The following is a 57671-nucleotide window of genomic DNA, read 5'->3' on the forward strand; positions in this document are numbered from 1 at the left end:
TGCGGCCCGGACGCGTCGCGCTCGGCGCAGCGGCCGTCGTGACGATCCTCGCGTCCGTCTTCCCCGTGTACTGGATGGTCCGGACGGCGCTCGAGCCGACCCGCGACCTCCAGGCGGGATCGGTCACGCCGTGGCCCCGCGCCCTGACGCTCGACCACTTCCGGACGGCCCTCGCCGCAGACGGCTTCTGGGCGTTCTGGCGCAACAGCCTGTTCGTCACGCTCGGGTCGGTGCTCGTCGCGCTCGTCGTGGCGGCGCTCGCCGCGTTCGCCGTCGCACGCCTGCGCTGGCGCGGACGAGGCGTGTTCGTGCTCGTGGTCTTCGCCGCCCAGATGGCGCCCTGGGAGGCGCTCCTCATCCCCATGTACATCGTCGTCCGGGACGTCGGCATGCTCGACCGGCTCGTGACGCTCCTCGTCATCTACACGGTCGTCACGCTCCCGTTCACGATCCTCACGATCCGTGGGTTCCTCGACGCGATCCCCGTCGAGCTCGAGGAGGCTGCGCGCGTCGACGGGTGCTCGCGGGCCACGGCGTTCCGGCGGATCGTCTTCCCGCTGCTCGCGCCCGGCCTCCTGTCGACCTCGCTGTTCGGGTTCATCACGGCGTGGAACGAGTTCGCGTTCGCCAACACGCTCCTCATCAAGAACCAGGACAGCCGGACGCTGCCGGTGTGGCTGTCGTCGTTCAACAACGTGTTCGGCACGGACTGGGGAGCCACGATGGCCGCGTCGACGCTGTTCATGCTGCCTGTGCTGCTGGTGTTCGTCGTCCTCCAGAACCGTGTCACGGGCGGTCTGACGGCAGGGGCGGTCAAGGGATGAGCGCCGTCCCCGCCTCGGTCCCCTCCGCGAGCCCCGTGCCGGCCCTCGTCCCCGCGCCGCGTTCCTGGCGCCCCCGCCCCGGCGTCCACGTCGTCGACGAGCGCGCCGAGCTGCACACCGATCCCGCGCTGGCCGGCGAGGCCCGGCGGCTGCGCCGCCTGCTCGGCGCGGGCGGCGGGCTCGACCTCGAGCCGGCGGGACGGATCTCCGCCACCATCCGTCTCCGGACCGACGAAGCGCTCGGGCTCGAGGCCTTCGCCCTCGACGTCCGGCCCGACCGGATCGAGGTGCGCGCGGGCGGGCCGGCCGGCGCCTCCTACGCGATCGAGGCGCTGCGTCAGCTCCTGCCGCCCGACGCGTACCGCCGCGCCGTCGTCGCGCCTCCGCCCTGGGAGGTCCCGTGCGGCACGATCGAGGACGAGCCCGTCCTCGCGTGGCGGGGCGTCCTGCTGGACGTCGTCCGGCACTTCCTGCCCGTGCGCGAGGTGCTGCGGTTCATCGACCTCATGGCGATGCACCGCCTCAACATGCTCCAGCTCCACCTGTCCGACGACCAGGGCTGGCGGCTCGAGATCGACGGGTTCCCCGAGCTCACGTCGGTCGCGTCCTGGCGGCGGGCGTCGCAGGTCGGGGCGGGGGACGACGCCCCCGACGACGGGCGGCCGCACGGCGGGTTCTACTCGCGGGCGGACGTCGCCGAGATCGTCGCGTACGCCGCCGAGCGGCACGTCACGATCGTCCCGGAGATCGACCTGCCGGGCCACGTCCAGGCGCTCGTCGCCGCACGTCCCGACCTGGGCGCAGGGCTCGACCGTGCTCCGGGGGGCGGCGTCGTCGCCCCCGAGGTCTGGACGCGGTGGGGGATCTCCGACCACGTGCTCGGGCTCTCCGACCACGTCCTCGAGACCGTGGGCGCGATCCTCGACGACGTCCTCGACCAGTTCCCCGGGCCGGTCCTGGCGCTGGGCGGCGACGAGTCGCCCAAGGTGCGCTGGCGGCGGGACCCGGACGTCCGACGGCGGCTCGCCGAGCTCGGGCTGACCCGCGACGCCGACGCCCAGAACTGGCTCCTCGACCGGCTCGCGCAGCGGGCACGGGCACGCGGGCGCCGCGTCCTGCTCTGGGACGAGGTGCTGGAGGGCGCACCCGTCCGCGACGCGGTCGTCGCCTCCTGGCGTGGTGCGCACGGCATCGGCACCGGACTCGCCCGGGGGTACGACGTCGTGGCCGCGCCCGCGGACGAGGTCTACCTCGACTACCGCGAGTCGGACGACCCCCGTGAGCCCGTCCCCGTCGGGGTCGTCACGGACGTCGACCGCGTGCTCGCCTTCGACCCGCGTCGCGGCGTCACCGGCGACGAGCCCGGCCGCCTGCTCGGCGCGCAGGCGCACGTGTGGACCGAGCACGTCGACTCGCCGCGCGCCCTCGACTACCGCGTGTTCCCGCGGCTCGCGGCGTTCGCCGAGGTCGTGTGGCGCGGCGGTCCGTCCGACCCGGCGGACTTCCGTTCCCGGCTGGCGACCCACGAACGCCGCCTGGAGGCCTGCGGTGTCGAGCTGCGCCGCGCCGACGGGCCGCAGCCCTGGCAGGAACGCCCGGGCGTGGCCGGCTCACCGCTCGAGCGGCACGAGCTCGACGCGCACCTGCGGCGCCTCGTCGGCCTGGCGCCCTCCCTCGACCGCACCCCGCTCCGGGGCGGGGACACGGCTCCACGACGGAGCCGTGTCGTCCGATAGTCCGCACCACGCACCTCTGGAAAGGAACCACCATGTCTGGCACGTCCCGCCTGTCCACCAGAGCTCGAACAGCGACGTCCGTCCTCGCGGCGGCCGGTCTCGTCGGCGCCGCCCTCACCGCCTTGCCGGCCTGGGCCGGCGGCAACGCCGACGCGTTGAGCGTGCAGTACCGCACCAGTGCCACGGGCGCCACGGCCGACCAGGCCGAGCCATGGTTCCAGGTGACCAACACCGGGAGCACCACCGTGCCGCTCAGCACGGTGACCGTCCGGTACTACTTCAGGGCCGACGCCGCAGGCACGACCTACCGCTTCGCGTGCTCCTGGGCGGTGAAGGGGTGCGCGAACATCACCGGCACCTTCGGCACGCTCGCCAACCCGACCGCGACCGCCGACCGCTACCTGGAGATCGGGTTCACCGCCGGCGCGGGGTCGCTCGCCCCGGGTCAGAGCACGGGCGACATGCAGCTGCGCTTCTACCGATCGGACTGGCAGACCCTCCGGCAGTCCGACGACTACTCGTTCAACGGCTCCCAGACCTCCTACGCGAGCTGGGACAAGGTGACGCTGCAGAAGTCCGGCGCGGTGGTCTGGGGCACGGCGCCGGGAGGCAGCACGCCGACCCCGACGCCCACGTCCACGAGCACCCCCACTCCGACGCCGACGCAGACCACCGGACCCGTCGGGGCGGCGCTCTTCGACGACTTCTCCTACACGTCGAGCTCGGACGCGGCGATCGCCCAGCACGGCTGGACGGTCAAGTCAGGCCAGGGTGGCCCGGGCGTGTCCGGGGCGACCTGGTCGCCGCAGGACGTCACGTTCGTCGCCGACGGAGCGACCAACAAGGTCATGAACCTGCGGCTCACCACGGACGGCACCGCGGCCGGCACCAAGGAGACCGAGATCCAGACCGCGGCGCGCAAGTTCAAGAACGGCACCTACGCCGCGCGCGTGAGGTTCGACGACACCCCGACGGGCGGGCCCGACGGCGACCACGTCAACCAGACGTTCTTCACGTTCACGCCGCTCAACGCTCCGATGGACCTGAGCTACAGCGAGCAGGACTTCGAGTACCTGCCCAACGGCGGCTGGGGCGAGACGCAGAACATCATGTACGAGACGTCGTGGGAGACCTACAACCCGGACCCGTGGAACGCGGTCAACGCGCACGGCCAGCAGTACGGCAGCCTGGACGGATGGCACGACCTCCAGATCACCATCGACAACAGCAACATCACGTACTTCATCGACGGGAACCAGGTCGCCCAGCACGGCGAGCCCTACCTGCCCGAGACGCCGCAGTGGATCGACTTCAACCACTGGCTGATCGACCTGGCCGGCCAGACCAGCAGCACCTCGCGCTCGTACGACGAGCAGGTCGACTACGTGTACTTCGCGAAGGACACCGTGCTGACGCCCGCGCAGGTGCGGGCGCAGGTCGCCGCCTACCGCACGGCCGGAACGAGCTTCACGGACACCGTCCCGGCGTCCTGACCGCTGTCGCCGGCTCGCCGAGAACGTGAGAGGGGACCTTCCGGACGTCCGGAAGGTCCCCGATCACGTTCTCGGCAGACGGGTGAGCGTGCGCCTTCGCCGGTGGCGTCAGGCGCGCGGCGCCCCGTGCACCACGGGTGAGCCCAGGCGACGGCGGACGACGAGGAGCGTCCCTCCCGCGAGGACGAGCGCGAACGCCGCCAGCGCGACCGGCGCGTCGGACGAGCCCGTCTCGGCGAGCGACCCGGAGTACACGTCGCAATCGGTCGTCGCGCCGAGCGGCAGCGTGAACGACACGGGGTCGAGCGTCTCGCCCGCCTGGTAGTAGCCCGCGAACGCGGCGGCACCGGCGGCGGTGAGCGACGCGGGGGCGTTCGTCCAGGACGCCGTGGAGCCCGACACGCCGCCGTGGCCGGCGAGGCTCACCGTCGCGAACGCGACGCCGGTCTGCGAGGACTTCGTGCCCTGCATGTCGCTGCTCGAGACGTCCACGACGAGCGTGGCCGACGAGGCGCTGGTGACCTGCACGCGCGGGTTCGCCAGGCGCAGGTCGAGGACGCCCTCGTGCCCGGTGAACCGGACGGTCCCGGCGAACGACGCCCGGCCGACGGTCGCGCCGGTGTTGAACGTCCCCGCGCCGCCGGACCAGACGAACGTCCCGCCGGTGCTCGTCGCGCCGCCCGACGCGCTGACGCTGCCGTCTGCGATCGGTCCGGTGACGTAGTCGACGAAGCCCTGCTTGACGCCCCACCGCAGCGTGGCGCCGGACACCGTCCGGGCGGAGCACTGCTGCGTGGTGGTGTCCGTGCCGGCAGCACCCGCGGAACTGTCAGCCGCGACCACCGTGAGGTCGGCAGCGACCGCGTGGTCCGCACCCTGGAGGATCAGGGTGTGCTGCCCGGCGGGCAGGTCGGCGGGGATCGTGACCGTGGCGGTCGCGGCGCCGGACGCGTCGGCCGTGACGCCCGTCGCGAGCGTCTGCGGCGTCGAGTGCACGACGACCGTGAGGCCCTTCTCGGAGGCGCCGAAGCCGGTGCCGGAGATGGTCACGTCGTCGCCGGGCTGCACGGTCGACGCGGACAGCGTCGCGGCCGTGCTCCCGGTCGAGCCGCCGTCGCCCGAGCCGGACCCGCCGTCGGAGCCCGAGCCGGAGCCCGAGGTGGGGTCGTCGGGCGGCGTGGCGGTGGACGTCGCCCCGACCGTGAAGGTGACGGGGTCGAGCGCCGTGCCGGCCGTGTAGAAGCCGGAGAACGCGGACGCGCCCGCCGCGGTGAGCGACGCCGGGACGTTCGTCCAGGTGAGCGCGCCGCCCGACGTGGTGACCTTCGCGGCCGACAGGTCGAGCGTCGCGATGCGGACGGACTTCGTGTCGAACGACGTGCCGTCGAGCGACGAGCCGCGCACGTCGACGACGAGCGCACCCTTCGACGCGCTGGTCAGCTCGACGCGCGGTGCCGTGAGGGACAGGTCGAGCGCACCCTCGTGGCCGGTGAAGCGCACGGTGCCGCGGTACCCGGCGTCACCGGTGCGGTCCGTGGCGTCGACGTCCGCGGACGACTGCGGGAACGTGAACGTGCCGCGGCCGGTCGCGGACGCGCCGCCCGACGTGGTCACGGTGCCGCCCGCGATCGGACCGGTCACGTACTGCCGGAACGACTCCTTGACGCCCCAGGTGAGCTTGCCGGTCGTGGCCGGCGTGCTCGTGGGCGTGCTGGTCGGCGTCGCGGTGGGGCTGCTGGTTGGCGACGCCGTGGGCGTCGGGGTGCTCGTCGGCGAGGCGGTCGGGGTCGGCGAGCTCGTAGGCGTCGACCCGGCCTTGACGGTGATGGGGGCGAACGCGTCGAGCGACCGGTCGGTCGCGGAGAGCGCGTGCGCGGCGGAGGTGGCGACCTGGTAGGTGGTGCCGGGCTTGAGGGTGCCGGCGGTGACCTTGACGGTGGTGGTGAAGGCGCCGTCCGTGATCTGGGCGGGCATGACCCAGGCGAGGCCGAGGGCGCCGGTCTGGACGAGGGGGCCTTCGCCGTGCCAGTCGGCGGCGGTGTTGACCAGGACGTAGGCGCCGTTGACGGCGCCGGGGCCGGTGAAGCCGGTGCCCTGGACGGTGAAGGTGTTGTCGACGCCGGGGTCGACGTCCGTGGCGGGGCTGACCGTGACCTTCGGAGCGGCGGCCGGCACCGTCGGCGTGGGCGTGGGCGTGGGCGTGGGCGTGGGCGTGGGCGTGGGTGTGGGCGTGGGCGTGACGGCCTTGACGGTGAGCGGTGCGAACGCGTCGAGCGTCCGGTCCGTCGCGGACGCGGCACCGGTCGCGGACGTCCCGACCTGGTAGTCGGTGCCCGCGACGAACGAGCCGGCGGGGACGGTCAGCGTGGTGCTGAACGCACCGTCGTGGATGTCGGTGGCGCGGACCCAGGCGAGGGTGAGCCAGCCGTTGCGCGGCAGTGCGCCTTCGCCGTGCCAGACGGACGTGGCGCCGAGGACGACGTACACGCCGCCGGCGGACGCGACGTCACCGACGTACCCGGTGCCGGACACCGTGAAGGTGTTCGAGACTGCGGGGTCGATGTCGGACGCGGGGGTCACGGTGAGCTTCGGGTCCGGGGCGGGAGCCGGCGCCTTGACGGTGATGGGTGCGAACGCGTCGAGCGTGCGGTCGGTCGCGGAGAGCGCGTGCGCGGCGGAGGTGGCCACCTGATACGTCGTGCCGACCTGGAGCGTCCCGGCGGGGACGTTCACCGTCACGGTGAACGCGCCGTCGGTGATCTGCTGCGGCTGGACCCAGGCCTGAGCGACCCAGCCGTCCAGCGTGAGGGGTCCCTCGCCGCGCCACGCGGTGTCCGGGCCGATGAGCACGTACGCGCCGTACTTCGCGCCGTCGCCGACGTAGCCGGTGCCCTGGACGGTGAACGTGTTGTCGACGCTCGGGTCGACGTCCGTCGCAGGGGTGACGGTCAGCGTGGGTCGGTCTGCGGCGCGCGCGGGCGACGACACGCCGACGAGCGTGAGCGCGGCGAGCAGCACGGCGACGAGGGCGGCGGCGACCGCTGCCGTCCGCGAACCGTGACGCGGGGTGGTGAGGGACACCGGGACTCCTGGTCTCGTGGTGGGCGGCAGGGCGAAGGCGGCGCCACGCGACCCCCCGGACACGTGACGCCGCCACCGGGAGAGAGTTAATCAGGTAAGGCTAACCAAAGCAAGGTCTACCTAAGTCGTCTCGTTCAGCGAGACGCCGGCGTCGTCGCACGCGTGTGCGCGCGCACCGGGACGACGAGCGGCGCACCGCCGTGCGGATGCTCGAGCACCTCGACCGGGAAGCGCCAGACATCGCTGAGCAGCGACGCCGTGAGGACCTCGCGCGTCGGCCCGCACGCCCGCACGCGGCCCTCGGAGACAACGGTCACGCGGTCCGCGTAGGCGGCCGCGAGACCCAGGTCGTGCACCACCACGACGACCGCACCGCCCGCCCGGGCGTGCTCGCGCGCGAGCTGCAGCACCAGCTCCTGGTGCCCGAGGTCGAGCGCCGCCGTCGGTTCGTCGAGCAGCAGGACGCCTGTGCGCTGCGCCAGGACGCGGGCGAGCGCGACGCGCGCCCGCTCGCCACCCGACAGGCTCGGGACCGTCCGCGCGGCCAGGTGCGTCACGTCGACGGCCGCCATCGCGCTCGCGACGGCGTCGTCGTCGTCGTCCTCGGCGGCGGTCCGTGCCCACGGCGCCCGACCCATCCGGACGATCTCCTCGGCGGTGAACGGGAACGACACCGTCACCTGCTGGAGCAGCACCGCGCGGCGCCGGGCGAGCCCGGTCGGGTGCCACGCCCCGACCTCGCGGCCGTCCACCGTCACCGTGCCGGCCTCGGGGACGAGGTCGCCCGTCAGGACGCCGAGCAGCGTGGACTTTCCGGCGCCGTTCGGGCCGAGCAGCGCGTGGACCTCGCCCGCACGGACGGCGAGGTCGGCGTCGTCGAGGACGAGCCGTCCGCCGCGTTCGAGCCGCACGCCGGTGACCTGTGCCAGCAGCGTCCCGGCCGGGTGCGACGACGGGGGCAGGCCGTCGTCCGCTGTGCGGGGGCGACCGGCGCGCACGGGACGCAGCGCCTCGCGCCACCGCCCGCTCATGCCCAGCCTCCCTGCGACGCACGCGTGCGGCGCAGCAGCCAGAAGAAGAACGGTCCGCCGACGAGCGACGTGATCATGCCGAGCGGCAGGTCGACGTTGTCGACGAGGGTCCGGGCGACGAGGTCGGCGGCCAGCAGGACGACCGCCCCGCCGAGGGCCGCCGCGGGGATCAGGGTGCGGTGGCTCGGACCGAGCACCATGCGCACGAGGTGCGGCACGACGAGCCCGACGAACGCGATGATCCCGGTGAACGCGACGCCCGCGGAGACGAGCAGCGCGACGAGCACGATCGCGACCTGGCGCAGCCGCTCGACGTCCACGCCGAGGTGCCGGGCGGCACGCTCGCCGAGGGTCAGGAGGTCGAGCCGGCGCCGGAGCAGGAAGGCGCCGACGACGCCGACGACCGCGACCGGGAGGGCCACCGCCACGGCGTTCCACGTGGAACCGCCGAGCGAGCCGAGCTGCCAGAACACGATCTGGTCGCGCGCCGCGGAGTCGGCCACGAGGACGAGCAGCGCGAGCAGGCCGCCTGCGACCGCGTTCACCGCGATACCGGTCAGCACGAGGGTCACGACCTCCGTCCGGCCGTTCGACCGCGCGAGCCCGTAGACGAGCGCGGTCGTCAGGATCCCGCCGACGAACGCCGCCGCCGCGACCCACGACCCGGGCACCAGCGCGCCCGCGGTCACCATGACCGTCGCCGCGCCCACGGCCGCCCCGGACGACACCCCGATGACACCCGGGTCGGCCAGCGGGTTGCCGAAGACGCCCTGCATGAGGGCCCCCGCGGTCGCGAGCGCCGCCCCGACCACGATCGCCATGACGACGCGCGGGAACCGCACGAGCCACAGCGCGTTCTCGCCCTGCGGGTGGTGGGGGAGGGGCCCGACGTCGAGCCCGACGTGGTGTGCGAGCGACCCGAGCACCTCCGTCGGCGTGACCGGCACCTGTCCGAGCATCCCCGACACGACCGTCAGCACGACCAGGACGACACCCAGCCCGCCGAGGAACCAGGCGGTCCGGCGGCGGTGCGGCGGCGCGACGACGCGCGCCGGGGTCGAGGTCACGGCCGGCTCAGCTCTCGCTGTACAGGGCCGTCACGAGCGCGCGGAGCGTCGCACCCGTGCGCGGGCCGAACGTCAACAGCTCGGAGCCGTCCATGTCGACGACCCGCTTCGCCTCGCCCGCAGGCGTCTGCGCGATGCCCGGGATCTTCAGCATGGCCTTCAGGCCGCCCGCCGACGCGAGCCCGTCCGTCATGACGAGGTACGCGTCCGGTGCCGCGCCGATCATGGCCTCCGCGGTCACGGGGACGTACTCGCGCGTCAGCCCGATCGCGGTGCCGGCGTCCTGCGCGCCGATCGCCTCGACGAGCTGGTCCGCACCCGAGCCGGGGCCGAACAGCATCGTGATGTTGGAGCCCCGCAGGTACACGAACGCGACCCGCGGCGTGCCCGCGTCGGTCGGGACCGTCTGCCGGGCGGCGCAGACCTCGTCCTCGGTGCGCTGGGCGAGCGCCTTCCCGTCCGCGGCGACGCCCAGCGCGGCCGCGACGTCCTCGATGCGCGGGCCGATGCCCGCGATCGTCCGCTCGGGGTCGAACAGCACGACCGGGACGCCCGACGCCGCCAGCTGGTCGCGCGTCGAGTCGGTGAGGATCGAGTCGTCCGTGAGGATGACCGTCGGGTCCAGGTCGAGGATCGCCTCGACGTTCAGCCCGTGCCCGTCCTTCGTGACGACGGGGACGTCCTTCGCCTCCGGGAAGCCCGTCGAGATGTCCCGGCCCACGAGGTGGTCGCCCAGGCCGAGGCTGAACACCGTCTCGCCCAGCGTCCCGTACAGGTCGACGGCGACGATCCGGTCGGCGCTGCGGACCGTCACCGTGCGGCCGTCCGCGCTGTGGACCGTCACGGGGAGCTGCGGGTCCGGGGACGTCGTGATCGGCCGGATCGGGTCGTCGCCCGCGTCCGCGGTGCGTGGACCGGGTGCGAGGTCGACGGCCGTGCGGTCCTTTGGCGCGACGACGGGGCTGCAGGTCGCGACACCGGACGGACTGGCGAACGGCTCCGCCGTGCCGGAGGTCGCGGTGTCGGCGGTCGTCGCCGTCGCCGTCGCCGTCGCCGTCGCCGTCGCCGTCGACGACGACGACGTGGCGCCGCCCGCAGCGCCGGCGCCGAGGCCGGGCTGCTCGATCGGGGTGCAGGCCGCGAGAGCCGTCAGCACGACGGCTGGGGCGACGGCGGCACCCTGGCGTCGGAGGGTGCTCCGGCGTCGAGCGGGCGCGGTCGAGCGAGCGGCGGGCCGCCGCGGGTCGTGCTGGTCCATCTCAGCAGTGCACCGTGCCGAGGTCGGCGAACATCGCGGCGTTGAGCCGGAAGGCGACGCACGCCTCGTCGACGGCGCGGTCCGCCTCGTCCGCCGTGAGCGCGAGCGCGTCGAGGCGCTCGCGGTACAGGTCCTTGAACGGCTTCGCCTTGGGGATCTCGTCGAACGTGTAGAACGCGAGCCCGGCGGGGCCGAGGTCGTAGTGGCGCTCGAGCATGCGCTTGATGATCTGGCCGCCCGACAGGTCGCCGAGGTAGCGCGTGTACGCGTGCGCGGCGTACCGGGGGAGGTCGGCGCCGACGCCCTGGAGGTGGGTGACGTACTCGAGCGTGGCCGGGTGGAGCGTGATGCGCTCCGACCAGTCCGGGCCGAGCAGGAAGTCGAGGTCGCGCTCGATGGACGGCGTGCGCGTGAGCTCGTCGAACACGAGGTTCGCGCCGCGGGGGTCCTGGACGGCGACGGCGCTCTCCGTCTCCAGCGCGCGGTAGACCGCGAGCTGCTGGGCGGCGAGGTCCGCGTACGCGGCGACGTCGAGGCGTCCCTCGAGGAGGCTGCCGACGAACCCGGACGCCTCGGCGCGCTCGTGCTCCTCGCGGGTTCCTTCGCGCAGCAGGAGGGAGAGGGGGACGTGCGTGTCGGTCCAGGTGGCGACAGGGACAGCGGTCATGGTGCGTCAGGCTCCGGCGGGTCGGGTCGGGCGAGCCGGTGCTCGGGCGTGTGCTCGGGTGGGCTCGGTCGATGCTTGTGCACGAGCCGCGTCCTGACAGCCCGTCCGCAAACTGTACGACACGAACTTAGGTATGCCTACCCTCTGTGAGCCTCGCCTCACTGCCAGGCGCGCCGGGGACCGGCGGCGGGAGCGGGGGGACGGTCAGGCGGCCACGGTGTCCGCGCCGACGGCACGCAGCACGAACGTCTCCGCGGCATCGATGGCGCGCCCCCGTGCGCCTGGCTCCTCCGGGATGACGCGGCCCGACAGGCACGCGTTGACGAGCGTCACCGTGACCTCGACGTCCTGCTCGGGGAGCTCGCCGCGGGCGATGCCCTCCTCGAGGATGTGCCGCAGGATGTTCTCGACCACGACCGCGTGCTCCCGCACCCGCGACTGCGCGGGACGGGACAGGATGGTCCGCAGGTCGGGGCCCGGCGCGAGGTGGAACACGCGCTTGAGGCGCGCCTGCTGGCGGACGTAGGTGCGGAGCTGCTCGACGGGGTCGTCGATGTCCTGGAGAGCCCGCTCGAGCGTCGCGACGTACTGCGTCGTCTCGTGCGTGATGAACCCGAGCAGCATCGCTTCCTTGTCGGGGAAGTGGTTGTAGACGGCCGTGCGGCCGACGCCCGCGGCTGAGGCGATCTCCGCCAGGGTGATGGTGTCGAAGCCGCGGTCGGTCATCAGCGTGGACAGTGCGGCGAACAGCTTCTGTCGTGTCTGTGCGCGGTGCTCGTGCAGAGACCCACCGATGATCTTGGGCATGCTGACACGGTAGCACCGGGTTGTCAGATCGCGGTGCGGGCGGGAGCCCGCGTCAGGCTGCCGTGGGTGGAGGGTCGGACGCCGAGCGGGCAGCGTCCGCGGGCGGCGGGGGCCCCCGCGCCCTCCCCGGTGGCGATGCCGACCTGTCTGAGTAGGGTCGTCAGCAGGGCCCGCGAGGGGGTCGAGGAACGCTGACGAGGACGAGGTGCCGCCCATGACTGCCGACCATCCGACCGTCTCAAGACTCAACTTCCGGGTGGTGCTCATCTCGGTCGGGGCGGCGCTCGGTGGCTTCCTGTTCGGCTTCGACACGTCGGTCATCAACGGTGCCGTCGACGCCCTGAACGACGAGTTCAACATCACGAACACGGCGATGCAGGGCTTCGCCGTGTCGTCCGCCCTGCTGGGCTGTGCGATCGGCGCGTGGTTCGCGGGCAGCCTGGCGAACAAGATGGGCCGCATCCCCGTGATGGTGATCGCGGCCTTCTTGTTCTTCTCGTCGTCGATCCTCACGGGCCTCGCCCCGAACGTGCCGCTCTTCATCGCCTGGCGCATCCTCGGTGGGCTCGGGGTGGGCGCCGCGTCGGTCATCGCGCCCGCGTACATCGCGGAGGTGTCGCCGGCGCGGGTCCGCGGGCGCCTGGGGTCGTTGCAGCAGCTCGCGATCGTCCTCGGTATCTTCGCGGCGCTCCTGTCGGACACGCTGCTGACGAACATCGCGGGCAGCGCGAGCGACACCCTGTGGTGGGGTCTCGAGGCGTGGCGCTGGATGTTCTTCGTGACGGCGATCCCGGCGCTGGTCTACGGGCTGGCGGCGTGGGGCCTGCCGGAGTCGCCGCGCTACCTCGTCCACAAGGGCGACTACGACAAGGCCTCCCGGGTGCTGCACGACTTCAGCGGTGAGCTGGACGTGAACTTCAAGATCCAGGAGATCGAGAAGACCCTCGACAAGGAGAAGAAGGAGTCGCTGCGCGACCTGCGGGGCGACCGCTTCGGCCTCAAGCCGATCGTCTGGGTGGGCATCCTGCTGTCGGTGTTCCAGCAGTTCGTCGGCATCAACGTGATCTTCTACTACTCGTCGTCGCTGTGGCAGTCGGTCGGCTTCGACGAGTCCGACGCGCTCCTGGAGAGCGTCATCACGTCGATCACGAACATCGTCGTGACGATCGTCGCGATCCTGCTGGTCGACAAGGTGGGGCGCCGCATCATGCTCCTGGTCGGCTCGGCCGGCATGGGGGTGTGCCTGTCGACGATGGCCATCGCGTTCTCGCAGGCGACCGCGCCGCCCGGGGGCGGCGACCCGACGCTCGACGGCGCGTGGGGCACGATCGCCCTGGTGGCCGCGAACGGCTTCGTGGTTTTCTTCGGCGCGACGTGGGGCCCGCTGGTGTGGGTGCTCCTCGGCGAGATGTTCCCGAACAAGATCCGCGCGTCGGCGCTCGCGGTGGCCGCGGCGGCGCAGTGGCTGGCGAACTTCTTCATCTCGACGACGTTCCCCAAGTTCGCGGACATCGGCCTGACGTTCGCGTACGGCTTCTACGCGTTCTTCGCGATCCTGTCGTTCTTCTTCGTGTTCTGGCAGGTGCCCGAGACGAAGGGCCGCGAGCTGGAGGACATGACCGAGGACTTCTCGGTCCGCCGCCGCAAGGACACGGCACCCGCCTGACGGCGGTGCCGCCCCGACACTGCCGCCGCTCGACGGTGGCGTCGTCCCGCTAGGGTCGCGTCATGACGGACGACGCGACCCTCCCCGACGCGACCCTCCCCGACGCGACCCTCCCCGACGAGATCGTCCCCGACGACAAGGACTGGACGTGGGTGCTCGAGCGCCCCTGCCCGGAGTGCGGGTTCGACGCGGGGCGCGCGTCGCTCGCGGACGTCGTGACGCTCGTGCGGGACGCGGTCCCGCGCTGGCAGGAGCGGCTGGCGCGCCCGGACGCGACGCAGCGTCCCGACCCGGCCACCTGGTCGCCGCTCGAGTACGGCGCGCACACGCGCGACGTGTTCGACGTCTTCGGGGTGCGCCTGGCGTCGATGCTCGAGTCGGACGCGCCGGAGTTCGCGAGCTGGGACCAGGACGCGACGGCGCTCGCGGACGACTACGCCCACCAGGACCCGGCGGCGGTCGCCAGGGAGCTCGCGGTGACGGGGGAGCGGGTCGCGACGCGCTTCGCGGCCGTCTCGGACGACCAGCTCGACCGTCCGGGCCTGCGCTCGAACGGTTCGCGGTTCACGGTGCTGACGCTGGGCCAGTACTTCGTCCACGACGTGGTGCACCACCTGCACGACGTGGGGGCCTGAGCGCCTCGCCGCTGTCCCGGCCGTCCGCCGTGGCCAGGGGGTCGTTGCGCGCAGCTGCTCTGGTCCGCTGCCCGAGGCTCCGGTCTTCCGGTGGACACCGGATGGTCGGCCGACGTTCACTGTCCACAGATTCTTTCCACAGGCCTGTGGGCGACGGCGTCAGGTCCCGGTTCTTCCTGTGGACGGTCTTGTGGGCCGTCCGGACGCGGAAATCCGCGCGCTGCAGGGGTTGTCGGGTGTGCGGGCGGGGGCTAGAACAGTGGACGGGCGACGTTGCCGGACGAGGCGGCGCAGCCTCCGGTCGAGCGGAGAACGGCACACCTCCACGACACCGTGACGGACGCCGGGGTCACCCCCCGCGGGCGCACGGGGCCATGGGCTGCAGGGCGACGCAGCAGTGTGCGCGGACCCGGGAGGCCGGCCGCGAGAGGTGCGGCCTGTGCAGGTGCCCGACCGGCGCCTGCGAGTGCCCGCACCGAGCTGTGGCGCCACACGGCGTCGTTGGACTAAGCGGCGACGAAGGCCCCCCGGACCGATGCTCCGGGGGGCCTTCCTGCGTCCGAGCCTGCCACCAGCGCCTGACAGCACGCTGGGACCGTACGCTCGGACGATGAGCAACCTCGAGACACGGCCCGCCGAGGAGGTCTGCTCGGCCGGCGTGCCGGAGACGGCCGGCGCCGTCGAGCTGCTCGACCCCCGCGAGGTCCCGTTGGGCGGGACGCGCGCCATGAACGTGCGGCGCACCCTGCCGCAGCGCGCCCGGTCGCTCGTCGGCGCCTGGTGCTTCTGCGACCACTACGGCCCGGACGACGTCACGCGCGGTCCGGGCATGCAGGTGCCCCCGCACCCGCACACCGGTCTCCAGACCGTGTCGTGGCTGTTCGCCGGCGAGATCCTTCACCGCGACTCGGTGGGCTCGCGCGAGCTCGTCCGGCCGGGCCAGCTCAACCTCATGACGGCCGGTCGCGGCATCTCGCACTCCGAGCAGACGCCGCCCGGGTCGTCCGAGCCGCTGCTCCACGGCGTTCAGCTCTGGGTGGCGCTGCCGTCGTCCGCGCTCGCGGACGCACCCTCGTTCGAGCACCACGAGGACCTGCCCGTGCTCGACGTGGAGGGCGTCCGCGCGCACGTCCTCGTGGGGACCCTGGCCCTCGCGGACGGCCGGACCGACGGCGCGGCCGGCGGGGCCGTCGTCCGCGGGACGTCGCCGGCGACGGTGCACACGCCGATCGTCGGCGCCCAGCTCGACCTCGCGCCCGGCGCGGTCGTCGAGGTGGTCGCCGACCCCGCTTTCGAGCACGCCGTGCTGGTGGACGCCGGGGACGTCGCCGTCGAGGGCGTCCGCGTCCCGCCGGGCACGCTCGGGTACCTGGGGCCCGGCCGCACCGCGGTGACGGTGAGCGCGTCCGACGACGGCCCGGCCCGTGCCGTGCTGCTCGGCGGCGAGCCCTTCGACGAGGAGATCGTCATGTGGTGGAACTTCGTCGGGCGCTCGCACGACGACGTCGCCGGGGCGCGCGCGGACTGGCAGGCCGGTCTCGTGGTCGGCGGGGTGCAGGGGGCGGGGCCGAACGCGGGCGGTACGGCGTACGCCGCCGACGTGGCGTCGTCGCGGTTCGGCGAGGTCGTCGGGTACGACGGGGGGCCGCTGCCCGCCCCCGTGCTGCCGGACGTGCGCCTGCGGCCGCGGCGCCGGAGCTGAGCGGCGCAGCGGCGCGACCGGCCCTGCCGACGGCCGCGCGGTGTGTCGGGAGGCCACGCCCGGAGCGTCCCGCTAGGTTGCGTGCGTGGACGAGCAGCACGAGGACGTGAGCGTGACGGACGCCGAAGGCCGACGGACCCGCTGGATCGAGACAGTCACCGTCGTGGTCCTGTCCGTCACCGCCATCCTCACGGCGTGGAGCGGGTTCGAGGCCAGCAAGTGGGGCGGGGCGATGTCCATCGCGTTCTCCCAGGCGTCGTCGGCACGCATCGAGGCGTCGCGCGACGCGGGCGCCGCCGAGGCGCTCAAGCAGATCGACCTGTCGACCTTCACCCTCTACGTGCAGGCGGTCGCGGAGAAGGACACGCAGCTGTCCGACTTCGCCGAGGAGCGGTTCACCGACCGGTTCCGGCCCGCGTTCGACGAGTGGCTCGCGGCGAAGCCGCTGAAGAACCCGGACGCCCCGAAGACCCCGTTCGAGCTCGACTCGTACGTCGTCCCCGGCCAGAAGGAGGCCGCGGCGGCCGACGCTCGCGCCGACGTGCTGTTCCAGGTCGCGCTCCGCAACAACCAGCGCGGCGACAACTACACGATCCTCACCGTCCTGTTCGCGCTCGTGCTGTTCTTCGCCGCGTTCGCGGGACGGTTCAAGACGCCGCGGATCGGCTGGACGATGCTGGTTGGTGCCGTCGTGCTGCTCGGCGTGGGCATCGTGTTCCTGGCCACGTTCCCCAAGCTCGTCTGAGGGGTCGTCGGCGCGCCCTCCCGAGAGCTCGTCCGAGCGGTCAGGAGGGCGCGAGGACGCCGCGCGCGAGGCTCGTCGCGGAGTGGGCCGGGTCGCCGTCGAAGGGTTCGAGCGACACGTCGACGGAGTCGTAGGCGTCGAGGTCGAGGCCGGCCGGCACCGCGAACGTCTGCGTCGTCCCGTCGACCACACCGAGCGCGACCATCCCGTTCGTCGCGGGGTCGAGCAGCCACGCCTGCACGAAGTGGTCGCCGGGCTCGTGGGGACCGTCGAGGACGACCGTGACGTGCCGGACGTCGTCCGTGTCGGTCATCTCGATGGTGCCGGACACGTCCGAGCCGTCGATCGGGTCGAGGGTGCCGCGCGCGACCACCGTCGTCGACGGAGCGTCGTCGGCGTCGTGCGTGACGGCCACCACGACCACCGTCGCCGCGGCCGCCCCCACCAGGAACCCCGCCGCTGCGGGCAGCCAGCGTCGTCGACCCCGACGCCCGCCCTGCGGTGCCGACAGGGGCGCGAGGGTGGCGACGGGGGTGACGGGCGTGGTGACCGGCGCGACCTCCGCGCGGATCGCCGCCCACACGGACGCGGGCGGCGCCACCTGCTCGACGTCCGCCGCGCCGCGCAGCGCCGTCGTCGTGCGCCGCAGACCGTCGAGCGTGCTCGCGCACACGACGCAGGTGGCCGCGTGCTCGTCCACCGCCGCGTCGGGGGCACCGAGCGCGCGCGCCGCGAGCGCGTCCTCGTCAGGATGGCTCATCGGTCACCTCCAGCACCTCGCGCAGCTCCAGCAGCCCCCGTCGGACGTGGGACTTGACCGTACCGAGCGGCATCCCCAGGTGCTCCGCGATCTCACGGTGCGTGAGCTGCGCGAAGAACGCGAGCTCCAGCACGCTGCGGCGCGGCTGACCCACGCGCGCCAACCCCTCGGACACCACCACCGCGTCCACGACGGCGTCGACCGTCGGGTCGGCCGCGACGACGGTGGATCCCGCGGACGCCACCACCGCGCGCGCCGCGAGCCGGGCGTCACGCGCCCGCGCCGCCAGCACGTCGGACACGGTGTGTCGCGCGATGCCCACCAGCCACGCCGGCAGCGGACGGATCCCCGGGTCGAACGACGCCCGCCCGCGCCACGCCGCGACGAACACCTGCTGGGTGACGTCCTCGGCCAGGCGCGCGTCGCCGGTGCCGCGCAGCGCGATCGTGTGCACGAGAGTGCCCCAGCGGCCGTACGCCTCCTCGAGCGCCGCGTCGTCGCCCGCGCGCAGACGCTCGCCGAGCACGCGGACGTCGTCGTCCTCGTCGCCCTGCGCGCTCGCGCTCACGTTCCCCTCCGTGGTCCGGCGGCTGCCCCGCAGATTGTGGCAGGGCCGCTCGGTCCTGGCACGCCGGGACCGCTCTGCCGCGTCCGGTGCATCCGTGCGCCGGGCTCGCCACGTAGTGGAGGTGAGCCCGGGACCGTCCGGGACGTCCTACGAAGGAGTGGACCCATGCGAGGAACCGTCCGACGCACGCTCGCCGCCGTCGCGGCAGCCGCCCTGACAGCCACCGGTCTCGTCGCCGCCGGTGCCGGCGCGGCGAGCGCCCAGCCGCGCGCCGCGACCACCGTCGCCACGCACCACAGCACGTCTGGTCACAGCACGACGCAGCACCCGTCCCGCGCCATGACGGGCTACACGCAGGTCGTCGTGGCGCCGCCGGTCTACCAGCTCGTCGCCGGGGCGGGCATCACCCCGGCACCGATCGGTGGTGCGAAGGCGTTCGCGTACAAGGACACGCTCGCGGCACGGTTCCCGATCACGGGGTACGCGCTGTCCGGGCTGTCCATCAAGCACAGCGGCGGCATCAGCCTCACCGCCGGCGCCGCGACCATCTCGCTCAGCGACTTCTCGATCGACCTCGCCCGCGGCAAGGTCAGCGGCGTCGTGAACGGGAGCATCGGGTCGGTCGGGCGGGTCGACCTGTTCACCATCGCGGGGACGAACCGGCTCGACCTGGGCCTCGTGCGCCTCAAGCTGACGGACACCGCCGCCGGGGCGCTCGACTCGACGTTCGGCGTCGACGCGTTCTCCGCCGGCGACACGTTCGGGTACGCGACCCCCCGCCCGTTCTCGAGGTTCTGAGCCGCGAGGTCCGGAGCGGCGCGGCGCGCCGGCGTGATCCCTGACGGACGACGAAGGCCCCGGACCGACGGTCCGGGGCCTTCGTGCTGCGAGCGGGTGACGGGAATCGAACCCGCGCTATCAGCTTGGGAAGCTGAAGTTCTACCATTGAACTACACCCGCAAGACACCGTTCCGCGGGCCCTCCCGTTTGTGGGAGCATCCTCGAACGCTGCGTGCGTCGATGATCATACCTGTTGGAGAGGACCAGTCATGTCGGAGCAGTACCCGGGCACTCCCGAACCCGCGAACGACGGTGCCGAGGGCACCCCGTCCTTCGAGACCCCCGCGACTCCCGCGACCCCCGCCGAGGGGCAGCCGCCCGCCGACGGCCAGGCGCCCTTCGGTCAGCCCGAGGCGCAGGTGCCCTACGGCGAGCAGGAGCCGTACGGACAGGCTCCGACCGGTCAGGCTCCTTACGGCCAGGCGCCGTACGCGGACCAGGCTCCCTACGGTCAGGCTCCTTACGGCCAGGCGCCGTATGCGCAGGCCCCCTACGGCCAGGCTCCCTACGGCGCCGTGCCCCCGGGCTACGCGCCGGGCGAGGCACCGAAGACGAAGCTCGCGGCGGGTCTGCTCGGGATCTTCCTCGGTGGCTTCGGCGTGCACCGGTTCTACCTGGGCGACACGAAGATGGGGCTCATCCAGATCGGCGTCACCATCGTGACCTGCGGTCTCGGGCACATCTGGGGTTTCGTGGAGGGCATCCTCTACCTGACCGCGACCGAGGGTACCTACTCGGTCGACGCCAAGGGTCGCAAGCTCGTCTGAGCCGTGGGCCGGGCCGGGCCGCGTGCCCGGCCCGCCCGCGCGCCGCTGACGCTCTCGTCCGTCCCACGACCAGCCAGCCCCCGGAGATCCCAGGTGTCCGACGACGACCTCTCGAAGCCCGTCCCGCCGAACCACGACGTGACGCCCTGGCAGCCGTACCCGCCGGACCCGGCCTACCCGCAGGGCCAGCCGTACCCGCAGCAGTCCTACCCGCAGCAGCCGTACGGGCAGGGCATGGTTCCCCCGCAGCCCACCTACCAGTACGTCCAGCACCAGTACGTCCAGGCGTCGGTCCCCGTCCCCGCACCCAAGACGAAGCTCGCGGCCGGTCTGCTCGGGATCTTCCTCGGCGGTCTGGGGATCCACCGGTTCTACCTGGGCTACACGGGCATCGGCGTCACGATGCTGCTGATCACCCTGCTCGCAGGCTGGTTCACCTGCGGCATCGCACCCCTGGTCGTCGCGATCTGGGGCTTCATCGAGGGGATCGTCTACCTGGCGTCGTCGAACGCGCGTGACGCGCAGGGACGTCCTCTCGTCTGACGGACCGGGCCGATACGACTAACGTTGCCCCGTGCTCCTCTCCGACCGTGACATCCGCGCCGAGCTGGAGGCGGGTCGGGTCGCCCTCGAGCCGTACGACGCGACCATGATCCAGCCGTCGAGCATCGACGTGCGGCTGGACAAGTACTTCCGCCTGTTCGACAACCACCGGTACCCGTTCATCGACCCGTCGCAGGAGCAGCCCGAGCTGACGCGGCTGGTCGAGGTCGAGGCGGGCGAGCCGCTCGTGCTGCACCCGGGCGAGTTCGTGCTGGGGTCGACGTACGAGGCGGTGACGCTGCCCGACGACGTCGCGGCGCGCCTCGAGGGCAAGTCCAGCCTGGGCCGGCTGGGGCTGCTGACCCACTCGACCGCGGGGTTCATCGACCCGGGCTTCTCGGGCCACGTGACCCTCGAGCTGAGCAACGTCGCGACGCTCCCGATCACCCTGTGGCCCGGGATGAAGATCGGTCAGATGTGCTTCTTCCGCCTGTCGTCGCCGGCCGAGCACCCGTACGGCTCGTCGGAGTACGGTTCGCGCTACCAGGGCCAGCGCGGGCCGACGGCGTCCCGCTCGTGGCAGTCGTTCCACCGGACGGACGTGTGATGACGGACCTTCCCTCCGAGTTCTCCCTGGACGGTCTGCCGGCGCTGCGCGCGGTGACGGCGGCGGCGCCGCTCGACCAGGCACGCCACCTGCTGGGCGTGTCCGACGAGGTGCGGCCCGACGAGGTGGAGACGCTCGCCGTGAGCCGTTTCCCGGAGGCGCGGTGGGAGGTCGCCCCGGTGGGGATCGACCTCATCTCGCCGCCCGACCGCTGGGCGCGGACCGGCGAGCCGGGCGTCCTGCGCCTGACGCCGACGACGGTGCTGATCGGCCCCTGCTCGCCGTGGTTCTCGGACGGCCTGGGCTCCGGCCTGCCGGAGGAGACGGCATACGCGTTCGACGTGGCGTGCGTGCGGGAGCGCGGCGAACCGCCGTACCCGGGGGGAGGCGACCGGGACGGCCTGAACCGGGCGTTCCCGGTGGGTCTCCCGGTGGCGACGGAGGGCGAGGTCGTGACGTGGCTCGTGGCCGCGGCCCGCCGTCTGTGCGGTGCGGTGCGGTTCGACGTGGGCGGCTCGGTGTCGCGGGACGTCGTCGTCGCGCCGGACCCGGACGCGACGGTCGACCTCGTCGTCTTCACGGACGTGTGGCTGGACCCCGAGGCGGCACAGGCGCTGGTGCGGGAGGTCGAGCCGTCGGCGTCCCTCGCGCTCGACGGCGTCGAGTGGGGTGGCCCGCCGCAGGCTGTCTACGAGCTCGCGGAGCGCGGGGCGCTGCCGCTGACGCAGCCGCAGGTCGCCGCGATCCAGGCCGAGGCCGATGCGCGCGACATGGCGGCGCTGTCGCAGCCGATGAGCCTCGACGGGTACGCGCTCGTCGTGGACCTCGGCCAGGACGGCGTGGTCGTCGTGGAGGCCGGGGCGGACCCGCTGGTCCCGCCGGTGCTCGCGGGCCTCCCGTGGACGCTCAACGGGGCGATCACCTACCGGGTGCGCTGGGAGCCGCCGGACCTCGAGGCGTCGCAGCAGGAGCAGCCGCCGCTCGGTCACGTGCTCGCGCGGGGGCGGGCGCTGCCCGTCGTCGTCGGGGTCGCGTCGGCCCTGCACGCCGCCGTGGGCGGCGAGATCGCGGACGAGGACGGCTTCCTCGTGGAGCCCGTCGACCTGTCCTGAGTCGCGGCCCGTGCCGCCGTGGCGGTCGGGAATCGTCCGCGCGCGTTGATACGATCGGGCCGCCCGCCCCCGACCGGACGGACACAACATGCTCGAGCTGCTGGTGGCCCATCTCGCGATGGTCCTGCTCGCGCCCGCGCTCGTGTCCTGGCTGGGTCGTCGCGCGTTCCTCGTGCTGGCGCTGGCGCCGGCGAGCGCCGCGGCCTACGCCCTGGCCTGGTCGTCGCGGGTCGCGGACGGCCACGGGCCGACGCAGCACCTCGAGTGGGTCCCGGGTCTCGACCTCTCCCTGACGTTCCGCCTCGACTCGTTGTCATGGCTCATGCTGCTGCTGGTCGGTGGCGTCGGGGCCCTGGTGCTCGTGTACTGCTCGGCGTACTTCTCGGCGTCGGCGCAGGGTCTGCGCCGGTTCTCGGCGACGTTCGTCGGCTTCGCGGGGGCGATGGTCGGGCTGGTCACGGCCGACGACATGCTGCTGCTGTTCGTGTTCTGGGAGCTGACGACGGTCGCGTCGTACGTCCTCATCGGGCACTACGCGGAGCGCAAGGCGTCGCGTCGTGCGGCGATGCAGGCGATCGTCCTGACGACGGCTGGCGGGCTGGCGATGCTCGCCGGCGTCGTCGTCCTCGGGACCGCCGCGGGCACCTACCGGCTCTCCGAGGTGGTCGCGCACCCGCCGCCGGGCACGGCGGTGACGGTCGCGATCGTCTGCATCCTCGCGGGCGCGGTGACCAAGTCGGCGCTGGTCCCGTTCCACTTCTGGCTCCCCGCGGCGATGGCCGCGCCGACGCCGGTGAGCGCATACCTGCACGCGGCCGCGATGGTCAAGGCGGGCGTCTACCTCGTGGCCCGGTTCGCCCCCGGGTACTCCGGGCTGCTCGCGTGGCAGGTCGTGGTGCTGGTGCTCGGCTGCGGGACCCTGCTGCTCGGCGGGTACCGGGCCCTGCGGCAGCACGACCTCAAGCTCGTGCTCGCGTTCGGGACGGTCAGCCAGCTCGGGCTCATCATCGTGCTGGTCGGGCTGGGGACGCGGTCGGCGGCGCTCGCGGGTCTCGCGATGGTCGGCGCGCACGCCATGTTCAAGGCCGCGCTGTTCCTGGTCACGGGCGTCGTGGACGCCGCCACCGGGACGCGCGACCTGCGGCGCCTCACCGGGGTCGGCCGCCGGATGCCGCTGACGGCGACCGCGGGCGGGCTCGCGGTCGCGTCGATGATCGGTCTGCCGCCGTTCGCGGGGTACGTCGCGAAGGAGGCCGGTTTGGAGTCGCTCGTCCACGGCGACGGGCCCGCGTGGGTCGACGCGGCGGTGCTCACCGCCGTCGCGGCCGGGTCGGTCCTCACGGTCGCGTACGGGCTGCGGTTCTTCTGGGGGGCGTTCGCGTCGAAGGCGCCGCGCCCCGAGGCCACGGTCGCGCTCGAGTCGGGGACCGCGGCCGTCGAGCCGCTCATCGACCCGTCCCGGCTGCACTCCCAGTCGCCGTTCCTCACGGTCCCGCCGCTCGTGCTGGGCGTCCTCGGGCTCGCGACGGCCCTCGTCCCGCACCTGGGCGAGCACCTGCTCCAGCCGTACGCGGAGACGTACCCGACGGGCGAGCCCGGGCACCTCGCGCTCTGGGGCGGGTTCGGGCCCGTCCTCGCGATCACGGTCACGGTGCTCGCGCTCGGGGCGCTCGCCTGGTGGCAGCGGGCCCGGGTCGAGGGCCTCCAGCTGCGCTGGTCGGCGCGCTGGCGCGTCCCCGAGGCGGACGCCGTGTACCGGCGGACCATGCGCCGGCTCGACGACTCCGCGGCGGACGTCACCTCGGTCACCCAGCGCGGCTCGCTCCCGTTCTACCTGGGCGTGATCCTCGTCGTGCTCGTCGCGCTGCCCGGCATGGTCGTGATCCTCGGGACGTCGTGGCCGGTGTCGGTGCGCTGGTGGAACCAGCCCGTCCAGGGGCTCGCGGTCCTCGCGATCGTCATCTCGTCGATCCTCGCGGCCCGTGCCCGGCGCCGCCTCAAGGCGGTCTTCCTCGCCGGGATCGCGGGGTACGGCAACGCGCTGCTGTTCCTGCTGCACGGCGCACCCGACCTTGCCCTGACCCAGGTGCTCGTCGAGACGGTCACGCTCGTCGTCATGGTGCTCGTGCTGCGCCGCCTGCCGCCGTACTTCTCGAACCGGCCGCTCGCCCGCAGCCGGTGGACCCGCCTGAGCATCGGCGTGGCGTCCGGGCTGGCCGTCATGGCGTTCGCGCTCGCGGCGCCGCACGCCCGCACCGCGGCGCCCGTGTCGGACCAGTTCGCCGAGGGCGCGTCCACGTACGGCGGCGGCAAGAACGTGGTCAACGTGACGCTCGTCGACATCCGCGCCTGGGACACGATGGGCGAGATCTCGGTGCTGCTCGTCGCGGCGACCGGGGTCGCGTCGCTCGTGTTCATCCGGCGCCGCACCGGCAAGGTCCTGCGGGCCCGCGACGCCGTGCCGGCGGTGGACGGCGGCGCGCCCGGGGTGTGGTCGGGCGGGACGGTCGACGACGCGAGCGCGGCGCTGCGGCGCCGCGGCACCGAGCCGGGCGCGCACGACCGGATGCGGGCCTGGCTCCCGGCGGGCGGCACGCTCGCGCCGCAGCGTCGGTCCGTGGTCTTCGAGGTCGTGACCCGCCTGCTGTTCCACTCGATGGTCGTGTTCGCGCTGTTCCTGCTCTTCTCGGGCCACAACGGGCCGGGCGGCGGGTTCGCCGCAGGGCTCGTCGTCGGCATCGCGCTGACGGTGCGGTACCTCGCGGGCGGCCGGTACGAGCTCGGCGAGGCCGCGCCCGTCAGCCCCGGCGTCCTGCTCGGCTCGGGCCTGTTCCTGTCCGTGGGCGTCGGGCTCGTCGCGCTCCTGGCCGGCGGCGACGCCCTGCAGTCCGTGATCCTCGAGTGGCACGTCCCGCTCCTCGGAGAGGTGCACCTCGTGACGTCCTTGTTCTTCGACGTCGGGGTGTTCCTCGTCGTCGTCGGGCTCGTGCTCGACATCCTGCGGTCTCTCGGCGCGGAGGTGGACCGCCAGATCGACGCCGACGCGCGCGCGATGCTGGAGTCCCAGGGCGCGCTCGACGACGAGGGCCGGCTGCGGGAGCGGGCCGACGTGCCCGCCGACGTCCGCGGCGAGGGAACCCGGAGGGCGGGCACGTGAGCGGGGCGCAGCACGCCGTCGAGATGACGCCGAACGCGGTCCTCGTGCTCGCGATCGGGGTGCTCGTCGCGACGGGCGTCTACCTCATGCTGGAGCGCAGCCTGACGCGCGTGCTCATCGGCTTCATCCTGCTGGGCAACGGCGTGAACCTTCTGCTGCTCGTCGCGGGCGGCGCCGCGGGCGGCGCGCCGATCGTCGGCGAGACGCCGGTCGGCAAGATGTCCGACCCGCTCGTGCAGGCGCTCATCCTCACGGCCATCGTCATCACGCTGGGGCTGACCGCGTTCATCCTCGCGATGGCGTACCGGTCGTGGCAGCTGCACGGGCACGACGAGGTGCAGGACGACGTCGAGGACCGCCGCATCGCCCGGCTCGCGGCGCGCAACGAGCCGTCGTTCGAGGACGCGGACGCCGAGGAGTCGGGCGAGACGCTCGACGACACCGCGGCGACCGTCCGCGACGAGACCGACGAGGAGGCCGCCGAGTGAGCGCGCTGGTGGGCGCCCTGCAGGCCGCGTCGTCGTCCTGGACGGCGGCGGGCTGGTCGACCGGGACCCTCGTGCCGCTGCCGGTCATGGTGCCGCTCTCTGCGGCCGGGCTGACGCTGACCCTGTGGCGCCGGCCGCGGCTCCAGCGCGTCGTGTCGGTGACCGCGCTCGCGGTCGTCGTGGCGGTGAGCGTCGCGCTCCTGTTCGTGACGGACGACGGCCCCGTGGTCGTGCACGTGGGCGGCTGGGCGGCCCCGGTCGGGATCGACCTCGTCGCGGACCGGCTGAGCGCCCTCATGCTCACGGTGTCGAGCGTCGTGCTGCTCCTGGTGCTCCTGTACTCGCTGGCGCAGGGCAACGACGACAGCGACGACCCCACCGAGCACGCCCCCGTCTCGATCTACCACCCGACGTACCTCGTGCTCGCGGCCGGGGTCGGCAACGCGTTCCTCGCGGGCGACCTGTTCAACCTGTACGTGGGGTTCGAGATCCTGCTCGCGGCGAGCTACGTGCTGCTCACGCTGGGCGGGACGGGCGCGCGCATCCGCGCCGGGTCGATCTACGTGGTCGTCGGGCTGCTGTCGTCCGTCGTGTTCCTCATCGCGATCGCGCTCGCGTACGCCGCGACGGGCACCGTCAACATGGCGCAGCTCGCCGAGCGGCTCCCGGAGATCGACCCGACGGTCCGGCTCGCGATCCAGCTCCTGCTGCTGCTCGCGTTCGGTATCAAGGCGGCCATGTTCCCGGTGTCCGCGTGGCTCCCGGACTCGTACCCGACGGCCCCCGCGCCCGTCACGGCCGTGTTCGCGGGCCTGCTCACCAAGGTCGGCGTGTACGCGATCCTGCGCACGCAGACCCTCCTGTTCCCGCCCGACGAGCGGGTCGACGACGCCCTCATGTGGGTCGCGCTGCTCACGATGGTCGTCGGGATTCTCGGCGCCGTCGCGCAGGACGACATCAAACGACTTCTGTCCTTCACGCTCGTGTCGCACATCGGGTACATGCTCTTCGGCATCGCCCTCGCGACCTCGTCCGGCGCGGCGGCCGCGATCTTCTACGTGGTCCACCACATCACCGTGCAGACGACCCTGTTCCTCGTGGTCGGGCTCGTCGAGCGGCGCGGCGGGTCGACCTCGCTCGACCGGCTGGGCGGCCTCGCCAAGCTCGCTCCCGGGCTCGCGATCCTGTTCTTCGTGCCCGCGATGAACCTCGGCGGCATCCCGCCGCTGTCCGGGTTCCTCGGCAAGGTCGGGCTGCTCGAGGAGGGTGCCCGGCAGGGCACGGCGCTCGCGTACGTGCTCGTCGTCGGGTCGGTCGTGACGTCCCTGCTCACCCTCTACGCCGTGGTCAAGGCGTGGAACAAGGCCTTCTGGCAGGAGGCGCCCTCGTCCGTGCCCACCGACACCACGCTGCCGCGCGGCATGGTCGCGCCGACCGCCGCGCTCGTCGTCCTGGGGCTCGGGCTCACCGCGATCGCCGGGCCCCTCTACGGGTACGCCGAGCGGGCCGCGGGCGCGCTGCGCGACGGCTCGTACGTCCAGGCGGTCCTGCCGCCCGGGGGAGCCGACACGCCCTCGCAGCGCGCCGCCACGACCGGGGAGGACGACGGATGAGCCTCCACCCGCGCCGCGCCTGGAGCAGCCGGTCGCACGCCGCCGCCCGGCTGCGCCGCCAGTGGGGCTCCGTCGTCTGGCTGGCCCTCGTGTGGTGCCTGCTGTGGGGCGCGTTCTCGGTGGCGAACGTCCTGGGCGGCCTGGTGCTCGGGGCGCTCGTGGTCGTCGTGCTGCCCTTGCCGGACCTCGACTTCCACGGCCGGGTGCGGCCGCTGGCCGTGCTCGCGGTGCTCGGGTCGTTCCTCGTCGACCTGGTCGTGGCGTCGTTCCAGGTCGCACTCCTCGCGCTCAGCCCGCGCACGATGCCGCGCGGCGCGGTCGTGGGGGTGCGGCTGCGCAACCCGTCCGACCTGTACCTCACGGTGACGGCCGAGCTCGCGTCCCTCGTGCCCGGGTCGCTCGTCGTCGAGGTGCACCGGCTCACCGGGATGATCTACCTGCACGTCCTCGACCTCGAGGCGTACGGGGGAGTCGACAAGGTGCGCGACGACCTCCTGACGCTCGAGGCGCGCGTCCTGCGGGCTCTGGCGTCCGACGAGGAGCTGGCGGCGGTGGGCCTGGCGCGCCGTCGCGGGCGCGGGGGTGCGGCATGACGTGGGTGTACGTGGTCGCCGGAGCCATGCTCGTCGTCGCGGCGGCGTGCGCCGTCTGGCGGGCCGAGCGGGGCCCGTCGATGCTCGACCGCACGGTCGCGCTCGACGTGTTCACGACGACGCTCGTGGCGGCGATCGCCGTCGAGGCGGCGTGGTCGCGCCGGACGACGACCCTGCCGATCCTCGTCGTGATGTCGCTCGTCGCGTTCGTCGGCTCGGTCACGGTCGCACGGTTCGCGGCGGTCGACCGCGAGGAGGACCGCCGCGTGCAGACCCCGCAGGAGGCCGCGGCCGAGGAGGCCCGTCGTCGCGCCGCGGAGGAGCGTGCAGGTCGCGGCGACGACGACGGAGACGACGGCATGGAGGTGGACGCATGAGCGGCACGCTGGCGACCGTCGCGGACGTCGTCGCCGCCGCGCTGATCCTGTCCGGGGCGTTCCTGGCGCTCGCGGCCGGGGTGGGCATCGTCCGGTTCCCGGACCTGCTCGCGCGCATGCACGCGGCGACCAAGCCGCAGGTGCTGGGCCTCGTGCTCGTCCTGCTCGGTGTGGCGCTGCGCGTCCGCGTGTGGGCGGCCGTCGGGATGCTGCTGCTGGTCGTCGTCTTCCAGCTGCTCACCGCGCCCGTCGCCGCGCACATGGTCGGGCGCTCGGGCCTGCGGACGGGCAAGGTGCCGCCCGGATCGCTCGTGGTCGACGACCTGACGGCGGACCAGGTCGAGGCGGACGCCGAGGTCGAGGTGGACGCGGAGGTCGACGCCCCCGGGCCCGACGACTGATTCGTCAGCGGCCCGTCAGAAACCGGTCACCGGAACGGACGTGGCGTGCTGGACGTCGCTCCGGGCGAGAAACGACGCTGGTTCTCCGGGAAACAGCCAGAAACGCTTGAATTCACCCTCATCGGACACTTACGTTCCAGAAACCGGTTGCTCGCGCCTCTCCGGGGGCCGGCCCGCCCGACACCGACGTCGGGTCGGGCCCACCGCAGCCGGCGTAGTCCCGCATTCGACGACGAAAGTGAGGAACACGATGAGACGCCAGACACGACGACTCCTCGCCGCAGGAGTGACGACGTCCGTGGCCGCGGCGATCGGGGTGGCCGCGCTGACGATCCCCGGCGCTCAGGCCGCCACGACCGGCGCGAACGGGTTCGCCTCCCAGAACGGTGGCACCACCGGGGGAGCGGGCGGCGCGACCGTCAAGGCGACGACCGGCACGGCCATCAACCAGGCGCTGTGCAGCCGGGCGAGCGACGACACGCCGCTCACGATCCAGGTCGAGGGCACCATCACGCTCGGCAACACCACGAAGGTCTCGGGCGACAGCTGCGACACCACCGCGACCGAGGTCCAGCTCAAGGGTGTCAGCAACGTGACCCTCCTGGGCGTCGGCTCCGGCGCCACGTTCGACCAGATCGGCATCCACCTGCGCGACGCGCACAACATCGTGATCCAGAACGTCACCGTGCAGAACGTCCACAAGTCGCACGGGCCCGTCTCGAACGGCGGCGACGCGATCGGCATGGAGTCCGGCGTCTCGAACGTCTGGGTCGACCACGACACGCTGCTGGCGTCCGGCGGCGAGGACGAGGGCTTCGACTCGCTCCTCGACATGAAGGCCGACACCACGTACGTCACGGCGTCCTACAACGTCTTCCGGCACTCCGGGCGCGGCGGCCTCATCGGGTCGAGCGACAGCGACACCGGCAACGGCCCGGTCACGTTCCATCACAACCTGTACGACACCATCGACTCGCGCACCCCGCTGCTGCGCGCCGCGACGGCGCACATCTACGACAACTACTACGTGGACCTCCAGAAGTCGGGCATCAACCCGCGCGACGGGGGCAAGGCCAAGGTCGAGAACAACTACTTCAAGAACTCGAAGGACCCGCTCGGCACCTTCTACACCGACCTCATGGGGTACTGGCAGGTCGCCGGCAACGTGTTCGACGGCGTCACCTGGACGGCAGCGGGCACCGAGAACCACCCCGCCGGCCCGAACGTGACGTCCACGACGACCGTCGCGATCCCGTACTCGTACACGCTCGACGCCGCGAGCTGCGTGCCGAGCATCGTCACCGCCACGGCCGGCGCGAACACGGGCCTCAAGGTGTCGAGCGGGTCGTGCACGGCCACGTCGCCGACCGCGACGCCGACGAAGTCCGCGACACCGAGCCCGACGTCGTCGGCCACCTCGACGCCCACCTCGACCCCGACGTCCACCTCGACCGGGGGGTCGACCGGCGGCACGACGAGCGGAGCACCAACCCCGGGCAGCGGCGCGATCTACGTCGCTCCCACCGGCTCGGCGAGCGCGGCCGGCACCCTCGCCGCGCCGACGACCCTCGCCGCCGCCGTCGCCAAGGTCACGCCCGGCGGGCAGATCTTCCTGCGCGGCGGCACCTACGCCCTGACGGACACGGTCACGGTCCAGCCGGGCAACGACGGGACGGCGTCCGCGCTGACGACCCTCGCCGCGTACCCCGGTGAGAAGCCCGTGCTCGACTTCTCGGCCCAGGCCGAGGCCGACTCGAACCGCGGCCTCGCGCTCGGCGGCGACTACTGGCGCGTCTACGGCATCACCGTCCAGCACGCCGGCGACAACGGCATCCTGCTGGGCGGCAGCCACAACGTGATCGAGCGCGTCGTCACGGCGTACAACCACGACACGGGCCTGCAGATCGCGCGCCTCGTCGCCGGTGCGCCGGCGTCCGAGTGGCCGTCCGACAACCTCGTCGTCAGCAGCGAGTCGCACGACAACGTCGACTCGGACGGGGAGGACGCCGACGGCTTCGCCGCCAAGCTCACCGCCGGCCCCGGCAACGTGTTCCGGTACGACGTCTCGCACAACAACATCGACGACGGCTGGGACCTGTACGCCAAGGAGGAGACCGGACCCATCGGCGTCGTCACCATCGAGGACTCGCTCTCGTACCACAACGGCACCCTGTCGGACGGCTCGCAGGCCGGCAGCGGCGACCGTAACGGGTTCAAGCTCGGCGGCTCCAAGATCGCGAACGACCACGTCGCGCTCCGCAACATCGCGTACGAGAACGGCCACGACGGCTTCACGTACAACAGCAACCCGGGCCACATGACCATCACGGGCAACGTCAGCCTCAAGAACGCGGAGCGGAACTTCCACTGGGAGACCGGGACGTCCGTGTTCAGCGGCAACCTGTCGTGCGACAGCGGGTCGAACGACAAGGTCGTCGGGACCGACGACGGGACGAACCACTTCTACGCCGGCACGAACAGCGCGGGCTGCTCCGCGTACTCCGGTGCGCTCGGGTGGTCGTTCGACGCGAGCGGGAAGCTCCGGGTGACGTTCGGCGGGTCGACCCCGACCAGCTCGCCGACCGCCACGGCCACGCCGACCAAGACGTCCACCCCGACGTCCACCCCGACGTCCAGCCCGACGGCCACCGCCACGCCGACGGGCACGCCCACCGGCACCAACCTCAGCCTCGGCGCGTCCGCGGACGGGTCGAGCAAGGGCAGCGGCACCAGCTACGGCGCCGCGATCGACGGCGACGCCACCACGTACTGGTCGCCCAGCGGCTCGACGGGCACCATCTCGGTCAAGTGGTCGTCGGCGAAGAAGGTCGCGGCGGTCGTGGTCAAGGAGCCGACCGGCACGTCCGGGACGATCGGCGCCTGGAAGATCGTGAACAACGACACCGGTGCCGTCCTCGCGACGGGCACCGGCGCCGGGACGATCCGGTTCACCGCCACCTCGTTGACGAAGATCAACCTCCAGATCACGAGCTCGTCCAGCACCCCGAAGGTCGCGGAGCTCGCGACGTACGCCGGCTGAGCGGCGCACGACAGCACGACCACCGCGGGCCGCGGTGCGGTGAGACCCACCGCGCCGTGGCCCGCGGTGCGTGCTAGACGTAGGCCATGACCGACACACCGGCCTCGGCGCCCGGCACGCCGCGCGTCGCCGCGGACGTCGAGCACGGCGAGTCGACGGTCACCGTCGTGGTCGCGTTCTTCGCCAACCTGCTGGTCGCCGTCGCGAAGACCGCCGCGGCGATGATCACCGGGTCGGCGTCGATGGTCGCGGAGGCCGTGCACTCGTGGGCCGACACCGGCAACGAGGTGTTCCTGCTCGTCGCCGACCGGTCCGCGCGGCGGCGCGCCGACGCCGCCCACCCGCTCGGCTACGGTCGCGAGGCGTACGTCTGGTCGATGTTCGCGGCGCTCGGCCTGTTCGCCCTCGGTGCGGGCGTGTCGATCACGCACGGCGTCCAGGAGCTCATCGACCCCGAGCCCGCCACCGACTTCGGCGTCGCGTACGCCGTGCTCGGCGTGTCGTTCGTCCTCGAGGGCTACTCGTTCCTGCGGTCCGTGCGCCAGGCCCGCCCCGAGGCGCGCGAGGCCGAGCGCGACCTCGTCGAGCACATCGTCACGACGTCCGACCCGACGCTGCGGGCCGTGTTCGCCGAGGACGCCGCCGCCCTCGTCGGGCTCGTCATCGCGTTCGGCGGCGTGCTCGCCCACCAGCTCACCGGGTCCGCGGTGCCCGACGCGATCGGGTCGATCCTCGTCGGCGTCGTCCTCGCCGTCGTGTCCGTCGTCCTCATCCGGCGCAACCGCGACTTCCTCGTCGGCGCCGGGACCGACGAGCGGACCCGCGACGCCACCCTGCGCGGCATCCTCGCCCTGCCGGGCGTCGAACGGGTCACCTACCTGCGCATCGAGTACGTCGGTCCGCGGTCGCTGTACCTCGTCGCCGCCGTCGACCTCGTCGGCGACGCCAAGGAGTCCGACGTGGCCCGCCGCCTCGACGCCCTCGAGCGTGACGTCGCCGGGTGGGAGCACGTCGCCGGCGCGGTCTTCACGCTCTCGACGCCGGAGGCGCCGTCGCTGACGGTGTGAACGGTTCCGTGGGCGACGCGGGTGCGTCAGCCCGCCGACGGCGGGGCCGGAGGGGGCTTGGGTCCCGCCTCCCACGGCGGCGCGGCGCCGTCGTCGGTCGGTGGGAGGCCGGTCGGTGGGAGGTCGGTCGATGGGACGTCGGTCGATGGGACGTCGGTCGGCGGCGTGGGCGCGGGAGGTGCGTCCGCCTGGAAGCCCGGCTGGACGTCCAGGCGCTGGGTCGCATGGTCCTGCGGGTGGGCGTCGGGGGCGTCCTGCGCGGCCGGCTTCCTGCCGCGCAGCAGGACGAGCAGGACGACCGCGATCACGGCGAGCACCGCGAGCCCGATGAGCAGCCACACCCACCACGCGAGCCCGCTCGACCCCGTCGTCGCCTTGCCGCGCGCGTCGAGGTTGATGACGTCGGACCCGCTCGACGTCCACGTCACCGTGCTGCCGTCGATCGTCGCCGCCGGGTCCGCCGAGACGACCGCGCCCGGGAAGGTGATCGCGATCTTCACGTCGAACAGGCTCGCGATCTGGTCGGACGACAGGCCCGACTCCTCGGCGTCCGCGTCCGAGCCGAGGTCTGCGAGGTCGAGCTTGCCGGAGACGACGAACTCGTCACCGTCGCGGACGATCTTCAGGTCGTCGGGGTCCTCGGTGCCGGACGTGCTGGTGGCGTCGCCGCCCAGGTCGTCCAGCGACGAGTTCTTCAGCGTGACCTTGGTGCCGGTGTACCCGTCCTGCTGGTACGGCTCGCTCGTCGCGCCCTCGCCGAAGTCGTCGGCCGGGTCCTCGCCCTCGGTCGCCTCCTTCAGCAGGTCCTTCGGGTCCTGGCCCAGCGCCTTGGCCGCGGAGTCCTGGATCGCGTAGATCACCGTGCCGTCCGCGGTGTTGTCGCTGTGCAGCGTGAACGCCATGTCGATCTTCACGCACCCGCTCAGGGCGAGGACCGTGACGGCCGCGAGCGTGGTGAGCGCCGCCGCGCGCCGCCGTCTGCCGCGCGGGCGCTCCGACGGGGGAACGGCCGGGGCGTCACCGGTCCGCGACGTGGTGGTGGTCGACATGGTCCCCCGCTCCCCGGCGGTCCCGTCGACAAGGACGCGACCACCTGTGAAGGTTCTGTGATGGAACCAGGTTAAGCGAGACGGCCGCAGACCTCTCGGGGACGCGTCACCGGCCGCGTCAGTGCCTGCTCGGGGGCCCGCCCGCGGCGTCCCGGCGGCGGTTGCGGGCCACCGTCGTCAGGACGAGCGTGACGATCGTCGCGAGCACCAGCGCGGGGAGCGCAAACACGTACCAGGGCACGCGCGTGCCCTGGTTGGAGGACCACGCGACCGCGTGCCCGTCCAGCACCCCGTCCGACGACGACCACGTCACGGTGTTCTCGGACGACGACGCCCCGGTCCCGTCCGCCGACGCGACCTTGCCGGGGAACGTGAGCGCGAGCTCGACGTCGTCGCCCGCCGGGCTCGCAGTCGCCGCGTCGCCCCCGGCGGCGCTCGACGCGGTGCCCGCGTCCTCGTCGCCGAGGCGCGCGAGCGTCGCCGCCGACAGGTCCAGGTGGACGTCGACGACGAACTGGTCGCCGCGGTCGGCGGCCTGCCGGGCGATGGTGAGCGTCTCGTCGCCCGGCCCGTCGGCGACGGCCGTCGCGAGGTCCGCGAGCGGGGTCGCGTGCAACGTGATCTTCGTGCCCGTGTACCCGCCGGCGTGGTACGGCGCGCTCGTCGCGCTGTCGCCGAGGCGGGCCGCGAGGTCGTGCTGGTCGAGCACCCGCTGCCACAGGGCGTCCGGCGTCTCGCCGAGCGCGGTCGCGACGCGGTCGGGGACGGCGAGGACGATCGTGCCGTCCGTGGTGTCGTCGATGTTGACGCGCAGGTCGGCGTCGAGGCGGCCGCAGCCGGCGAGCGCGAGGACGGCGACCCCGGCGAGTGCCAGCAGCGACCCCGTCCGGTGGCGTCGGCGGCTGCGGGCGATCGGGGTCGTGAGGGGCATGGTTCTGAGGGTAGCCACGTGGCCTGGACGCGGGTCGCGATGCCTCTTCCCACTCAGACTTGAGCGGAATAGGCTCAACTCTGCGCCCGTTGTCACGGACAGAAGAATCGTCCCCTACCCGGGAGAACCATGGACACGAAGTTCACCACCATGTCGCAGCAGGCGATCGGTGAGGCGATCCAGACGGCGTCCGCCGCCGGGAACCCCCAGCTCGAGCCCGTCCACCTGCTCTCCGCCCTGCTCGCCCAGCCCGGAGGCGTCGCTGCCGGGCTGCTCGACGCCGTCGGCGCCGACCGCCAGGCCGTCGGCCAGAAGGCGCGCGCGGCCCTGGTCGGCCTGCCCGCCGCGAGCGGGTCCGCCGTCGCGCAGCCCACCCCGAGCCGCGCGACCTCCGCCGTGCTCGACCTCGCCGGCAAGGAGGCGCAGAGCCTCGGCGACGAGTACGTCTCCACCGAGCACCTGCTCATCGGGCTCGCCGGCGCCGCCTCGCCCGCCGCCGACGCCCTGCGGGCCGCCGGTGCGACCGTCGACGCCCTGCGCGCGGCCCTGCCCGCCGTCCGCGGCAACGCCAAGGTCACCAGCGCCAACCCCGAGGGCACCTACAAGGCCCTCGAGCAGTACGGCCAGGACCTCACCGCCCGCGCCGCGGACGGCAGGCTCGACCCGGTCATCGGTCGCGACGCCGAGATCCGGCGCGTCGTCCAGGTGTTGTCGCGCCGCACCAAGAACAACCCCGTCCTCATCGGCGAGCCCGGCGTCGGCAAGACCGCCGTCGTCGAAGGCCTCGCGCAGCGCATCGTCGCCGGAGACGTCCCCGAGTCGCTCCAGGGCAAGAAGCTCGTGTCCCTCGACCTCGCGGCCATGGTCGCGGGCGCCAAGTACCGCGGCGAGTTCGAAGAGCGGCTCAAGGCCGTGCTCGAGGAGATCAAGGCGTCAGACGGCGAGGTCGTCACGTTCATCGACGAGCTGCACACCGTGGTCGGCGCCGGCTCCGGCGGCGAAGGCGCGATGGACGCGGGCAACATGCTCAAGCCCATGCTGGCCCGCGGAGAGCTGCGCATGGTCGGTGCGACGACGCTCGACGAGTACCGCGAGCACATCGAGAAGGACCCGGCCCTCGAGCGGCGGTTCCAGCAGGTCTTCGTCGGGGAGCCGTCCGTCGAGGACACCGTCGCCATCCTTCGCGGCCTGAAGGAGCGCTACGAGGCGCACCACAAGGTCACCATCAGCGACGACGCGCTCGTCGCGGCCGCGGCGCTGTCCGACCGGTACATCAGCGGCCGTCAGCTCCCCGACAAGGCCATCGACCTCGTCGACGAGGCCGCGTCCCGCCTGCGCATGGAGCTCGACTCGTCACCGACAGAGGTGGACGAGCTCCGACGCGCCGTCACGCGCCTCGAGATGGAGGAGGTCGTGCTGTCCGAGTCCGACGACCCGGCGTCCGTCGAGCGCCTGCAGCGGCTCCGGGCCGACCTCGCCGACCGGCGCGAGGAGCTCGCCGCGCTCACCGCCCGCTGGGAGGCAGAGAAGGCCGGGCACAACCGCGTCGGCGACCTCAAGGTCCGGCTCGACCAGCTCCGCTCCGACGCCGAGCGGCTCCTGCGCGAGGGCGACCTCAACGCCGCCGCGCGCATCCAGTACGGCGAGATCCCCGCGCTCCAGCAGGACCTCGCCGCCGCCGAGGCGGAGGAGTCCGCCGCGGCCGCCGGCGGCACCGGCGCGGCGCACGAGACGGCAGCACCCCTCGTCCCCGAGAAGGTGTCCGCGGACGAGATCGCCGAGGTCGTCGCCGCCTGGACCGGCATCCCTGCCGGCCGGCTCCTCCAGGGCGAGTCCGAGAAGCTCCTCCACATGGAGGACGTCATCGGCGCGCGCCTCATCGGGCAGGCGTCCGCCGTCGCCGCCGTGTCCGACGCCGTCCGCCGCGCCCGCGCCGGCGTCGCCGACCCCGACCGGCCCACCGGGTCGTTCCTCTTCCTCGGACCCACCGGCGTCGGCAAGACCGAGCTCGCCAAGTCGCTCGCCGACTTCCTGTTCGACGACGAGCGCGCCATGATCCGCATCGACATGTCCGAGTACGGCGAGCGGCACGCCGTCGCCCGGCTCGTCGGCGCACCGCCCGGATACGTCGGGTACGAGGAGGGCGGGCAGCTCACCGAGGCCGTCCGGCGGCGTCCCTACTCCGTCGTCCTGCTCGACGAGGTCGAGAAGGCGCACCCCGAGGTGTTCGACATCCTCCTGCAGGTGCTCGACGACGGCCGGCTCACCGACGGACAAGGCCGCACCGTCGACTTCCGCAACGTCATCCTCGTGCTGACGTCCAACCTCGGGTCGCAGTACCTCGTCGACCCGCTGCTGTCGGACACCGAGAAGCACGAAGCCGTCATGGGTGCCGTGCGGGCGTCGTTCAAGCCCGAGTTCCTCAACCGGCTCGACGACGTCGTCATGTTCGACCCGCTGGCGCTCGACGAGCTCGGCCGCATCGTCGACCTCCAGGTCGCGTCCCTCGCGGCGCGGCTCGCCGACCGGCGGATCACGCTCGAGGTCACCGGGCCCGCTCGCGAGTGGCTCGCGCTCGAAGGGTTCGACCCCGCGTACGGGGCGCGGCCCCTGCGCCGGCTCGTCCAGCGCGAGATCGGCGACCGGCTCGCCCGGCAGCTGCTGGCCGGTGAGGTGTCCGACGGCGACACGGTCGTGGTCGACCGTCCGGACGGCGCGGAAGGTCTGCAGCTGACGGTGCGCTGACGCGCGGTCCGTCGACGGGGCACGGCGATCGGGCGGACGGGCGGTCGGACGGGGCGACGAGCTGTCTCGGACTGTCGTCCGGCGGCCCCTGGGGGCCCGCGCGGACTCCTTGACGTCCTTCGACACCTCGTCGCCCCCGTCCTCTGGGCGTCGGTCCCCGCCCTGCGTCGTCATCGGCTCCCGTTCGTGACGCGGAGCACCCGAGCCCCTTGCCGCGACGCGGCGACGTCGTCGGTCCGCGAGCGAAGGGGCTGGTCCTGGGGGTCCGGGCCGGGCGGCGCGGGCCGGGGTGGAGGGTGCGGGGCGGGCTGTGGTGCGTGGCGTCACGAACCGCGACGCGTCCCGCCCCGCGGTCGCCCCGCCCCGACGTCGCCCCGCTCGGCGGGGTCCTCGCGACCGCGGCGTCAGACGGCGAGGCCGCGGGCGCGCAGGAACTCCACCTGACGTAGCCACTGGCGGGTCTGCCCGCCCTCGTGCCCGTTGAACGGGTAGACGGCGATCTCGTGGTCCTCCGACGCGAGCGCGTTGTACGCCGCGAACGTGGTGGACGGCGGGACGACGTCGTCCATGAGCGCGACAGAGAACAGCGCGGGCGCGGTGATGCGTCGCGCGAAGTTCACGCCGTCCAGGTAGGACGCCGTGGTGAGCACCGTCTCGAGGGCGTCGCGGTGGACGGCGAGGTACCGGGCGAGCTCGGTGAACGGGTCCGACGTGGCGACCTGCATACCGTGCTCCCACGCGCACAGGAACGCGACGTCGGGCAGCACGGCCGCCGCGGACGCGAGTGCGCCGGCGGCGATGGCGATGCCGCCGCCCTGGCTGCCGCCGGTGACGCTGACCCGGCCGGCGTCGACGAACGGCAGCGCGCGCACGTGCTCGACGAGCAGCGCCGCGTCCGTGTACACGCGGCGGTAGTAATGGTCGCGCGGGTCCTCGATGCCGCGGGTCATCCAGCCGTGCGCTGCGGGCCCGCCGCCGTGCGGGTCCGGGGTGTCGCCGCCGGTTCCCCAGCCGGACCCCTGGCCGCGGGTGTCCATGAAGACGTGGACGTTCCCGGCGAGGGCCCAGCCGGTCCGCTCGCCCGCGATGCCGCGCCCGCCGTTGTACCCGTTGAACTCGACGACGGCGGGCAGCGGGGCGTCGTCGGGACGGCGGCGCGGCCGCACGACCCACCCCTTGACGGGTTCGCCGCCGAAGCCGGGGAACGTGAGGTCCTCGACGACGACCTCGGTGATGGGCGTCTCCGCCGGGACGAGGTCGGCGCCCCGCCCGGCGCCCGCGGCCCGGGACTTCGACAGCGTCTTCGCCCAGAAGGCGTCGAAGTCGGCGGGCTCGCGGACGTCCGGCCGGAAGCGCTCGAGCTCGACCAGCGGCAGGTCGGTGAAGGGCACAGGTCTCCTCGGGGAGCGTGGTCAGCCCGCCGAACCGCACCTTTCGCACCTCGTCGGGGACGGATGACGGACGAAAGGTGCGGCTCGGGGGACGGGTGGGAAGTCAGGACCGCAGGGACGGGAACGCGGCGTCCCGGACGTGCGCGTATTCGTGGCGGACGTGCGGGGCGGGCTCCGCCTCGAAGGTCACCGTCCCGGCGGACGCGGCGCCCCACGAGGGCGGCTCATCACCCCCGGCGAGAACCCAGGCGGCCTGCCGGGCGGCACCGTCGGCGACGTACTCGCCGGCGGGCGGCACCTCGACCGGGCGTCCGAGGACGCTCGGAGCCACGTGCCGGACGGCCTCGGACCGCGCGGCCCCGCCGACCAGACGGACCCGCTGGACGTCCACACCCTGCCGGACGAGCGCGTCGAGCCCGTCGGCGAGCCCGCACAGCATGCCCTCCACGGCGGCGCGAGCGAGGTGCTCGGGGGTCGCCGTGGCGAGCCGCAGGCCGTGGACCGACCCGGTGGCGTCGGGCAGGTTGGGGGTGCGCTCGCCCTCCAGGTAGGGGAGCAGGACGAGTCCGTCCGCCCCGGCGGGTGCGGCGAGCGCGAGCCGGGACAGCCCGTCGTGGTCGACGCCCAGCATCCGGCAGGCCGCGTCGAGCACCCGGCTCGCATTGAGCGTCACGCCGAGCAGCAGGTAGCGTCCGGTCGCGTCGGCGAACCCGTTGACCAGCCCGGACGCGTCGGCGCTGGGTCGGTCGGCCACGGCGGACACGACGCCGGACGTACCGAGCGAGACGGTGACGTCTCCGGCGCGCATGCCGAGCGCGAGAGCGGCCGCGGCGTTGTCGCCGGCGCCCGGTGCGAGCACGGCGCCGACAGTGGTCCCGTCGACGACGCGGCCGGCGTGCGCGGGATCCGCGTGGCCGCCGTCCTGCGCCGGTCCGAGGACGCGGGGGAGCACGATCTGCCGGGCGACCGACTCGTCGACCCGCAGGGCGAGGGCGAGCAGGTCGTAGCGGTAGGCTCCCCGGCCGTCGTCGCCCGAGGCGTCGAAGTACCCGGTGCCTGACGCGTCGGACCGGTCGGTGACGAGGGCGGCGAGGTCGGGCTCGAGGTCCTGCGAGACAGGTCCGTAGCCGGCGATGCGCCAGGTGAGCCAGTCGTGGGGGAGCGCGACGGCGGCGATCCGGTCGACGAGCTCGGGCTCGTGGTCGGCGACCCAGCGCAGCTTGGTGGCGGTGATGGACGCGACGAGCACGGACCCGGTGGCCCGGGCCCACGCCTCGGCACCGAGCTCGGCGACGAGGTCGGCGGCGGACGACGCCGACCGGGTGTCGTTCCACAGCAGCGCGGGGCGCAGCACCTCGCCGTCGGCGTCGAGCAGGACCATGCCGTGCTGCTGCCCGCCGACGCCGAGGGCGGCGACGCCCGCGTCGCCGGTCAGGCCACCGGCCGCGGCCGACGCCTCGCAGAACGCGTCCCACCAGGCGTCGGGGTGCACCTCGGTGCCCTCGGGGTGCTTGGCCGACCCGGACCGGACGAGCTCGCCCGTCGCGGCGTCGCGGACGACGACCTTGCAGGACTGGGTGGACGAGTCGACGCCGGCGACGAGGGTGCGCGCGCCGCCGGGGGCGGCCGACGCGTGGTCGACCGCCCCCGGGGTGGTGTGCGTGCTCATCAGCCGATGAGGTGCTTCAGCGCGAGCTGGTGGAGCGCGACGAGCCCGTACTCGCGCTCGGCGGCGGCGTCCACGTCGAACTCCTCGCGGGTGCTCGGGTCGGCGAGGAACTGCTCGAAGGTCTCGCCCTCGGCGAGGGTCGACTCGCCGAGCTCGAAGATGCCGGCGTGCTCGAAGGCCTTCTGGACCTCGGGGTCGGCGCGGTACTCGGACGACTTCTTCGCCAGCAGCGTGTAGGTCTCGATGTTGGCGCGCGCCGAGTCCCAGACGCCGTCGGGGCCCTCGGTCCGGGACGGCTTGTAGTCGAAGTGGCGGGCGCCCTCGTAGCGGGGGCCGCCGTTCGGGAAACCGTTCTCGAGCATGTCGACCGTGAAGAACGCGGACAGCAGGTCGCCGTGACCGAAGACGAGGTCCTGGTCGTACTTCGGGCCGTGCTGGCCGTTGAGGTCGATGTGGAAGAGCTTGCCGGCGTAGAGCGCGAGCGCGAGGCCGTGCGTGTAGTTGAGGGTGGCCATCTGCTCGTGACCGGTCTCGGGGTTGAGGCCGACGATGTCGCCGTTGTCGAGCGTCGCGATGAGCGCGAGCGCGTGCCCGATGGACGGCAGGAAGATGTCGCCGCGGGGCTCGTTCGGCTTGGGCTCGAGCGCGATACGGATGTCGTAGCCGCGGTCCTTGATGTACGCGGCGACGGTGTCGATGCCCTCGGCGTAGCGGGCGTGCGCGGCGTGCAGGTCCTTCGAGTTGTCGTACTCGACGCCCTCGCGGCCGCCCCACATGACGAAGGTCTGCGCGCCGAGCTCGGCGGCGAGGTCGACGTTGCGCAGGATCTTGCGCAGGCCGAAGCGGCGCACGCCCCGGTTGTTCGACGTGAACGCGCCGTCCTTGAACATCGGGTGCGTGAAGGTGTTGGTCGTGACCATCTCGATGACGAGGCCGGTCTCGTCGGCGGCCTTCTTCACGGAGTCGATGCGGGCGCGGCGGTCCGCGTCGTCGGCGTCGAACGGGAAGACGTCGTTGTCGTGGAACGTGAAGCCCCAGGCGCCGATGTCGGCGAGCTTGCGGACGGACTCGGCGGGGTCGAGCGCGGTGCGCGTGGCGTCGCCGAACGGGTCCTGCGCCTGCCAGCCCACGGTCCAGAGGCCGAAGGAGTACTTGATGTCGGTGCCGCTCATGGTGGTGCTCTCCTCGTCGAGTCTTTGTTGTATGGCTGAACTTATCGACGAAAGCCGGTAGGGTCAACCCATGGAGCCGGTCACCACCCCCAAGGCGCGGCAGGCGTCGCTGCGCGAGCACAACCTCGGGCTCGTCGCGCGCGCCGTCTTCGGGGCCGAGCGGCCGCCGTCGCGCGCCGCCATCGCCGCCGCCACCGGGCTGACCCGCGCGACCGTCTCGACGCTCGTCGACCAGCTCGTCGGCGCCCGTGTCGTGCGCGAGCTGCCGCCCGAGCCGGGCAACGTCGGACGACCCGCCGTCCCGCTCGTCCCCGCGTCCCGGACCGTCGTCGGGCTGGGGCTCGAGGTCAACGTCGGGTACCTCGGGGTGCGCGCGGTCGACCTCGCGGGCGACACCGTCGTCGAGCGCATCGAGCGCGGCGACTTCCACGCGAGCGACCCTGCCGTCGTGCTGCCGCGCCTCGCGGACCTCGCCCGCGAGGTCGTGGCGGGCCTCGACGCCGAGGGCGTGCGGGTCGCGGGCGCGCGGCTCGCCCTCCCTGGCCTGGTCGACGTCCGTGACGGACACCTCGTCGTCGCGCCCAACCTCGGCTGGGCCGACCTCGACCCGGTGCCGCTGCTCGGCCCGTTGCGCGCGGCCGACGACATCCGGGTCCGGATCGCCAACGAGGCCAACCTCGCGGGGCTCGCCCAGCTCCGCTTCGGCTGGTTCGCGGGCGACCGCGCCGGCGACGGTGACGTCCTCGCCGACGTCGCCGAGCGCAGCGCGACGGAGGCTCCGGACCTCGCGCGCGGCGGCACGACGTTCGTGTACCTCTCGGTGGACGTCGGCGTCGGCGCCGCCGTCCTCCTCGAGGGCGCCCTCTACGTCGGGCGCCGCGGGTGGGCCGGAGAGATCGGGCACGTCGCCGTCGAGCCGGACGGCCCTCTGTGCCAGTGCGGTGCGCGCGGCTGCCTCGAGGCGGTCGCGGGCAAGCTCGCGCTGCTGGCCGCCTTCGGACGCGGGCCGTCCGACGACCTCGACGTCGACGAGATCGCGGTCCGTGCGGCCGCGGGCGACCCCGAGGTGACGGACGTCCTCGAGCGGGTCGGGACGTTCGTCGGGCGTGCGCTCGCCGCTGTCGTGAACGTCCTCGACGTCGACACGCTGCTGCTCGGCGGCCTCTACGCGACGCTCGCCGACGCCCTGCACGGCCCGGTGGTCGACGAGCTGCGCCGCCGCGTCCCGGCGCTGCCCGAGCGGCTCGTCGTCGCTGCGGCCCCGGTCGTGGACCACGCCGCCCTCACCGGTGGGGCGCGGGCGGTCCTCCGGGACGTGGTGCGGACCCCGTCGGCGTTCGTGGGCGCGTCGACCACCGTGTCGCCGGCCGACACGACGGAGCGCGCCCACCCGTGACGGGTGGGCGCGCTCCGTGGGCCGGCGGTCCGATCAGATCGTGGTCGCCGAGTTGGACACGTGGATGAAGGTCCAGCTGGTCCGCCACATGCTGCGCACCTGGATGGTCTTGCCGGGGCGCGGGGCGTCGATGATCTTGCCGGCGCCGACGTAGATCCCGACGTGCCCGGGCGTGTAGACGAGGTCCCCGGGCTTGGCGTGGCTGCGCGAGACGACGCGGCCGACGTGCCGCTGCGCGGACGAGGAGCGGGGGAGCGTGCGGCCCGTCGCGTGCTTGTACACGTAGCGGGTGAAGCCGGAGCAGTCGAACCCGCGGGGCGAGGAGCCGCCGTAGACGTAGCGGACGCCCTTGTACCTGACGGCCTGCTCGACGACGCGGGACGAGTAGCGCGTCGCGGTGACGCTCGTGGTCGCGCTGGAGCGGGCGACCGTCGAGCTCGACGGGTACACGGTCACGCGGACGGTGTGCTTGCCGAGCGACAGATACTTCGACAGGTGGAGCTTGGCGGCGCCGTGACGGAGCCAGACCTTCTTGTAGGTCTTGCCGCCGAGGAACACGACGGCCTTGCCGGAGAAGCTGTGGCCCCCGGAGGTCGAGCGGATCGTCAGGGTCGGAGGCTTCGAGCGCTGGTAGGTGCGGTCGGAGACCGACAGGGAGATCCGCGACGCCTTGGCGTGCGTGGCGGCCTCTGCGGGCAGGGCGGTGACGGCGGTCAGGCCGCCGCCGACGAGGGCGGTGGCCACGCCGGCGGCGACGCCGACGCGAAGGAGGCGGCGGCCGGCCGGAGCCGATTCAGGGCGCGCCCCGTCCAGGGTGGGGGTGGTGGTCATGTGGTTGTACCTCGCACGCCTTCGGGGTGAGCTGTCGGGTTCGGGCGGGAGGTACGTGCCCGGCCGTGCGTCGCGATCACGGGCGTCGTGGTCGCGACGAGCGGCTTCACCCCAAGACGTGCGGTCGGTCGAGCTCGCTCGACCGGTGCCGCGCCGTCGGAAGTGGGTCCCCCGTTGCTGCCTGGTCGTGGAACCGCTCCCGGCGGCAGCGCTCGGCGTATCCGGGACGGTGCTGCTCACCCGTGACGGTGTGCAGCGGGATCGAGGCTATGTAGCAGATCGCAGGGTCACAAGTACGTAACGACGACGAGACCCGTCCGTTTCAGGTGGTATAGCGTGATCGACACCGAGTGCCCGTTCACATCCGCCCGGAGATATCGGGCGTAAACCGCCCAAGAACCGGTACGGCAGCACCACAAACTTTCACAACCTGTGGGGCGTGGCCGCGTGTCCGGGCGGCCCGGGCCGCCCCAGATGCCCGGATCGCGCGCGACGGCGGTCCCCGCCTGCGGCATCGCGCAGGGGTGGCCCGTCCGCCCCTGCCGACGACCGGGGCGCGCGGTGTAGGCTCCAATATGGAAGGGGGCCGTGCAAACCGCGGACGTGCGCGTCGTCGGGCCGGCCCACGAGCGCAACGCCGCACCCACGCGTAAGGACGAAGCCCCTCATGGCCCTCACGGCGACCTCCGTCAGCACCGAGACCCACCGCGCACCGGACGGTGCGCCCGCGGCGATCCTCCTCGCCGCCGGCGTGGACGACGCCTCGCGCGACCTCCTCGTCCAGCCCCTCGGCGACACCACCGTCGTCCAGCACGCGTTCGAGACCCTGACGCGCGTCGTCGACCGGTCCCGCGTCGTCGTGGTGGTCGCGCGCGGCGACCAGCGCGTGCGCGAGCTCCTCGGCCCCGACCTCGCCTACGTCGAGCAGGGCGCGTCCCTCGGCACCGGCTCCGCCGTGCTCGACGCGCGGGGCGCCGTCCCTGCGGACGCCGGCGCGGTGCTCGTCGCCTACGCGGACACGCCGCTCCTGCGCTCCGACTCGCTCCTCGGCCTGCTCACGCGGCACCGCCTCAAGGACGCCGACCTCACGTTCCTCACCGCGGTCGTCGACACGCCGCGGTCGACCTACGACCGCGTGGTGCGCCAGGACGGCGACGTCGTCGCGATCGTCCAGGAGGGCGACCTCGACGCCGAGCACGTCGACAACCACGAGATCAACGTCGGCGCGTACGTCGCCGGGCCCGCGCTGCTCTTCGGCAGCCTCGAGCGGCTCGTGGCGAGCGGCGCCGGCCGCCTCACCGAGCTCGCGCACACCGTGATCGGCGAGGGCCGCCGCGTCGCCACCTACCAGATCTACGACACCGACGAGGTGCACGGGATCAACACCCCGGCCGAGCTCGGCGAGGCCGCGGACATCGTCCTCAAGCGCCTGTTCATGCCGAAGAAGAACACCGACACCACGATCCACTTCGGGACCGGCGGCTGGCGCGCGGTCATCGGTGAGGGGTACACGCTCGCGAACGTGCGTCGCCTGTGCCAGGCGATCGCGAACGAGACGACCCGGCAGGGCCTCGAGTCGCGCGGCGTGGTGATCGGTGGCGACCGCCGCTTCCTGTCGCACGAGTCGAAGATCGCCGCGGCGGAGGTCTTCGCGGGCAACAACATCCCCGTCACGCTCCTGCCCGACGACGTCCCGACGCCGCTCGTGACGTTCGCCGCCCCCTACCTCGGCGCGGCGTACGGCGTCATCATCACCTCGAGCCACAACCCGCCCGAGTGGAACGGCATGAAGGTGTTCCGCCAGGACGGCTCGCTGCCGCTCGACGAGGAGACCGACCGCTACCAGGACGAGGCGAACGCGCTGTCCGTGGACGAGGTCATCACGCTCGACATCGACCTGGCGCGGCGGGCCGGCGTCGTCGTCGACCGCGCGCTCACCGACCCGTACATCGACGCGATCGAGCAGATCGTCGACGTGGACGCGGTGCGCGGCTCGAACCTCGAGGTCGTCGTCGACCCCATGTACGGGACGAGCCAGCTCACGCTCGGCACGATCCTCGGTGACATGCGCGTGCGCGCCGACTTCATCCACGAGGCGCACAACCCCCTCTTCGGCGGCGTCGCGCCGGCGCCCGACCTGCAGCGGCTGTCCGCGCTCATCGAGAAGATCCGTTCGTCCAACGGGCGCTACGGGCTCGGCATGGCGACCGACGGCGACTCCGACCGCATCGGCATCGTCGACGAGACCGGCGAGTACATCTCGACGAACGACCTCCTGCTGCTGCTCTACTGGTACCTCCACGAGGTGCGCGGCGAGAAGGGCGGCGTCGTCCGCAACCTCGCGACGACGCACCTGCTGGACCGCCTCGCCGCACACTTCGGCGAGGACTCGTTCGAGTGCAAGGTCGGCTTCAAGCACGTCACCGCGGGCATGGAGAAGATCGGCGCCGTGCTCGGTGGCGAGTCGTCGGGCGGCCTGACGATCCGCGGCTGGATCCTCGGCAAGGACGGGATCTTCGCCTGCGCGCTCGTCGCCGAGATGCTGGCCCGCACGGGCAAGCGCATCTCCGAGCTGCGCGAGATGGTCTACGCGATCACCGGCCGGCTGTACTCGCTCGAGGCGGGCGTGCCCGCGACGCCCGAGATGCGGGTGGCCGTGCCGCGCCGGCTCGAGGCGGAGCCCCTCACGCACGTCGGTCCGTACCCTGTGGTCAGCGTGTCGCACCTCGACGGCACCAAGATCCTCCTCGAGGACGACAACTGGGCGCTCCTGCGCTTCTCCGGCACCGAGCCGGTCCTGCGCATGATCGTCGAGGCCGACAGCCCGGAGAAGGCCGCCGAGCTCCTCGACTGGCTGCAGGGCTTCGTCACCGCGGGCGTCTGACCCTCCGCCCGGCGCGCGTCACCCCGACAGCAGCCCTCCCGCACGCCAGCCTCGCCACCCCACCACCCCCGCACGAGCAAGGAACCCCCGCCCACCATGCGCTACGGATTCTTCGACACCGCCGCCGACGAGTACGTCATCGACCGCCCGGACGTCCCGGTGTCCTGGACCAACTACCTCGGCACCAAGAACCTCTGCACGGTCCTGTCGCACCACGGTGGCGGGTACTCGTACTACAAGTCGTCGGAGTACGGGCGCATCACCCGGTTCCGCCAGAACGGCGTCCCGCTCGACCGGCCGGGGCACTACGTGTACCTGCGCGACGACGCGGACGGCGACTACTGGTCCGTGTCCTGGCAGCCCGTCGGCAAGCCGCTCGACGACCCGGCGAACCCGGCCGTCTACACGACGCGCCACGGGCTCGGGTACACGCGCTTCGAGGCGCAGTACAAAGGCATCGACGCCAGCCAGACCGTCTTCATCCCCCTGGACGACGACGTCGAGCTGTGGGACGTGCGCCTCACGAACACGACGGACGAGGTCCGCGAGCTGACCGTCGCGGGGTACGTGGAGTTCTCGTTCCACACCATCTCGATCGACAACCAGAACCTGCAGATGTCGCTCTACGCGTCCGGCTCCTCGTACGAGGACGGGATCATCGAGTACGACTTCTACTACGAGCCGTGGACGTTCCACTACTTCACGTCGAGCGAGACGCCGTCGTCGTACGACTCGCTGCGCGACAACTTCGTGGGCCCGTACCGCACGGAGACGAACCCGGTCGCGATCGAGCGCGGCGAGGGCACCAACCAGTCCGCGACGACGCAGAACCACTGCGGCGCGCTGCAGCACAAGGTCACGCTGCAGCCGGGCGAGACGAAGCGTCTCGTGTACGTGCTGGGCTACGGCTCGCGTGACGGCGTGGGCCGCGACATCCAGAAGAAGTACGCCGACGTCGTGTCGGCGCCGGCCGAAGGCCGCACGCCGGCTGTCGACGCCGAGTTCCAGCGCCTGCGCGACCACTGGCGCGCCAAGCAGGACAAGCTGCGCATCCGCACGCCGCACGAAGGCATGAACACGATGATCAACGCCTGGACGCTGCTCCAGGCGGAGACGTGCGTGCAGTGGTCGCGCTTCGCGTCCTTCGTCGAGGTGGGTGGCCGCAACGGTCTGGGCTACCGCGACACGGCACAGGACGTCATGAGCGTCATCCACTCCAACCCGGTCAAGACGCGTCAGCGGATCGTCGAGCTGCTCCGGGCGCAGGTGGAGGCGGGCTACGGCCTGCACCTGTTCGACCCGAAGGCGTTCGACCCGGACGCCGAGAAGCTGCCCGACGTCCCGTCGCCGACGATCGTCCCGACGAAGGACCCGAAGGACCTCATCCACGGGCTCGAGGACACCTGCTCGGACGACCACCTGTGGCTCGTCCCGTCGGTCGTCGAGTACGTCAAGGAGACGGGCGACCACGGCTTCCTGGACCTCGAGATCCCTTTCGCGGAGGGCACGGCGGCGACCGTGTACGAGCACCTGCGCCGCGCGCTGCAGTTCTCGGCGGAGCAGGTCGGCCCGAACGGTGTCGCGCTGGGTCTGCGGGCCGACTGGAACGACTGCCTCAACCTGGGCGGCGGCGAGACGTCGCTCGTGACGTTCCTGCACGCGTGGGCGATCCGGGCCTTCCTGGAGGTCGCTGAGCCCCTGGCCGCCGCCGGTCGTCCGGGTGCGGGCGACGACGTCGCGCGCTGGACCACCGAGCTCGACCGGATCCGCGGCGTCGCCGACAGCGAGCTGTGGGACGGCGACTGGTGGATCCGCGGCTACACCCGGGACGGCGTGAAGATCGGCTCGGCGCAGAACGACGAGGGCAAGATCTTCCTCGAGCACCAGGCATGGCCCGTCATCGCGGGGATCACGAGCCAGGAGCGCGGGGAGCGGTCCATGGACTCGGTGCGCGAGCTCCTCGGCTCCGAGTACGGCAACCACCTGAACTGGCCGGCGTTCACGAAGGTCGACGACACGGTCGGGTTCGTGACCCGCGTGTACCCGGGCATCAAGGAGAACGCCGCGATCTTCTCCCACCCGAACGCGTGGCCGATCATCGCCGAGGCGCTCCTCGGCCGCGGCGACGAGGCCGTCGCGTTCTACGACGCGATCCTCCCGTACCACCAGAACGACAACATCGAGGTGCGCGGTGCCGAGCCGTACGCCTACGTGCAGTTCCTCTACGGGCGCGACCACGAGTGGTTCGGCAAGGCGCAGAACCCGTGGCTGACCGGGACCGCCGGCTGGATGTACACCGCGGTCACCAAGTACGTGCTGGGCGTGCGGCTCACGCTCGACGGCCTCGTCGTCGACCCGTCCGTCCCGAAGGACTGGGACGGCTTCGAGGTCCGTCGCGAGTGGCGTGACGCGGTCTACGAGATCGAGGTCCGCAACCCTGACCACGTGTCGCACGGCGTGGCGTCGGTGACGGTCGACGGTGTCGAGCACCCGGTGGGCGAGCCGGTGCCGGCGGCGCCGGCGGGTTCGACCGTGAGCGTCGTCGTCACGCTCGGCTGAGACGGACGTTGACGCGAGGAGGCCCCACCCGGTCCGGCCGGGTGGGGCCTCCTCGTGCGCGGTGACGTCCGACGTCAGGTGTCGATGCCGTACGGGTCGCGGTACGTGTCGTCGAACGTGCCGTTGTCGCTGAGGATCCCGAGCACGAGGAACAGCACGAACAGCACGGTGAGGACGGCCCCGACGACGATGCCCGCGATCGCGAGCCCCTTGCCGCGGGTGCCGTTCTTCTTGATGTCGTTGAGTGCGACGATGCCCAGGATCAGGCCGACGATGCTCGCTGCCCCGCACGTCACGATCCCACCGAGCGACACGGCCAGCGACGCGATCGCGAGCCCGCTGGTCCTGGCTGCCGGAGGCGCCCACACGGGCGGGGTGCCGTAGGGCCCCGGCTGCCGACCCGGGTAGCCCGGCTGGCCGGGGTACCCGCCCTGGCCGGGGTACGGCGTCGGTTGCCCGGGGTAGCCCGCGCCCGGCTGACCCGGCTGGCCCGGGTAGGCGCCCGGGTACGCCGGGGGCTGGCCCGACGGGGGCGGCGGGTACGCGCCCTGCTGCGGGGCGGCCGGACCGGTGGGCGGCGGGTAGGCCTGCGGCGGTGGGTACGCCCCGGCCGGAGGGTACGCGCCGGGGGTGCCGGTCGGCTGCTGACCCGGGTACGCGCCGCCCTGGGGTGCGTCGTAGGGGTTGTGCGGGGTGCCGGCCTTCGCGCCGTCGTCGGACGGTGTCGCGTAAGGGTTCGGGGGCGTGCCGTCGGACGGGGGTGTGCTCATGGCCAGGACCGTACCGTCCCGGGTGGCCGCCACGGAACAGGTCGTGGCAGGTCCGGTGCCGCCACGGGCCGTGGTGCGAGCGGTGTCAGGCGGCGGGGCTGGCGTCGGTGCCGTCGGTGACGTCGAGCACGACGGGGGCGTGGTCGGACGCGCCCTTCCCCTTGCGCTCGTCGCGGTCGACGGCGACGGCCGTGGTGCGGGCGGCGAGCGCGGGCGTCGCGTAGGCGAGGTCGATCCGCATGCCCTGGTTCCGGGGGAACCGGAGCTGGGTGTAGTCCCAGTAGGTGTACTTCCCGGGCTCGGGCAGGTGCTCGCGCGTGACCTCGGTCCACCCGGCGCGCGCGAACGCGGTGAACGCGTCCCGCTCCGCCGGCGTCACGTGGGTCTTCCCGGCGAAGAACGCGGGGTCCCAGACGTCCGTGTCGAGCGGGGCGACGTTCCAGTCGCCGGCGAGGAGCGCGGGGAGGTCGGGGTCGGCGGCGAGCCAGCCCTCGGCCGCGTCGCGCAGCCGGGCCAGCCAGTCCAGCTTGTACGCGTAGTGCGGGTCGTCGACCGCGCGCCCGTTCGGCACGTACAGCGACCAGACGCGCACGCCGGCGCAGGTCGCGCCGATCGCGCGGGCCTCACGGACCGTCGGGTCGCCGAACGTCGGCTGCTCGGGGAACCCGACCTCGACGTCCTCCAGGCCCACGCGCGACAGGACCGCGACACCGTTCCACTGCGAGAGCCCGACGTGCGCGACCTCGTACCCGGCGGCCTCGAACGGCAGCGTCGGGAACTGGTCGTCACGGCACTTCGTCTCCTGGACCAGGAGGACGTCCGTGCCGGACCGTTCGAGGAAGGCGAGCACCCGGTCGGCCCGGGAGCGGATCGAGTTGACGTTCCAGGTCGCGATGCGCACCGGCCCACCCTAGGTGACGCAGCGGGCCCACGGGACGGGCGTCGAGAGCCGCCGTGCCCCTAGGCTGACGGCATGGCGACGGCACTCATCACCGGGGCGAGCGCGGGGCTCGGGCTCGAGTTCGCGTGGCAGCTCGCGACGGCCCGGCACGACCTGGTCCTCGTGGCGCGCGACGAGGAGCGGCTGCACGACGTGGCGAGGCAGCTGCGCTCCGCCGCGGGCATCGACGTCGAGGTGCTGCGCGCCGACCTGTCCGTGCCCGACGACCTGGCGCGCGTGGCCCAGCGGGTCGCCGACCCCGAGCGGCCCGTGTCGTTGCTCGTCAACAACGCCGGGTTCCCTGTGAACCAACGGTTCGTGGGCGGCGACCTCAGCCAGGAGCTCCTCGCCCTCGACGTGCTCGTCAAGGCCGTCCTCGTGCTCGCGCACGCTGCCGCGGACGCCATGGTGACGCGGGGGCGCGGCGCGATCCTCAACGTGGCGTCGGTCGCGGCGCTGACGACGAGCGGCACGTACTCGGCGCACAAGGCGTGGGTCCGCACGTTCACCGAGGTCCTCGCCGTCCAGCTCAAGGGCACCGGCGTCACCGCGACCGCGCTGTGCCCGGGGCTGACGCACACCGAGTTCCACGAGCGGGCGGGCGTGGACACGTCGAACCTGCCGGACATCGCGTGGCTCGACGCCGAGAGCGTCGTGTCGGCGGCGCTCGCGGACGTGCGGCGCGGGGTCGTCATCTCGACGCCGTCGCTGCGCTACACCGTCGCGTCCGGGTTCCTGCGGGCGATCCCGCGCTCGGCGGTGCGGGCTCTCGACGCCGGTGGCCTCACGGGTATGCGGGGCCGCTGGGCGAAGAAGGGCTGAGGGCGGGGCACTACCCTGGTCCCGTGACCGACGCCTCCGCCCCGTTCTCCCCGACCCCTCGCGAGCAGCTCCGTGAGCTCATCAAGGAGCTCGCCGTCGTGCACGGCACGGTGACGCTGTCGTCCGGCAAGGAGGCCGACTACTACGTCGACCTGCGCCGCGTGACGCTGCACCACCGTGCGGCGCCGCTCATCGGGCACGTGCTGCTCGACCAGCTCGAGGAGCTCGGACTGGGCACGGCCGACGTGGACGCCGTGGGCGGCCTGACGCTCGGTGCCGACCCGATCGCGACGGCCCTGCTGCACGCGGCGGCGTCCCGCGGGCAGGACCTCGACGCGTTCGTCGTCCGCAAGGCCGCGAAGGCGCACGGCATGCAGCGCCAGATCGAGGGCCCCGACATCACGGGCCGCAAGGTCGTCGTCCTGGAGGACACCACGACGACGGGCGGGTCGCCGATCGCGGCGGTCGAGGCGTGCAGGGAGGCCGGGGCCGAGGTCCTCGCCGTCGCGACGATCGTCGACCGGGCCACGGGCGCGGCCGAGAAGATCGAGGCGCTGGGCGTGTCGTACCACTACCTGTTCGACCTGGCGGACCTCGACCTGGCGTGACGCCCGCCTGAACCCGTCGGGGCGGCCCGCCGCGGCCCGACCTTTCTCACCCCCCGGTCGCCGCGCGGCCACCGTGTCGCGGTGTGACCATCGACAGATGGGCAGGGTGGCTTCGACGACGGCGACGGTGTTCGCGGCGCTGGGCGGGTTCGCGGTGATGGTCGCCAGCGCGCTCACCTGGGTGCTCCCGGTGGACGGCAGGTCCGCGCTCGCGCCGTCGGGCGCGACCGCGTCGTCGCTGCTCGCGTCGACCTACCAGCGCTCCACGGACTTCACGTCGTCGGCGGGGATCGTCCTGCTGGTCACGGGTGCGCTCACGACCGTCGGCGCGATCGCGGGCTCCCGGGCGATGACGGCGCTCTTCGCCGCCCTGTCGCTGATCGTGGGGGTCGACTGGCTCGTGTCCGCGGGCTCGGCGTACGACGGCGTCGCCGCCGGGCACCTGGCGCCCGGCGGATGGCTCGGTCTCGGCGGGGCGGCCGTCGCGCTCGTCTGCTCGTTCGACGTACGCCGCAACGCCCGCGGGCTGAGCTCGACCCACGGCGCCCGCCGCGCCTGAGCCCGCCGACCCGACGCGACGTCAGACCCGGTCGACGAGGTCCGCGATCGACCCGACGACCTCGCTGGGCCGGAACGGCCAGCTCTCGACGTCCTCGGCCTTCGTCGAGCCCGTGAGCACGAGGAACGTGTGCAGCCCCGCCTCGATCCCGGCGACGACGTCGGTGTCCATGCGGTCGCCGATCATCGCGGTGCGCTCGGAGTGCGCGTCGATCCGGTTGAGGGCGGACCGGAACATCATGGGGTTGGGCTTGCCCACGAAGTACGGGTCGCGCCCGGTCGCCTTGGTGATCATCGCGGCGACCGCGCCGGTGGCAGGCAGGGGGCCGTCGACGCTCGGACCGGTCGCGTCGGGGTTCGTGCAGATGAACCGGGCTCCGTCACGGATCAGCCGGACGGCCCGCGTGATCGCCTCGAACGAGTAGGTGCGGGTCTCGCCGACGATCACGTAGTCCGGGTCGCTGTCGGTGAGCGTGTAGCCGGCCTCGTAGAGCGCGGTGGTGAGCCCCGCCTCGCCGACCGCATAGGCCTTGCCGCCCGGCATCTGCTGGGAGACGAACGTCGCGGTCGCGAGCGCGGACGTCCAGATCGACTCCTCCGGGACGTCGATGCCGCTCGCGGAGAGCCGGGCCCGCAGGTCGCGCGGCGTGTAGATCGAGTTGTTCGTCAGGACGAGGAACGGTCGTCCCTTGTGCTGCAGCCGGTCGAGGAACTCGGCGGCGCCGGGGATGGCCTTCTGCTCGTGGACGAGCACGCCGTCCATGTCGGTGAGCCAGGTGTCGATCTCGCGGGTCGTCTCCGTCATCTCAGGCGTCCTCTCGCTGGGGGTGGACGGTGTCCTCGACGGGGCGCGGCGGGACGCCGGCGGCGCGGCCGTGGCGCGGACCCGGGGCGACCTGCTCGCCCGCGGCGGCGCGCGAGGCCCGGGACTGCTTGCGGGCCTCGAGCGCGATCGGCACGACGGAGAGCAGCACGATCGCGATGAAGATCGGCTCGATGTTGTCGCGGATGAACGGCACGTTGCCGAGGAAGTAGCCGAGCGTCGTGACGAGGGCCGTCCAGACGAACGTGCCGACGAGGCTGTACGGCGCGAACGTCCGGTACCGCATGCGTCCGATACCGGCCGCGATCGGTGCGAAGGTCCGCACGACGGGCACGAACTGTGCCAGCAGGATCGTCCGGCCGCCGTAGCGGTCGAAGTACTCGTTCGTCTTCTCGATGAACTCGGGACGCAGGATGCGGGAGTCCGGTCTGCTGAAGAGCTTCGGGCCGGCGAGCTTGCCGACGAGGTAGCCGCACTGGTTGCCCGCGAACGCGGCGCAGAACAGCATCCCGATGAGCAGCGGCAGCGGGATGTCAAGGTGGCTGCCCGGTTTCGCGGCCGCCACCAGGAGCCCGGCGGTGAACAGCAGGGAGTCGCCCGGCAGGAAGGGGAACACCAGGCCGGTCTCGACGAACACGATGACGAGGATCCCGACGAGGGCGAGCGACCCGAACCGGTCGATGAGGTTGTTCGGGTCGATGAGGTCGAGGGGGCTGGCCACGGGGTGGCCGCTCGCGGCGCCCGCAGCGCTGAGCGCGTCGACGAGGTCGACGAGGTGGGCGGTCATGCGGCCAGCCTAGTGGCCCACCTTCGGCTCGCCTGAGGGCGCCGTGCGGACGTCCTGTGCAGGCCTCTCGGGACGCGCGACGGCGCCGCCCCGGGCGTGCGAACGCCGCGTCTGGCACGATCTCGGGCATGACGGACGAGACGGCGCGCACGGTCGCGGTGGTCGGGGCGACGGGGCAGGTCGGGCAGGTCGTGGTGCGGGACGCGGACGCACGCGGGCTCGCGGTGCGGGGCGTGTCCCGCTCGGTCCCCGCGGACGACGACCCGCGCCGCGCGGCAGGGGCGACCTACAGCGCGGTGGACGTCCTGGGCGCGGCCCAGGAGCCGACGGTCGCGGCGCTGGCCACGGCGTTCGAGGGCGCCGACGCGGTGGTGCTCGCGACGAACGCGACCGCCGGCGACCTCGACGTGTACCGGACCGGCACGCGCCGGGTCGTGGAGGCGGCAGGACGCGCGGGCGTCCGCCGGCTCGTCGTGCTGTCGATCGCGAACGTCGACCAGGGCACCGACTACCCGTACTACGCGGCGCACGCGGAGCAGAACGAGATCGCGCTCGCCGGCCCGGTGCCCGCGACGGTCGTCCGGGCGACCCAGTTCCACACGTTCCTCGCGTACGTCCGGTCGGTCCCTCCGGCCCGGACGCTCACCCGGCTCGGCCTGCTGCCGTACCCGCGCGGCACGCGGTTCCAGACGATCGACGTGCGGGACGTGGCGCGGCTGCTCGTCGACGCGACGTCCGACGACGGCCCGGCGCGCGCGGTCGACGTGGGCGGCCCGCAGGTGCGGGACGCGAAGGACCTCGTGCACGCCGAGCGCGCCGCCCGGGGGTCCCGCCGCGTCCCGGTCGGCGTCCGGGTGCCCGGCCCGGTCGGCACGTTCTTCCGGGAAGGGCGCAACCTCGTGCCGGACCATCACGAGGGCCGCATCACGTTCGACGAGTGGCTCCGCTCCGGTGACGGGGTCTGACGCGCCGGGGCCGGACGTCCCAGAGCCGCGCGTGGTCGGGGTCGGCCCCTGGCCGGGCGGGGAGGACGCCTGGCCGCGTGTCGCCGGGCCGGGCGGGGAGCCCGTGCTCGACCCGCGCTACGACCCCGAGCTCCTCGCGGGCGGCGACACCCGCAACGTCGTCGACGCGTACCGGTACTGGACGGTCGAGGCCGTCGTCGCCGACATGGACCGGCGCCGCGCGCAGCGCCCCGACGTCGCACTGTTCGTCGCGGTGAAGAACTGGGCGCACGACCTCAACATCGGGTCGGTCGTCCGCACGGCCAACGCGTTCAACGCGGCCGGGGTGCGGATCGTCGGGCGGCGCCGTTGGAACCGCCGGGGCGCGATGGTCACTGACCGTTACCTGCACGTCGAGCACGACCCGGACGTCGCGTCGATCGCCTCGTGGGCGGCGGGGGAGGGCCTCCCGCTCGTCGGGATCGACAACGTGCCCGGGTCGCGACCGCTCGAGGGGTATGCGCTGCCGGCCCGGTGCGTCCTGCTGCTGGGGCAGGAGAGCGCGGGGCTGTCCTCCGAGGCGCAGGCGGCGTGCGACGTCGTCCTGCACGTCACGCAGCACGGCTCGACCCGGTCCCTCAACGCGGCGGCGGCCGCCGCGATCGCGATGTGGGCGTGGTCGTCCCGCGCGCAGGACCCCGGGCAGACGTCCGCCATGAGGGACGCCTGATGCGCCGGGGCTGAGTCGTGACAGAATCGAGGGAGCCCCACGGTCCTCGCCCGGCCGTCAGACGCGCTCGCGAGACGGCTCCGGCACGGGACCATCCTCTCCACCCCACAGGAGCGCATCCCGATGCCCATCGCAACCCCCGAGATCTACGCCGAGATGATCGACCGCGCGAAGGCGGGCTCGTTCGCCTACCCGGCCGTCAACATCACGTCGTCGTCCACGATCACCGCCGCCCTCCAGGGCTTCGCGGAGGCCGAGTCCGACGGCATCATCCAGGTGTCGGTCGGCGGCGCCGAGTACGGCTCGGGCTCGACCGTCAAGGACCGCGTCGCCGGTTCGCTCGCGCTCGCGGCCTACGCCCGCGAGGTCGCGAAGAACTACCCCGTGCAGATCGCGATCCACACCGACCACTGCGCCAAGCAGAACATCGACTCGTGGGTCCGCCCGCTGCTCGTGCTCGAGGCCCAGCAGGTCAAGGACGGCGGCCTGCCGACCTTCCAGTCGCACATGTGGGACGGCTCGACCGTGCCGCTCGACGAGAACCTCGTCATCGCCGAGGAGCTCCTCGAGCTCTCCGTCGCGGCCCGCACGATCCTCGAGATCGAGATCGGCGTCGTCGGCGGCGAGGAGGACGGCCACGAGGCCGAGATCAACGAGAAGCTCTACACCACCCCCGAGGACGGCCTCGCCACGGTCCGCGCGCTCGGTACGGGTGAGAAGGGCCGCTACCTGACGGCCCTCACGTTCGGCAACGTGCACGGGGTGTACAAGCCGGGTGCGGTCAAGCTGCGTCCGTCGCTCCTCAAGGAGATCCAGGACGCGGTCGGCGCCGAGGTCGGCAAGACGAACCCGTTCGACCTGGTCTTCCACGGTGGCTCGGGCTCGACGGCCGCCGAGATCGCCGAGGCGGTCGACAACGGCGTCATCAAGATGAACATCGACACCGACACCCAGTACGCGTACACGCGTCCGGTCGCGGCCCACATGTTCTCGAACTACGACGGCGTCCTGAAGGTCGACGGCGAGGTCGGCAACAAGAAGGCGTACGACCCGCGCGCCTGGGGCAAGGCTGCGGAGGCCGGCATGGCCGCCCGCATCGTCGAGGCCGCGCAGCAGCTGCGCTCGGCGGGCCACAAGCTCTGACCACCACCCGTGCGCCCGGCCGTGCGCCGGGCGGGTGACAGCGAGAAGGGCCCCGGCCCGCGGATCCGTCCGCGGGCCGGGGCCCTTCGCTCTGCTGGTGCCGGTGCCGGTGCCGGTGCCGGTGCCGGTGCCGGTGCCGGTGCCGGTGCTGGTGGCTGGTGCAGGACCGGACCGGCTCAGGCGAGCCCGGGGTCCGTGTCGAGCAGCTCGACGATCTCGTCGATCCGGGTCACGCTGAGCAGGAACTTCATGCTCGGCGGCGCGCGGAGCACCC

Annotated in this window: 49 protein-coding genes and 1 tRNA gene (2 of these 50 running past the window's edge); 30 read left to right on the forward strand and 20 right to left on the reverse strand. The window is 73.0% G+C overall.

Annotated features, from left to right (window positions below; genetic code table 11):
• The 3 genes in view from CLV34_RS05900 to CLV34_RS05910 are tightly spaced (at most 32 nt apart) and all read left to right on the forward strand, a layout consistent with a single transcriptional unit that may run on beyond the window.
• Positions 1-824, forward strand: the 3' portion of a protein-coding gene (locus tag CLV34_RS05900) for a carbohydrate ABC transporter permease (protein ID WP_100349366.1). Its footprint begins 85 nt before the window's first position; the window shows 824 of its 909 coding nt (coding positions 86-909); its start codon lies off the left edge, out of view; its stop codon occupies positions 822-824.
• Positions 821-2560, forward strand: coding sequence for a beta-N-acetylhexosaminidase (locus CLV34_RS05905; protein WP_100349367.1), 1740 nt, complete (start codon positions 821-823; stop codon positions 2558-2560). The genes CLV34_RS05900 and CLV34_RS05905 overlap by 4 nt, the downstream gene beginning before the upstream one ends.
• A 32-nt stretch (positions 2561-2592) precedes the next feature.
• On the forward strand, positions 2593-4053 hold the full coding sequence (locus CLV34_RS05910) for a cellulose binding domain-containing protein (RefSeq protein ID WP_100349368.1): 1461 nt from the start codon (positions 2593-2595) through the stop codon (positions 4051-4053).
• A gap of 108 nt (positions 4054-4161) precedes the next feature.
• Here the strand turns inward: CLV34_RS05910 and CLV34_RS05915 are convergent, their stop codons facing one another.
• From CLV34_RS05915 to CLV34_RS05945, 6 genes are all read right to left on the reverse strand, one after another.
• Positions 4162-7134, reverse strand: coding sequence for an HtaA domain-containing protein (locus CLV34_RS05915; RefSeq protein WP_157803729.1), 2973 nt, complete (start codon positions 7132-7134; stop codon positions 4162-4164).
• A 134-nt stretch (positions 7135-7268) separates the two neighbouring features.
• Positions 7269-8165, reverse strand: coding sequence for a heme ABC transporter ATP-binding protein (locus tag CLV34_RS05925; RefSeq protein WP_100349371.1), 897 nt, complete (start codon positions 8163-8165; stop codon positions 7269-7271).
• On the reverse strand, positions 8162-9232 hold the full coding sequence (locus CLV34_RS05930) for a FecCD family ABC transporter permease (protein WP_100349372.1): 1071 nt from the start codon (positions 9230-9232) through the stop codon (positions 8162-8164). The genes CLV34_RS05925 and CLV34_RS05930 overlap by 4 nt, the downstream gene beginning before the upstream one ends.
• A gap of 7 nt (positions 9233-9239) precedes the next feature.
• Positions 9240-10490: a heme/hemin ABC transporter substrate-binding protein gene (locus CLV34_RS05935; RefSeq protein WP_100349373.1), complete on the reverse strand. Its 1251-nt coding sequence runs from the start codon at positions 10488-10490 to the stop codon at positions 9240-9242.
• A gap of 1 nt (position 10491) precedes the next feature.
• Complete coding sequence (locus CLV34_RS05940; protein WP_100349374.1) at positions 10492-11157, reverse strand: biliverdin-producing heme oxygenase; 666 nt, start codon at positions 11155-11157, stop codon at positions 10492-10494.
• 204 nt (positions 11158-11361) lie between these two features.
• Positions 11362-11964 (reverse strand): TetR/AcrR family transcriptional regulator, encoded by a 603-nt coding sequence (locus CLV34_RS05945; RefSeq protein WP_100349375.1) that lies wholly within the window; start codon positions 11962-11964, stop codon positions 11362-11364.
• A 214-nt stretch (positions 11965-12178) separates the two neighbouring features.
• On the opposite strand from CLV34_RS05945, the gene CLV34_RS05950 reads away from it, so the two are divergent.
• From CLV34_RS05950 to CLV34_RS05965, 4 genes are all read left to right on the forward strand, one after another.
• The gene (locus tag CLV34_RS05950) at positions 12179-13630 is read left to right on the forward strand and encodes a sugar porter family MFS transporter (RefSeq protein ID WP_211289366.1); all 1452 of its coding nucleotides are present in this window, start codon (positions 12179-12181) and stop codon (positions 13628-13630) included.
• A 62-nt stretch (positions 13631-13692) separates the two neighbouring features.
• A complete protein-coding gene (locus tag CLV34_RS05955) occupies positions 13693-14265 on the forward strand; it encodes a DinB family protein (RefSeq protein WP_100349377.1) in 573 nt (190 codons plus the stop codon).
• A gap of 610 nt (positions 14266-14875) precedes the next feature.
• Positions 14876-15967 (forward strand): pirin family protein, encoded by a 1092-nt coding sequence (locus CLV34_RS05960; RefSeq protein WP_100349378.1) that lies wholly within the window; start codon positions 14876-14878, stop codon positions 15965-15967.
• An 85-nt stretch (positions 15968-16052) separates the two neighbouring features.
• A complete protein-coding gene (locus tag CLV34_RS05965; RefSeq protein WP_245859034.1) occupies positions 16053-16712 on the forward strand; it encodes a hypothetical protein in 660 nt (219 codons plus the stop codon).
• 40 nt (positions 16713-16752) lie between these two features.
• On the opposite strand, the gene CLV34_RS05970 is transcribed toward CLV34_RS05965, so the two are convergent.
• A complete protein-coding gene (locus CLV34_RS05970) occupies positions 16753-17472 on the reverse strand; it encodes an anti-sigma factor (protein ID WP_100349379.1) in 720 nt (239 codons plus the stop codon).
• Entirely contained in the window at positions 17459-18040 is a 582-nt protein-coding gene (locus CLV34_RS05975; protein WP_245859036.1) for an RNA polymerase sigma factor, read from the reverse strand. The genes CLV34_RS05970 and CLV34_RS05975 overlap by 14 nt, the downstream gene beginning before the upstream one ends.
• A gap of 165 nt (positions 18041-18205) precedes the next feature.
• Here CLV34_RS05975 and CLV34_RS05980 point away from each other — a divergent pair, with 165 nt between their 5' ends.
• Positions 18206-18838 (forward strand): hypothetical protein, encoded by a 633-nt coding sequence (locus CLV34_RS05980; RefSeq protein ID WP_100349380.1) that lies wholly within the window; start codon positions 18206-18208, stop codon positions 18836-18838.
• Between the two features lie 91 nt (positions 18839-18929).
• Here CLV34_RS05980 and CLV34_RS05985 read toward each other — a convergent pair.
• A tRNA-Gly gene (locus CLV34_RS05985) sits at positions 18930-19000 on the reverse strand.
• Between the two features lie 89 nt (positions 19001-19089).
• Between CLV34_RS05985 and CLV34_RS17180 the strand changes: the two genes are divergently transcribed.
• The 12 genes from CLV34_RS17180 (at position 19090) to CLV34_RS06045 (ending at position 32645) form a co-directional block, all read left to right on the forward strand.
• A complete protein-coding gene (locus tag CLV34_RS17180; RefSeq protein WP_100349381.1) occupies positions 19090-19647 on the forward strand; it encodes a TM2 domain-containing protein in 558 nt (185 codons plus the stop codon).
• 93 nt (positions 19648-19740) lie between these two features.
• On the forward strand, positions 19741-20190 hold the full coding sequence (locus CLV34_RS05995; protein WP_245859038.1) for a TM2 domain-containing protein: 450 nt from the start codon (positions 19741-19743) through the stop codon (positions 20188-20190).
• A 31-nt stretch (positions 20191-20221) separates the two neighbouring features.
• Positions 20222-20797 carry a dCTP deaminase gene (dcd, locus tag CLV34_RS06000; protein ID WP_100349382.1) on the forward strand — a complete coding sequence of 192 codons (576 nt, stop codon included), beginning with the start codon at positions 20222-20224 and terminating at the stop codon, positions 20795-20797.
• Positions 20797-21909, forward strand: coding sequence for a hypothetical protein (locus CLV34_RS06005; protein ID WP_245859040.1), 1113 nt, complete (start codon positions 20797-20799; stop codon positions 21907-21909). Before dcd ends, CLV34_RS06005 begins: the two co-directional genes overlap by 1 nt.
• An 88-nt stretch (positions 21910-21997) precedes the next feature.
• Entirely contained in the window at positions 21998-25066 is a 3069-nt protein-coding gene (locus tag CLV34_RS06010) for a Na+/H+ antiporter subunit A (protein WP_100349383.1), read from the forward strand.
• A 23-nt stretch (positions 25067-25089) separates the two neighbouring features.
• The gene (locus CLV34_RS16695; protein WP_211289388.1) at positions 25090-25554 is read left to right on the forward strand and encodes a Na(+)/H(+) antiporter subunit C; all 465 of its coding nucleotides are present in this window, start codon (positions 25090-25092) and stop codon (positions 25552-25554) included.
• A gap of 8 nt (positions 25555-25562) precedes the next feature.
• Positions 25563-27167 (forward strand): Na+/H+ antiporter subunit D, encoded by a 1605-nt coding sequence (locus CLV34_RS06020; protein ID WP_281255182.1) that lies wholly within the window; start codon positions 25563-25565, stop codon positions 27165-27167.
• Positions 27164-27760, forward strand: coding sequence for a Na+/H+ antiporter subunit E (locus CLV34_RS06025; protein ID WP_100349386.1), 597 nt, complete (start codon positions 27164-27166; stop codon positions 27758-27760). Before CLV34_RS06020 ends, CLV34_RS06025 begins: the two co-directional genes overlap by 4 nt.
• Entirely contained in the window at positions 27757-28137 is a 381-nt protein-coding gene (locus tag CLV34_RS06030; protein ID WP_100349387.1) for an MrpF/PhaF family protein, read from the forward strand. Before CLV34_RS06025 ends, CLV34_RS06030 begins: the two co-directional genes overlap by 4 nt.
• Positions 28134-28538: a monovalent cation/H(+) antiporter subunit G gene (gene mnhG, locus CLV34_RS06035; protein ID WP_100349388.1), complete on the forward strand. Its 405-nt coding sequence runs from the start codon at positions 28134-28136 to the stop codon at positions 28536-28538. Before CLV34_RS06030 ends, mnhG begins: the two co-directional genes overlap by 4 nt.
• A 250-nt stretch (positions 28539-28788) precedes the next feature.
• Positions 28789-31578: a pectate lyase family protein gene (locus tag CLV34_RS06040; RefSeq protein WP_100349389.1), complete on the forward strand. Its 2790-nt coding sequence runs from the start codon at positions 28789-28791 to the stop codon at positions 31576-31578.
• Between the two features lie 86 nt (positions 31579-31664).
• A complete protein-coding gene (locus CLV34_RS06045; RefSeq protein ID WP_100349390.1) occupies positions 31665-32645 on the forward strand; it encodes a cation diffusion facilitator family transporter in 981 nt (326 codons plus the stop codon).
• Positions 32646-32671: 26 nt separating this feature from the next.
• Here CLV34_RS06045 and CLV34_RS06050 read toward each other — a convergent pair whose 3' ends face one another.
• Entirely contained in the window at positions 32672-33694 is a 1023-nt protein-coding gene (locus tag CLV34_RS06050) for an LppM family (lipo)protein (RefSeq protein ID WP_100349391.1), read from the reverse strand.
• Positions 33695-33812: 118 nt separating this feature from the next.
• On the reverse strand, positions 33813-34625 hold the full coding sequence (locus CLV34_RS06055) for an LppM family (lipo)protein (RefSeq protein WP_100349392.1): 813 nt from the start codon (positions 34623-34625) through the stop codon (positions 33813-33815).
• Between the two features lie 129 nt (positions 34626-34754).
• Between CLV34_RS06055 and clpB the strand changes: the two genes are divergently transcribed.
• Positions 34755-37370, forward strand: a complete 2616-nt coding sequence (gene clpB, locus CLV34_RS06060; protein WP_100349393.1) for an ATP-dependent chaperone ClpB — start codon at positions 34755-34757, stop codon at positions 37368-37370.
• 404 nt (positions 37371-37774) lie between these two features.
• Here the strand turns inward: clpB and CLV34_RS06065 are convergent, their stop codons facing one another.
• The 3 genes from CLV34_RS06065 to xylA form a co-directional block, all read right to left on the reverse strand.
• The gene (locus CLV34_RS06065; RefSeq protein WP_100349394.1) at positions 37775-38761 is read right to left on the reverse strand and encodes an acetylxylan esterase; all 987 of its coding nucleotides are present in this window, start codon (positions 38759-38761) and stop codon (positions 37775-37777) included.
• 103 nt (positions 38762-38864) lie between these two features.
• Positions 38865-40430: a xylulokinase gene (gene xylB / locus CLV34_RS06070; RefSeq protein ID WP_100349395.1), complete on the reverse strand. Its 1566-nt coding sequence runs from the start codon at positions 40428-40430 to the stop codon at positions 38865-38867.
• Complete coding sequence (gene xylA, locus CLV34_RS06075; protein ID WP_100349396.1) at positions 40430-41602, reverse strand: xylose isomerase; 1173 nt, start codon at positions 41600-41602, stop codon at positions 40430-40432. The genes xylB and xylA overlap by 1 nt, the downstream gene beginning before the upstream one ends.
• A 70-nt stretch (positions 41603-41672) precedes the next feature.
• Here xylA and CLV34_RS06080 point away from each other — a divergent pair, with 70 nt between their 5' ends.
• Positions 41673-42998, forward strand: coding sequence for an ROK family protein (locus CLV34_RS06080; protein ID WP_100349397.1), 1326 nt, complete (start codon positions 41673-41675; stop codon positions 42996-42998).
• A gap of 33 nt (positions 42999-43031) precedes the next feature.
• On the opposite strand, the gene CLV34_RS06085 is transcribed toward CLV34_RS06080, so the two are convergent.
• A complete protein-coding gene (locus tag CLV34_RS06085) occupies positions 43032-43829 on the reverse strand; it encodes a C40 family peptidase (RefSeq protein WP_100349398.1) in 798 nt (265 codons plus the stop codon).
• A gap of 667 nt (positions 43830-44496) precedes the next feature.
• On the opposite strand from CLV34_RS06085, the gene CLV34_RS06090 reads away from it, so the two are divergent.
• Together CLV34_RS06090 and CLV34_RS06095 are read left to right on the forward strand one after the other, a co-directional pair.
• Positions 44497-46713, forward strand: coding sequence for an NTP transferase domain-containing protein (locus CLV34_RS06090; RefSeq protein ID WP_100349399.1), 2217 nt, complete (start codon positions 44497-44499; stop codon positions 46711-46713).
• A gap of 96 nt (positions 46714-46809) precedes the next feature.
• Positions 46810-49272 (forward strand): glycoside hydrolase family 94 protein, encoded by a 2463-nt coding sequence (locus CLV34_RS06095; protein WP_100349400.1) that lies wholly within the window; start codon positions 46810-46812, stop codon positions 49270-49272.
• A 74-nt stretch (positions 49273-49346) separates the two neighbouring features.
• Here CLV34_RS06095 and CLV34_RS06100 read toward each other — a convergent pair whose 3' ends face one another.
• The gene (locus CLV34_RS06100) at positions 49347-50042 is read right to left on the reverse strand and encodes a DUF4190 domain-containing protein (RefSeq protein ID WP_157803730.1); all 696 of its coding nucleotides are present in this window, start codon (positions 50040-50042) and stop codon (positions 49347-49349) included.
• Between the two features lie 85 nt (positions 50043-50127).
• On the reverse strand, positions 50128-50943 hold the full coding sequence (locus CLV34_RS06105; RefSeq protein WP_100349402.1) for an exodeoxyribonuclease III: 816 nt from the start codon (positions 50941-50943) through the stop codon (positions 50128-50130).
• 72 nt (positions 50944-51015) lie between these two features.
• On the opposite strand from CLV34_RS06105, the gene CLV34_RS06110 reads away from it, so the two are divergent.
• The 3 genes from CLV34_RS06110 (at position 51016) to CLV34_RS06120 (ending at position 52971) form a co-directional block, all read left to right on the forward strand.
• Positions 51016-51804 (forward strand): SDR family NAD(P)-dependent oxidoreductase, encoded by a 789-nt coding sequence (locus tag CLV34_RS06110; protein ID WP_100349403.1) that lies wholly within the window; start codon positions 51016-51018, stop codon positions 51802-51804.
• 23 nt (positions 51805-51827) lie between these two features.
• The gene (gene pyrE, locus CLV34_RS06115; RefSeq protein WP_100349404.1) at positions 51828-52412 is read left to right on the forward strand and encodes an orotate phosphoribosyltransferase; all 585 of its coding nucleotides are present in this window, start codon (positions 51828-51830) and stop codon (positions 52410-52412) included.
• Positions 52413-52509: 97 nt separating this feature from the next.
• Positions 52510-52971, forward strand: a complete 462-nt coding sequence (locus CLV34_RS06120; RefSeq protein ID WP_157803731.1) for a hypothetical protein — start codon at positions 52510-52512, stop codon at positions 52969-52971.
• A 21-nt stretch (positions 52972-52992) separates the two neighbouring features.
• Here the strand turns inward: CLV34_RS06120 and CLV34_RS06125 are convergent, their stop codons facing one another.
• Together CLV34_RS06125 and CLV34_RS06130 are read right to left on the reverse strand one after the other, a co-directional pair.
• Complete coding sequence (locus tag CLV34_RS06125; protein WP_100349406.1) at positions 52993-53775, reverse strand: HAD-IIA family hydrolase; 783 nt, start codon at positions 53773-53775, stop codon at positions 52993-52995.
• A 1-nt stretch (position 53776) separates the two neighbouring features.
• On the reverse strand, positions 53777-54580 hold the full coding sequence (locus CLV34_RS06130) for a VTT domain-containing protein (RefSeq protein ID WP_100349407.1): 804 nt from the start codon (positions 54578-54580) through the stop codon (positions 53777-53779).
• Between the two features lie 128 nt (positions 54581-54708).
• Here CLV34_RS06130 and CLV34_RS06135 point away from each other — a divergent pair, with 128 nt between their 5' ends.
• The 3 genes from CLV34_RS06135 (at position 54709) to fbaA (ending at position 57397) form a co-directional block, all read left to right on the forward strand.
• A complete protein-coding gene (locus CLV34_RS06135) occupies positions 54709-55545 on the forward strand; it encodes an SDR family oxidoreductase (protein ID WP_100349408.1) in 837 nt (278 codons plus the stop codon).
• On the forward strand, positions 55532-56254 hold the full coding sequence (locus CLV34_RS06140) for a TrmH family RNA methyltransferase (RefSeq protein ID WP_100349409.1): 723 nt from the start codon (positions 55532-55534) through the stop codon (positions 56252-56254). The genes CLV34_RS06135 and CLV34_RS06140 overlap by 14 nt, the downstream gene beginning before the upstream one ends.
• Before the next feature lie 123 nt (positions 56255-56377).
• Complete coding sequence (gene fbaA / locus CLV34_RS06145) at positions 56378-57397, forward strand: class II fructose-bisphosphate aldolase (RefSeq protein ID WP_100349410.1); 1020 nt, start codon at positions 56378-56380, stop codon at positions 57395-57397.
• Between the two features lie 176 nt (positions 57398-57573).
• On the opposite strand, the gene CLV34_RS06155 is transcribed toward fbaA, so the two are convergent.
• A protein-coding gene (locus CLV34_RS06155) for an STAS domain-containing protein (RefSeq protein WP_245859042.1) crosses the window boundary here: on the reverse strand, positions 57574-57671 show its 3' end. 328 nt of this gene lie beyond the right edge of the window; only the last 98 of its 426 coding nucleotides appear in the window; its start codon lies off the right edge, out of view; it ends in the stop codon at positions 57574-57576.

The organism is Luteimicrobium subarcticum (assembly GCF_002798015.1).
GTDB lineage: Bacteria > Actinomycetota > Actinomycetes > Actinomycetales > Cellulomonadaceae > Luteimicrobium > Luteimicrobium subarcticum.

Bases quoted from the DNA above. Each gene is read 5' to 3' on its own strand.
- CLV34_RS05925 (WP_100349371.1), bottom strand. From the start codon at position 8,165: ATGAGCGGGCGGTGGCGCGAGGCGCTGCGTCCCGTGCGCGCCGGTCGC.
- xylB (WP_100349395.1), bottom strand. From the start codon at position 40,430: ATGAGCACGCACACCACCCCGGGGGCGGTCGACCACGCGTCGGCCGCC.
- CLV34_RS06135 (WP_100349408.1), top strand. From the start codon at position 54,709: ATGACGGACGAGACGGCGCGCACGGTCGCGGTGGTCGGGGCGACGGGG.
- CLV34_RS06125 (WP_100349406.1), bottom strand. From the start codon at position 53,775: ATGACGGAGACGACCCGCGAGATCGACACCTGGCTCACCGACATGGAC.
- CLV34_RS05910 (WP_100349368.1), top strand. From the start codon at position 2,593: ATGTCTGGCACGTCCCGCCTGTCCACCAGAGCTCGAACAGCGACGTCC.
- mnhG (WP_100349388.1), top strand. From the start codon at position 28,134: ATGAGCGGCACGCTGGCGACCGTCGCGGACGTCGTCGCCGCCGCGCTG.
- CLV34_RS05905 (WP_100349367.1), top strand. From the start codon at position 821: ATGAGCGCCGTCCCCGCCTCGGTCCCCTCCGCGAGCCCCGTGCCGGCC.
- CLV34_RS05955 (WP_100349377.1), top strand. From the start codon at position 13,693: ATGACGGACGACGCGACCCTCCCCGACGCGACCCTCCCCGACGCGACC.
- CLV34_RS06025 (WP_100349386.1), top strand. From the start codon at position 27,164: ATGAGCCTCCACCCGCGCCGCGCCTGGAGCAGCCGGTCGCACGCCGCC.
- CLV34_RS06005 (WP_245859040.1), top strand. From the start codon at position 20,797: ATGACGGACCTTCCCTCCGAGTTCTCCCTGGACGGTCTGCCGGCGCTG.
- CLV34_RS05935 (WP_100349373.1), bottom strand. From the start codon at position 10,490: ATGGACCAGCACGACCCGCGGCGGCCCGCCGCTCGCTCGACCGCGCCC.
- CLV34_RS06010 (WP_100349383.1), top strand. From the start codon at position 21,998: ATGCTCGAGCTGCTGGTGGCCCATCTCGCGATGGTCCTGCTCGCGCCC.
- CLV34_RS06045 (WP_100349390.1), top strand. From the start codon at position 31,665: ATGACCGACACACCGGCCTCGGCGCCCGGCACGCCGCGCGTCGCCGCG.
- CLV34_RS05945 (WP_100349375.1), bottom strand. From the start codon at position 11,964: ATGCCCAAGATCATCGGTGGGTCTCTGCACGAGCACCGCGCACAGACA.
- CLV34_RS06050 (WP_100349391.1), bottom strand. From the start codon at position 33,694: ATGTCGACCACCACCACGTCGCGGACCGGTGACGCCCCGGCCGTTCCC.
- CLV34_RS06110 (WP_100349403.1), top strand. From the start codon at position 51,016: ATGGCGACGGCACTCATCACCGGGGCGAGCGCGGGGCTCGGGCTCGAG.
- CLV34_RS06130 (WP_100349407.1), bottom strand. From the start codon at position 54,580: ATGACCGCCCACCTCGTCGACCTCGTCGACGCGCTCAGCGCTGCGGGC.
- clpB (WP_100349393.1), top strand. From the start codon at position 34,755: ATGGACACGAAGTTCACCACCATGTCGCAGCAGGCGATCGGTGAGGCG.
- CLV34_RS06100 (WP_157803730.1), bottom strand. From the start codon at position 50,042: ATGAGCACACCCCCGTCCGACGGCACGCCCCCGAACCCTTACGCGACA.
- CLV34_RS05940 (WP_100349374.1), bottom strand. From the start codon at position 11,157: ATGACCGCTGTCCCTGTCGCCACCTGGACCGACACGCACGTCCCCCTC.
- CLV34_RS05970 (WP_100349379.1), bottom strand. From the start codon at position 17,472: ATGAGCCATCCTGACGAGGACGCGCTCGCGGCGCGCGCGCTCGGTGCC.
- CLV34_RS05980 (WP_100349380.1), top strand. From the start codon at position 18,206: ATGCGAGGAACCGTCCGACGCACGCTCGCCGCCGTCGCGGCAGCCGCC.
- CLV34_RS06095 (WP_100349400.1), top strand. From the start codon at position 46,810: ATGCGCTACGGATTCTTCGACACCGCCGCCGACGAGTACGTCATCGAC.
- CLV34_RS06085 (WP_100349398.1), bottom strand. From the start codon at position 43,829: ATGACCACCACCCCCACCCTGGACGGGGCGCGCCCTGAATCGGCTCCG.
- fbaA (WP_100349410.1), top strand. From the start codon at position 56,378: ATGCCCATCGCAACCCCCGAGATCTACGCCGAGATGATCGACCGCGCG.
- CLV34_RS06055 (WP_100349392.1), bottom strand. From the start codon at position 34,625: ATGCCCCTCACGACCCCGATCGCCCGCAGCCGCCGACGCCACCGGACG.
- CLV34_RS17180 (WP_100349381.1), top strand. From the start codon at position 19,090: ATGTCGGAGCAGTACCCGGGCACTCCCGAACCCGCGAACGACGGTGCC.
- CLV34_RS06030 (WP_100349387.1), top strand. From the start codon at position 27,757: ATGACGTGGGTGTACGTGGTCGCCGGAGCCATGCTCGTCGTCGCGGCG.
- CLV34_RS06080 (WP_100349397.1), top strand. From the start codon at position 41,673: ATGGAGCCGGTCACCACCCCCAAGGCGCGGCAGGCGTCGCTGCGCGAG.
- CLV34_RS06120 (WP_157803731.1), top strand. From the start codon at position 52,510: ATGGGCAGGGTGGCTTCGACGACGGCGACGGTGTTCGCGGCGCTGGGC.
- CLV34_RS05950 (WP_211289366.1), top strand. From the start codon at position 12,179: ATGACTGCCGACCATCCGACCGTCTCAAGACTCAACTTCCGGGTGGTG.
- CLV34_RS05960 (WP_100349378.1), top strand. From the start codon at position 14,876: ATGAGCAACCTCGAGACACGGCCCGCCGAGGAGGTCTGCTCGGCCGGC.
- CLV34_RS06090 (WP_100349399.1), top strand. From the start codon at position 44,497: ATGGCCCTCACGGCGACCTCCGTCAGCACCGAGACCCACCGCGCACCG.
- CLV34_RS06040 (WP_100349389.1), top strand. From the start codon at position 28,789: ATGAGACGCCAGACACGACGACTCCTCGCCGCAGGAGTGACGACGTCC.
- CLV34_RS16695 (WP_211289388.1), top strand. From the start codon at position 25,090: ATGACGCCGAACGCGGTCCTCGTGCTCGCGATCGGGGTGCTCGTCGCG.
- xylA (WP_100349396.1), bottom strand. From the start codon at position 41,602: ATGAGCGGCACCGACATCAAGTACTCCTTCGGCCTCTGGACCGTGGGC.